This is a genomic window from candidate division KSB1 bacterium (genome assembly GCA_034506255.1).
Classification (GTDB): Bacteria; Zhuqueibacterota; Zhuqueibacteria; order Zhuqueibacterales; family Zhuqueibacteraceae; genus Coneutiohabitans; species Coneutiohabitans thermophilus.
In genome coordinates, this window is the sequence record JAPDPX010000004.1 from 1 (window position 1) to 57,671 (window position 57,671).

At 59.9% G+C, this 57,671-nt stretch carries 40 protein-coding genes and 1 pseudogene (1 of these 41 running past the window's edge); 33 read left to right on the plus strand and 8 right to left on the minus strand.

The window, feature by feature from the left end; all coding sequences use genetic code 11:
* Positions 1 to 233, plus strand: a 233-nt coding sequence (locus tag ONB52_08675) for a transposase domain-containing protein (GenBank protein ID MDZ7416218.1), incomplete at its 5' end; no start/stop codon positions are given.
* On the opposite strand, the gene ONB52_08680 is transcribed toward ONB52_08675, so the two are convergent.
* Both ONB52_08680 and ONB52_08685 read right to left on the minus strand, forming a co-directional pair.
* Positions 181 to 615, minus strand: a complete 435-nt coding sequence (locus ONB52_08680; GenBank protein MDZ7416219.1) for a hypothetical protein — start codon at positions 613 to 615, stop codon at positions 181 to 183. The two genes, ONB52_08675 and ONB52_08680, sit on opposite strands and share 53 nt — an antisense overlap.
* Positions 612 to 950: a transposase gene (locus tag ONB52_08685; GenBank protein ID MDZ7416220.1), complete on the minus strand. Its 339-nt coding sequence runs from the start codon at positions 948 to 950 to the stop codon at positions 612 to 614. The genes ONB52_08680 and ONB52_08685 overlap by 4 nt, the downstream gene beginning before the upstream one ends.
* A 96-nt stretch (positions 951 to 1,046) precedes the next feature.
* Between ONB52_08685 and ONB52_08690 the strand changes: the two genes are divergently transcribed.
* Positions 1,047 to 1,439, plus strand: a complete 393-nt coding sequence (locus tag ONB52_08690; GenBank protein ID MDZ7416221.1) for a hypothetical protein — start codon at positions 1,047 to 1,049, stop codon at positions 1,437 to 1,439.
* Positions 1,440 to 1,672: 233 nt separating this feature from the next.
* On the opposite strand, the gene ONB52_08695 is transcribed toward ONB52_08690, so the two are convergent.
* The 4 genes from ONB52_08695 to ONB52_08710 all read right to left on the minus strand — a co-directional run bounded on the left by ONB52_08695 (position 1,673) and on the right by ONB52_08710 (position 5,165).
* Positions 1,673 to 2,656 (minus strand): BMP family protein, encoded by a 984-nt coding sequence (locus tag ONB52_08695; protein MDZ7416222.1) that lies wholly within the window; start codon positions 2,654 to 2,656, stop codon positions 1,673 to 1,675.
* 85 nt (positions 2,657 to 2,741) lie between these two features.
* Complete coding sequence (locus ONB52_08700; protein ID MDZ7416223.1) at positions 2,742 to 3,236, minus strand: DinB family protein; 495 nt, start codon at positions 3,234 to 3,236, stop codon at positions 2,742 to 2,744.
* A 244-nt stretch (positions 3,237 to 3,480) separates the two neighbouring features.
* The gene (locus ONB52_08705; protein MDZ7416224.1) at positions 3,481 to 4,632 is read right to left on the minus strand and encodes a cytochrome bc complex cytochrome b subunit; all 1,152 of its coding nucleotides are present in this window, start codon (positions 4,630 to 4,632) and stop codon (positions 3,481 to 3,483) included.
* A gap of 101 nt (positions 4,633 to 4,733) precedes the next feature.
* On the minus strand, positions 4,734 to 5,165 hold the full coding sequence (locus ONB52_08710; protein MDZ7416225.1) for a ubiquinol-cytochrome c reductase iron-sulfur subunit: 432 nt from the start codon (positions 5,163 to 5,165) through the stop codon (positions 4,734 to 4,736).
* 241 nt (positions 5,166 to 5,406) lie between these two features.
* On the opposite strand from ONB52_08710, the pseudogene ONB52_08715 reads away from it, so the two are divergent.
* From ONB52_08715 to ONB52_08735, 5 genes and pseudogenes are all read left to right on the plus strand, one after another.
* A pseudogene (locus tag ONB52_08715) lies at positions 5,407 to 5,646 on the plus strand (ferredoxin family protein).
* 163 nt (positions 5,647 to 5,809) lie between these two features.
* Positions 5,810 to 6,163, plus strand: coding sequence for a DUF488 family protein (locus tag ONB52_08720; GenBank protein ID MDZ7416226.1), 354 nt, complete (start codon positions 5,810 to 5,812; stop codon positions 6,161 to 6,163).
* A 332-nt stretch (positions 6,164 to 6,495) separates the two neighbouring features.
* Positions 6,496 to 6,942: a CoA-binding protein gene (locus ONB52_08725; GenBank protein ID MDZ7416227.1), complete on the plus strand. Its 447-nt coding sequence runs from the start codon at positions 6,496 to 6,498 to the stop codon at positions 6,940 to 6,942.
* A gap of 115 nt (positions 6,943 to 7,057) precedes the next feature.
* On the plus strand, positions 7,058 to 8,041 hold the full coding sequence (locus tag ONB52_08730; protein ID MDZ7416228.1) for a D-glycerate dehydrogenase: 984 nt from the start codon (positions 7,058 to 7,060) through the stop codon (positions 8,039 to 8,041).
* A 63-nt stretch (positions 8,042 to 8,104) separates the two neighbouring features.
* Positions 8,105 to 9,016, plus strand: a complete 912-nt coding sequence (locus ONB52_08735) for a proline dehydrogenase family protein (GenBank protein MDZ7416229.1) — start codon at positions 8,105 to 8,107, stop codon at positions 9,014 to 9,016.
* 467 nt (positions 9,017 to 9,483) lie between these two features.
* Here ONB52_08735 and ONB52_08740 read toward each other — a convergent pair whose 3' ends face one another.
* Entirely contained in the window at positions 9,484 to 11,118 is a 1,635-nt protein-coding gene (locus ONB52_08740) for a sodium:solute symporter (GenBank protein MDZ7416230.1), read from the minus strand.
* A 168-nt stretch (positions 11,119 to 11,286) separates the two neighbouring features.
* Between ONB52_08740 and ONB52_08745 the strand changes: the two genes are divergently transcribed.
* From ONB52_08745 to ONB52_08810, 14 genes are all read left to right on the plus strand, one after another.
* Positions 11,287 to 11,484, plus strand: a complete 198-nt coding sequence (locus ONB52_08745; GenBank protein MDZ7416231.1) for a hypothetical protein — start codon at positions 11,287 to 11,289, stop codon at positions 11,482 to 11,484.
* A gap of 61 nt (positions 11,485 to 11,545) precedes the next feature.
* Positions 11,546 to 12,577 carry an isochorismatase gene (locus ONB52_08750; protein MDZ7416232.1) on the plus strand — a complete coding sequence of 344 codons (1,032 nt, stop codon included), beginning with the start codon at positions 11,546 to 11,548 and terminating at the stop codon, positions 12,575 to 12,577.
* Positions 12,577 to 13,881 (plus strand): hypothetical protein, encoded by a 1,305-nt coding sequence (locus ONB52_08755; protein MDZ7416233.1) that lies wholly within the window; start codon positions 12,577 to 12,579, stop codon positions 13,879 to 13,881. The genes ONB52_08750 and ONB52_08755 overlap by 1 nt, the downstream gene beginning before the upstream one ends.
* Positions 13,882 to 13,973: 92 nt before the next feature.
* On the plus strand, positions 13,974 to 15,125 hold the full coding sequence (locus ONB52_08760) for a nicotinate phosphoribosyltransferase (protein MDZ7416234.1): 1,152 nt from the start codon (positions 13,974 to 13,976) through the stop codon (positions 15,123 to 15,125).
* A gap of 393 nt (positions 15,126 to 15,518) precedes the next feature.
* A complete protein-coding gene (locus ONB52_08765; GenBank protein ID MDZ7416235.1) occupies positions 15,519 to 15,947 on the plus strand; it encodes an archease in 429 nt (142 codons plus the stop codon).
* A 981-nt stretch (positions 15,948 to 16,928) separates the two neighbouring features.
* A complete protein-coding gene (locus ONB52_08770; GenBank protein ID MDZ7416236.1) occupies positions 16,929 to 18,947 on the plus strand; it encodes a thioredoxin-like domain-containing protein in 2,019 nt (672 codons plus the stop codon).
* Positions 18,948 to 18,981: 34 nt separating this feature from the next.
* Complete coding sequence (locus tag ONB52_08775; protein ID MDZ7416237.1) at positions 18,982 to 22,215, plus strand: SNF2 family helicase; 3,234 nt, start codon at positions 18,982 to 18,984, stop codon at positions 22,213 to 22,215.
* 225 nt (positions 22,216 to 22,440) lie between these two features.
* Positions 22,441 to 22,776: an RNA-binding protein gene (locus ONB52_08780; protein MDZ7416238.1), complete on the plus strand. Its 336-nt coding sequence runs from the start codon at positions 22,441 to 22,443 to the stop codon at positions 22,774 to 22,776.
* A 231-nt stretch (positions 22,777 to 23,007) separates the two neighbouring features.
* Complete coding sequence (pdxB, locus tag ONB52_08785) at positions 23,008 to 24,180, plus strand: 4-phosphoerythronate dehydrogenase PdxB (protein ID MDZ7416239.1); 1,173 nt, start codon at positions 23,008 to 23,010, stop codon at positions 24,178 to 24,180.
* A gap of 817 nt (positions 24,181 to 24,997) precedes the next feature.
* Positions 24,998 to 26,350 (plus strand): hypothetical protein, encoded by a 1,353-nt coding sequence (locus ONB52_08790; protein MDZ7416240.1) that lies wholly within the window; start codon positions 24,998 to 25,000, stop codon positions 26,348 to 26,350.
* A gap of 226 nt (positions 26,351 to 26,576) precedes the next feature.
* Entirely contained in the window at positions 26,577 to 29,369 is a 2,793-nt protein-coding gene (locus tag ONB52_08795) for a TonB-dependent receptor (protein ID MDZ7416241.1), read from the plus strand.
* A 410-nt stretch (positions 29,370 to 29,779) separates the two neighbouring features.
* Positions 29,780 to 31,750: a hypothetical protein gene (locus tag ONB52_08800; GenBank protein MDZ7416242.1), complete on the plus strand. Its 1,971-nt coding sequence runs from the start codon at positions 29,780 to 29,782 to the stop codon at positions 31,748 to 31,750.
* 673 nt (positions 31,751 to 32,423) lie between these two features.
* On the plus strand, positions 32,424 to 34,394 hold the full coding sequence (locus ONB52_08805) for a hypothetical protein (GenBank protein MDZ7416243.1): 1,971 nt from the start codon (positions 32,424 to 32,426) through the stop codon (positions 34,392 to 34,394).
* A gap of 11 nt (positions 34,395 to 34,405) precedes the next feature.
* Positions 34,406 to 35,395 carry a PorV/PorQ family protein gene (locus ONB52_08810; protein ID MDZ7416244.1) on the plus strand — a complete coding sequence of 330 codons (990 nt, stop codon included), beginning with the start codon at positions 34,406 to 34,408 and terminating at the stop codon, positions 35,393 to 35,395.
* Between the two features lies 1 nt (position 35,396).
* On the opposite strand, the gene ONB52_08815 is transcribed toward ONB52_08810, so the two are convergent.
* Positions 35,397 to 35,759 carry a hypothetical protein gene (locus ONB52_08815; GenBank protein ID MDZ7416245.1) on the minus strand — a complete coding sequence of 121 codons (363 nt, stop codon included), beginning with the start codon at positions 35,757 to 35,759 and terminating at the stop codon, positions 35,397 to 35,399.
* Between ONB52_08815 and ONB52_08820 the strand changes: the two genes are divergently transcribed.
* From ONB52_08820 to ONB52_08875, 12 genes are all read left to right on the plus strand, one after another.
* Positions 35,758 to 36,843, plus strand: a complete 1,086-nt coding sequence (locus ONB52_08820; protein MDZ7416246.1) for an ethylbenzene dehydrogenase-related protein — start codon at positions 35,758 to 35,760, stop codon at positions 36,841 to 36,843. The two genes, ONB52_08815 and ONB52_08820, sit on opposite strands and share 2 nt — an antisense overlap.
* 3 nt (positions 36,844 to 36,846) lie before the next feature.
* Positions 36,847 to 38,055 (plus strand): hypothetical protein, encoded by a 1,209-nt coding sequence (locus ONB52_08825; GenBank protein ID MDZ7416247.1) that lies wholly within the window; start codon positions 36,847 to 36,849, stop codon positions 38,053 to 38,055.
* A 215-nt stretch (positions 38,056 to 38,270) separates the two neighbouring features.
* Positions 38,271 to 39,554: a GWxTD domain-containing protein gene (locus ONB52_08830; GenBank protein ID MDZ7416248.1), complete on the plus strand. Its 1,284-nt coding sequence runs from the start codon at positions 38,271 to 38,273 to the stop codon at positions 39,552 to 39,554.
* Between the two features lie 460 nt (positions 39,555 to 40,014).
* Positions 40,015 to 43,248, plus strand: coding sequence for a TonB-dependent receptor (locus ONB52_08835; GenBank protein MDZ7416249.1), 3,234 nt, complete (start codon positions 40,015 to 40,017; stop codon positions 43,246 to 43,248).
* A gap of 74 nt (positions 43,249 to 43,322) precedes the next feature.
* The gene (locus tag ONB52_08840) at positions 43,323 to 45,524 is read left to right on the plus strand and encodes a hypothetical protein (protein MDZ7416250.1); all 2,202 of its coding nucleotides are present in this window, start codon (positions 43,323 to 43,325) and stop codon (positions 45,522 to 45,524) included.
* A gap of 74 nt (positions 45,525 to 45,598) precedes the next feature.
* Positions 45,599 to 46,627, plus strand: coding sequence for a PorV/PorQ family protein (locus ONB52_08845; GenBank protein MDZ7416251.1), 1,029 nt, complete (start codon positions 45,599 to 45,601; stop codon positions 46,625 to 46,627).
* Positions 46,628 to 46,734: 107 nt separating this feature from the next.
* Positions 46,735 to 48,492 (plus strand): hypothetical protein, encoded by a 1,758-nt coding sequence (locus ONB52_08850; protein ID MDZ7416252.1) that lies wholly within the window; start codon positions 46,735 to 46,737, stop codon positions 48,490 to 48,492.
* Positions 48,493 to 48,786: 294 nt separating this feature from the next.
* The gene (locus tag ONB52_08855; GenBank protein ID MDZ7416253.1) at positions 48,787 to 48,972 is read left to right on the plus strand and encodes a hypothetical protein; all 186 of its coding nucleotides are present in this window, start codon (positions 48,787 to 48,789) and stop codon (positions 48,970 to 48,972) included.
* 229 nt (positions 48,973 to 49,201) lie between these two features.
* Positions 49,202 to 50,980, plus strand: a complete 1,779-nt coding sequence (locus ONB52_08860) for a T9SS type A sorting domain-containing protein (protein MDZ7416254.1) — start codon at positions 49,202 to 49,204, stop codon at positions 50,978 to 50,980.
* A 296-nt stretch (positions 50,981 to 51,276) separates the two neighbouring features.
* On the plus strand, positions 51,277 to 52,992 hold the full coding sequence (locus ONB52_08865) for a T9SS type A sorting domain-containing protein (GenBank protein ID MDZ7416255.1): 1,716 nt from the start codon (positions 51,277 to 51,279) through the stop codon (positions 52,990 to 52,992).
* Positions 52,993 to 53,284: 292 nt separating this feature from the next.
* Positions 53,285 to 54,502, plus strand: coding sequence for an agmatine deiminase family protein (locus ONB52_08870; protein ID MDZ7416256.1), 1,218 nt, complete (start codon positions 53,285 to 53,287; stop codon positions 54,500 to 54,502).
* 639 nt (positions 54,503 to 55,141) lie between these two features.
* On the plus strand, positions 55,142 to 57,671 hold the beginning of the coding sequence (locus ONB52_08875) for an Ig-like domain-containing protein (protein MDZ7416257.1). It continues 5,768 nt past the right edge of the window; only the first 2,530 of its 8,298 coding nucleotides appear in the window; its start codon is at positions 55,142 to 55,144; the stop codon falls past the right edge of the window.

Below are 57,671 nucleotides of genomic sequence, written 5' to 3' on the forward strand. Positions count from 1 at the left end.
TGGTTGAGAATGCCATTCGACCGGTGGCATTGGGTCGCAAGAATTATCTCTTTGCCGGCTCGCATGAAGGCGCCAAACGCGCCGCGATGATTTACACCCTGGTGGCCACCGCCAAGCTGCATCAGGTGGAACCCCTGGCTTATCTGCGCGATATTCTCAGCCACCTGCCCGACCATCCCATCACCCAGATCGCCGCGCTGCTTCCGCAAAACTGGCGCACGCCGACTTCTTGAGATTGGGCCCTGCCCCAGTCGCAAGAGGCTTGATGATTTGATATTTCCTGCCACCAGCGTATTTTCCCCCGCTGTCGCTCGTTCGCTGCAATACTGCTCCCTGTCCGGAGAGGGCCTTTCTCAGAAGATCTATCCCGGCCACAGTGTTGTTGGCTGAATTGCCATTCGGTTGCCATTTCCGGCTGGTCGCCACAAAAGCGCGCGCTGAAAAAAGTTCAAAAATATCTCTTACTGTGGCAAGCTTCAAGATGGGTTCACCGGGTGGATACGGGTCACGCGCCAAAATGGAAGTGACGATCCCGGACAAGCCGTCGAAGCTCTTGCGCATGTCGGTGGCATGGGAATAGAGATAAAATCTCAGGCCGGGAGAGAGTGCGATCATGGCTCTACTCCGGCGGCGCGCAACAGGCGGGTGAGCAATTGCACAGCGATGTCGCCCGAGAAATGGACCAACACGCCGTTGGGAAACTCCAGGGTGCAGGATGCGGCGCGGTGGGCGGTCGGTTCAAGCTGGAGCGGAACGAAGCCGGGGGCGGCAGGGCGCAAATTGGGGGCTTGGCTTTCAGCGGCACGGTACTTTCGCAGCCAGGTGAGAAACGTGGGGTAAGCCAGTTTTTCCCGCTGGCAGAATTGTTTCTGAGTCAGACCGCTGGCGAGATACTTTTTGATGAGGGCAAGACGCGCCGCGGGACACACCCGCCGTCTGCGAGACCACATGGGACTCCTCCTGGTGAATTTTGCGCAAAGATACGCAGCGATTCACCAAGAGGAAAGATGCGGTTCACCGAGGGGATACGTGGCAACAGCAGTAAGATGAAATGGCAGAAACAAGCAGGCGGGATTTCATCAAAAATATTTGGCTCTGAATTTTGCAACCAGATCGATCCCATCAGCGGGGAACGCCGATTGGATCGCGACGCCCGACCACCCAGTAGGTGGTGCATAAAAAATTTTGCAAACAAACGTGCGGTTAACTCCGACAGGGTTGCACTTCACACACGCCATTTCTTCCGTACCACAGCAAACCAGCATGCAAAATTCAGGCAGCACAACAGTGATTCCAGCCTCGGTGTCAGAGTCAAACACAAACAATCCGCCCACGAAAACGGAAATCTCACGGAAAAAGCCATTTCGTGGGAGAAAAGCCGTGACGCCGTCGGCAAACAGGCGAATTTCACAGTCAGGGCGGTCCCACATTTGAAATAAAGAACTGACGGAGTTTTGTGCACACGCCATTCATTCCGGGGGCAGAGCAAGCCAGCATGCAAAATTTCAGGTGAAAAATTAATGACATGGTGCAAGGGATTCCCGGTCGAGTATATGAAGCGCTTCACCCGGAGCAAAGACATCGTCTGTCGCGGGGATACCGCAGGCAGACAGGCATTTTCACCCGGGCTGTTCGCGCCTTCGTCGTGATGCAATGGCGCATTGCCGGCCGATTAAAAGCCCATGGGGACCGTGATTTGACCAGTGAGAATGTCTTGTTTGACTTTCTCCACCCGGGCCGCCACGGCAGGAGGGATGACGTGCTGCAAGGCCGGGTTGATCACGAGCGCGACGACGTTTTCCTTCATGCCCATGCGCATGATTTTCGCTTTGAAGGTTTTCTCCTTGACGGCACGGGCGACGTTGAGAAAAGCCTGCGGCACATCCAGCACCGCGCTCGCCAGAACCACCTGCGGTGCCACTTCGTTTTGATTCTTGTTGGAGCCAAAAACATAGACGCCGCCGCGCTCCTGTGCCGCTTGAAACACACCCAGGCCGGCGGCATCGGCATTTTGGAAAATGAAATCGGCGCCCTGGTCGATCAGTGCCAGCGTGGCCTCCTTGGCGGCGCCCACATCCTCCCAGTTGCCGATGAAGCTCTGCACCACGACGAAGTCCGGCTTGACGGATTGCGCGCCCGCCGCCAGCGCCTGAAAGCCGCTCTTCACCGAGGGGATTGCCATGCCGCCGACGCAACCTGCCTTGCCTGTTTTCGACAGCAGCGCCGCCATGACGCCCATGAGATAGGTCGCCTGCTCGATCTCGAACACCAGCGGCGCCACATTGGGGCGCACGGTGGTGCCGCTGCTGGTGATGAACACCGTGTTGGGGAAATCCGGCGCCACGGCTGCCGCGGCATCTTGAAACTCGAAGCCGTGGCCGAAGACGATATTGAAGCCGCGGCTGGCATAATCACGAAAACCCTGCTCGAATTGCGCGGGGGTTTTCACCTCGATTTGCGAAATCTCCGCCTGCAACTCGTCGCGAATGCGCCGCAGACCCTCGTAGGCGCTGGCATTCCACCCCGCGTCGCTCACCGGGCCGGGCGAGAGCAGCGCGGCGCGAAAGGCCGCCGGCGGGGCGGGCTGTGATTGACAACCAGGCAGCAGCACTGCCGTCATTCCGCAAAACAGACCGAGCAGTGACCATCGTTTCATGGGAATTCAATCCCGATGAATGGGGAAAAATGTGATGTTTGATTTTGTTGGTGGCGTCGCCGGCGGGTTCGGTGGCACTGCCGCACTAACGCCTCTCCGCCAGTCGTTTCAGCAATTGAATCTGTCCGGCATGATAAAGATCGTGCGCTGCAATGCCGGTAAGCACGGTGAAGTTGTCGAGCTTGCTGCCCGCCGGAATTTCACGCAGACGGCCGGGAGCGAGTCCGGCAACGGCCGTGCGCAGCACCTGATGCATGTCCTCCAGCAGTTTGACGTCGGCTTTCCACGCCGCCTCGGTCAACTCCTGTGGCCGCACGAACCAGTTGGATCCTTTTAGGGGAAAGGAGCCGCGCGCTTCGCCCAAGAGCCGGCGGCGCACGGCATATTTCCAATAGGCCGCATGAGTGACGATCTCCCAAATGTTGTGGCGTTTGGGATTGGGCCGCCATGCCGCGGTTTTGGCGGAGAGTCCCCGAATGGCGCCGCGCAGATTGGTGCCATGCCACGATTTGTGATCGTAGGCCTGGTCGATGATCGCCAGCAGGAAGGCGATGGCAGATGAGGTGAGCTTGTCATTCATGGCAGTGCCTTCGGTTGCCTTGACCGGCAGCGGCGTGAGCCGCCAAATTGTAAAAGGAGCATGGCGATTTGGGCTGAGGCGCGGTTGTCGAGGTTGCGGGCGCCCGCCAACTCCTGGATTGCAATACCACGGTCTGATCGTTGCGGGAATGTTTTGCTCACAGCATTTCGCGTCTCACAGAGCCAAGGGTTCACGGCCAGCCTTGCCACGCAGGGCAAAAACCGGCGAGGCGTGCACGGCGCTCTCATGGAGGTGCGGCTTCACCCTCCGGCAGCACGCGCGGCAAGCCTTTGTTGTCGAAATGCACCCTCCTGCCGAAGAGCTCACGCGTGGTATCGGAGAGATGGCCGAGGAGGCCAAGCACCAGGCCGCCGGCAAGGAAGAGAATGCCCGCCCACAAGGCCAGCTTGCGGCGTCGCGGATGGCGCTCCGGGTTGCGGTCGAGCAGCGGTAAAAGCAGCAGAAAGAGTACGAGGAGGCCGTTGCCCAACACCCCCAGCCAGCCGGGCACATATTTCAAGCTTTGATACACCGGCAGAAAATACCATTCCGGTTTGATGCCGGTGGGCGTGACCAGCGGATTGGCGGCCTCGCCAAGATGCGGTTTGCGGCAGAGGGCAACCGCCACCAGCACGGCAAGTGCGCTGTAGGCGATCAGGACTTCGCGTTTGAAGTGATCGGGGTAGTAGGGTCGGGCGCCCGCAGCGCGCAGTTGCTCCTCGGTTGACGGCGGCTCATCGGTGCGCGTCAGCGGCGCAATGCCGTGATAGCGCACCAGGAACAAGTGCAGCGCCAGCAGCGCGAACAGCGCCATGGGCAACACCACCACATGCAGCGCGAAGAAGCGGGTAAGCGTCAACTCGCTCACCGTTTCGCCGCCGCGCACGAGCTGAAGCAGGAAGGGCCCGAGCAGGGGCACTTCCTTGGTGGTGTCGGTGGCGACCACCGTGCCCCAGTAGGCCACCTGGTCCCAGGGCAGGAGATAGCCGGTGAGCGTGAACAGCAGGGTGACAAGCAACAGTCCCATGCCGGCCATCCAGGTCAGTTCGCGCGGCTTTTTGTACGCGCCGGAGAAATACACGCGCAGCAGATGCAGCAGCACCACGGTGACGATGAAGGATGCGCCCCACACGTGCATTTGACGGATGAATCCGCCGAGCGTCACCTTTTCGGTAATGAATTGCACGCTGTGGTAGGCGGTTTGGGCGCCGGGCTTGTAGTAAAAGAGCAGCAGGAGGCCGGTGCCGAGCTGCATCAGGAACAGCAGGAGGGCGGTGAATCCCAGGGTGTGCAACCAGTTGACGTGACGGGGTTGCAGCTCGGAGAGTTGCTCGTGCGTGAAACGACGGAGAAATTCCAGCGGCAGTCTTTCAGCCAGCCAGGCTTTCACAGCCATGCAGTTTGATCCGGTTTGGCTCAGCGTTCACATCGAACGGCGGGGTGGCACGGCGCCGGGTCCGGTGATCCCGGCGGGATTGTCGGATGATCCGGCATGGGTCAGGAGATGATGATTTTGCCGTCTTCTTCGACCTTGACGTTCAGGCGCGGCAGCGGCCGGGGTGGCGGGCCGTCCAGCACACTGCCATCGAGATCATATTCACCGCCATGGCACGGGCAGCGAAAAATCTGCTCATCCTCGATGTAGGAGACCGTGCAGCCAAGATGGGTGCAGACCGCGGACAGCGCCAGCAGCTCGCCGTTCTGGCGCTGGACAATGACCGGCGAACCGAGAGCGACGCCGCTTTTGAACTGGCCCTCGCCGATCTCTTTTGCCAGGATGGGCTGCCCCGCCATATTGGAGAATTGGCGCGTGCCGCTGATGAAGTTCCTGTTGGGATAAAGGTAGGCGAGTGCCGACCCGGCGAAGGCGAGAGCAGTGCTTCCAAAAAGGGCGGCGAAAATTCTGTCGAAAAACGTGCGTCGTGTCATCGGTCACCTCGGCTGGTACGCAACGGGCCCCTCTCCGGCTCGCAGGCGTGCCGGCAGGCCGAAACGCGCACAGTATAACCAGCGGGTTTTAGAAATTCAACAGGAAATTGCCCGGGCGGCAAAATAACAGTTGCGCTGCACAGGCCGGTTTATTATATTGCGCCCGTTTCAAAACCGGCTGGGCTGTGATTCATTGTGCAAGGTTTCTTGTTCTCTTGGACTGCAGCAAAGTGGAGGCAGTATGACATACATCATCGCTGAACCCTGCGTTGATGTGATGGACAAAGCGTGTGTGGATGTTTGTCCGGTGGATTGCATATACGAGCTGGACAAAACCCAACTGCAGGAAGGCGATCCGGCCTACAAAAACATGCTCTACATTCATCCACAGGAATGCATCGATTGCGGTGCGTGCGAGCCGGAATGTCCGCCGCAGGCGATCTTCGCGGAGAGCGAAGTGCCGGCCAAATGGGCGGAATACATCGACTACAACTATCGCGCGTTCGGTCTCAGCCGCTGAATCTGCTGCCTCAACTCTGACCCTGCTCACCGGCGCGGCCTCCCCCGCGGCGCGCGGGTGACGTTCGGATCACGGGAACTGCACAAGGAAGTCATGAGTTGCTGGCTTCCTTTTTTGTTTGCTTATGATTCAATGCAAAAGCATCTATGCGAAAGCCGGGGAGGGTGACGGCGTGCGCATTTTCGTAGATCGGCTCTGGCCGGAGGGGGTCAGCACACGCGCGGCGGCGGTGTCGCAATGGCTGAAGGAACTCGCCCCCTCCTATGAGCTGTGGCGGCATGGCTATGATCTCGACCAATGGCCGCAATACCGCCAGCGCTACCGCGCCGAGCTGAATGCGAAAGACAAACGGCCGCTGCTCGAACGGTTGCAACAGATGGTGCGTGAGGGGCCGGTCACCCTGCTCTACGGCACCTCGGACCCGCAACGCAACAATGCAGTGATCATCAAGGAGCTGTTGGAGAGCTGGCAGGGCTGAATCTGCCAGTGGCTGATTCACGGCATGCCACAGGATGATGTGAAGATGGAGAAGTTGCGCATTTATGTTTCATCCGTGCCGTCCGCCTCCGCGGACGGCGCGAGCAACACCTCCCGGGAGCCTGACATGTGCCCGCCGTGCGCGGAAGCATGATCAGGCTCTGGTGTTTTTGCCGAAACCGGCTGACCACCCCGCCGCTGGCCGCAGGTTTCGGTTGAGGGTTTGCAAGGAACGTTTTGCCAGGATGGATGCTGCGGAATACCGTACCGATGCCTTCGGAGTGGAGGAGTATTCAATTGCAGGCAGTTCACCCCAGCAATTCAGGAGGCAAAATGGCTTGGCATGACTTCATCATTGATGATGACAATGTGATCCGGGAAATCCTCAAAAACAGCCACGTCATTGCCGTGGTTGGCATCAAGGATGAAAGCCGGCTTCACGAAGCAGCGCACACAGTTCCCGCCTATCTGCATTCCCGCGGTTACAAGATCATCCCCGTGAATCCCCGTTATGAGTCGGTGTTTGGCATACGCTGCCTCGCGTCGCTGGAGGACATTACCGAACCGGTTGACATTGTTCAGATCTTTCGCGCGCCCAAAAACGTCATGCCGCATGCGCTGCAGGCACTGCAGATGAAGCCAAAACCCAGGGTCTTTTGGATGCAGACCGGCATTCGCCATCAGGAAGCGGCCCACAAGCTCGCCGCGGCCGGCATCCAGGTGGTGCAGGATCACTGCATGTACATGGATCATTTGCGGCTGTTGCGGGCGGCAGCCTGAGATTCCCACCCCGTGCATCATGTTGACGGCAGGGTATTCCGCCGGGGTTGGCGCGTCGTGCCGGCCGGCGGCATACCCCGCCACTCACGTCCTCTTTCACCAATTCCAGCCGATCATGAAAATCTACGTCACTCGACCCATCCCCCAGGCGGGGCTTGACCTGCTGCGCGCGGCCCATCCGGGCTTTGAGATGAACCACGAAGACCGCGTGCTCACCCGCGCCGAGCTGCTCGACCGTGTCCGGGGCTGCGACGGCCTGTTGACGCTGCTCACCGACCGCATCGACGCCGAGCTGCTGGACGCCGCCGGCCCGCAGCTCAAGGTCGTGGCGAACTATGCCGTGGGTTTCGACAACATCGATTTGCAGGCGGCCACGGCCCGCGGCATTTTGGTCACCAACACCCCCGGGGTGCTGACCGAGGCCACGGCAGATCACGCCTGGGCTCTGCTGTTCGCGATTGCCCGCCGCATTCCCGAATCCGAGCGGTTTTTGCGGGCGGGCAAGTTCAAAGGCTGGGGCCCGCTCATGTTTCTTGGCGGCGATGTCACCGGCTGCACTCTGGGCATTGTCGGTGCCGGCCGCATCGGTCACGCCATGGCCCTGCGCAGCCGCGGCTTCAACATGCGCGTGCTGTACACGGATGAGACGCCCAATCCCGTGCTGGAGCAGGAGATCGGTGCGCGCCGCGTGCCGTTGCCGGAGCTGTTGCGCGAATCGGATTATGTCTCCCTGCACGTGCCGCTGCTGCCCGGCACGCGCCATCTCATCAACGCCGACACGCTGCGGCTGATGAAACCCACCGCGTATCTCATCAACACCAGCCGCGGTCCGGTGGTGGACGAGGCCGCGCTCGCCGCCGCGCTGCGGCAGGGCCGCCTGGCGGGCGCCGCCCTGGATGTCTTCGAAAACGAGCCCGCTGTTCACCCCGATTTGCTCACCCTTGAAAATGTGGTTTTGACCCCGCACACCGCCAGCGCCACCATTGCCACCCGCGGCAAAATGGCGACCATGGCGGCCAACAATCTTCTTGCCGGTTTGCGCGGCGAAAGGCCGCCCAATCTGGTCAATGTGGAAGTGTGGGGCAGGCATCGCAGGTAAACAGAACCGGTTTGCGGCCCGCCAACCGCAGACCTTATTGGGTACGGACGGGAGGAGGAAAACGTGGAGTTGCTCAACCGGCTGGTGGTGGCGACACTGCCGCTGGTGCCCAAGCCCCTGGTGCGCCGCGTCGCGAATCGTTACATCGCCGGCGACCAAATTGCCGATGCCGTGCGCACCGTGCGCGCGCTCAACCAGCGCGGCATGATGGCGACGCTCGACATTCTCGGCGAACACGTCTCCCGGCGCGACGAGGCGACGGCCACCGCGGCAAGCTATCTGCATGCCCTCGAAACCATCGACCGCGAAAAGCTCGACAGCAACATCTCGATCAAGTTGACCGCCTTCGGCCTGAAGCTGGATTTCGACTTCTGCGTGGAGAATGTCCGGCGGGTGGTGCAGCGCGCGCAGGAGCTGGGCAACTTTGTCCGCATCGACATGGAGGATTCCTCCTGCACCAGCGACACACTGCGTCTCTACGAACTGCTGCGGCAGGAGTTCAACAACGTCGGCACGGTGATCCAGGCCTATTTGCGGCGCTCGCTGCAGGATGTGCGCCAGTTGCTCGCCGACGGCAAGCCCACCAATCTGCGACTGTGCAAGGGCATCTACGTCGAGCCGCGCCGCCTGGCCTACAAGAACCGCGAGTTGATCAACAAGAATTTCACTTACCTGCTGCATGAGTTGCTGCACCGCGGCGCCTATGTCGGCATTGCCACCCATGACGAGCGCCTGGTGTGGGACGGCATGCGCCTGGTGGATGAATTGAAGCTGCCGCCCACCGCCTACGAATTTCAAATGCTGCTGGGCGTCGATGAAGAGCTGCGCGACGTCATCGTGAATGCCGGCCATCGCCTGCGCATCTATGTGCCGTTTGGCCGGCAATGGTACGCCTACTCTGTGCGCCGGCTGCAGGAAAACCCCCAAATCGCCGGCTATGTCATGCAAAAATTTCTGGGTTTGAAATCCTCCTGAAACAGTTGCCGCGCGCTCCACTGTTTGCGCACCGGCCGGGCTGTGGCAAAGCCCCCTCTGTCGGGATGAAATCTCCGTCCCTTCTGGCAGGCTGCACACCGGTGTGCGCGTGCTGGATAATTGGGCAGGTGCAGACGCAATTCTGTGCGGGGCAGGATGCTCACAGAAGCGCGCCCCGTCAGGATCAGTGCCCCCGCCCGGAACATGCGGTCAAATCCCCGGATTTGCCCTGAGCGCGGGCAGTTCGCGCAAAACGAGCCTCGGTTGTCCCGGCAGCAAAAAGCAACTCCCGCAGAAGAAAAGCGTCGTGCGGGAGTCGTTTTTTCGATGGCCGGGCCGGGGTATGCCATATCCACCCGCCTCGTCATCCAGCGAGGAGCCGGAGCAGAGTGGGGCACGGGGCGTCGGGAACCTCGCAGGATTTTGTCTGCAAGTCGCGGCCTCCGGTCAGGCAGGGTGACACAACCTCAGGCGAAGATGATCCACAGCACGCCGATGGTGGCCGCCAGAACAAGCGAGAGAAGGATGTTGATCTGATGCTGTTTTTTCATGCCGGCGTTCGCCGTCGCGCTGCGGGCGGATACCGGCGTGGTGGCAAAAGTCAATCCGGCAATATGATCCCGGGAGGGCGCCCGGGTGAGCAGGCTCACGCCGATGAGAATGGCGGTGCAGATCACGAACAACAGCACGGCAAAGTGCAGGAAATTGATCTCGGCGAGCCAGGCCCACAGCGTGCCGTCCGGCAGGCCGGTTTTGTCGATGCCGTTGGCCAGCTCCAAAATCAGCCGCAACGCGCCCAGCACGAAACCGCTCAACAGTGCCGCGATGGCGCCGTTGCCATTGAGCCGGGTGAGGAACAGGCCAAAGAGGAAACAGGCGGCAATCGGCGGCGCAATGTAAGCCTGCACGCTTTGCAGGTAAATGTACAACTGGGAGGAGATGTATTTCATGAACGGCACCCACATCAACCCGAGCACCACCAGCACGCCGGTGGCGACGCGGCCCACCATGACCAACTGGTGCTCGCTGGCGCCGGGATGCAACTTTTTGTAGAGATCCCAGGTGATCAGGGTCGAGCAGGAGTTGAACACCGAGCTGAGTGAGCTCATCAGCGCGGCCAGCAACCCGGCGATCACCAGGCCCTTCAACCCAATGGGCAGAACGCGGGTGACCAGGCTGGGAAAGGCGCGGTCGGCGGTGGCGGAGGTGATGTCTTGGAAAAGGGTCACTGCGATCATGCCGGGCAGCACGAAGATGAAGACCGGCAAAATTTTGAGAAAACTGGCGAAGATCGTTCCCCGCCGTGCCTGTTCGAGATTGCGCGCGGCGAGCACGCGCTGCACGATGTATTGATCCGTGCACCAATACCAAATCCCCAGGATGGGCGCACCGAAGACGATGCCGGTCCAGGGAAAATCCGGATGACTCACCGGCTTCCACATCGAAAAGAAATCTGCGGGCAGGCTGGCGGTCAGCTTTTGCCAGCCGCCGACCTCCACCAGCCCCATGACGGTGAGCGTCACCGATCCCAAGATCAACACGAAGGTTTGAATCACCTCGGTGTAGACCACCGCGCGCAGGCCGCCGGCGATGGTATAAAGCCCGGTGACGATCACCAGGGCAATGGCGCTGGTGAGCATGTCCATGCCGGTCAGCTCGCGAATCACCACCGCACCGGCATAGAGCGTGACACTGATCTTGGTGAGCACGTAGCCGATGATGGACACCGTGGCCAGATACCAGCGCGCTGCAGCGTTGTAGCGCTGTTCAAGAAACTCGGGCATGGTGTACACGCCGCTGCGCAAATAAAAAGGCACAAACAGCCAGCCCAGCAGCAGCAGAATCAAACAGGCCAGCCATTCGAAGTGACCCACTGCCAGGCCGCCGGCAGCCCCGGAACCGGCCAGGCCCACCAGATGTTCACTGCCGATGTTGGAGGCGAACAAACTCGCGCCCACCACCAGCCAGCCGACATCCCGGCCGGCGAGAAAGTAATCCGCGCTTTCCTCCTTGCCTTTGCGGAAGGCCCAGTAGCCGATTGCCAGCATGAGCGCAAAATAGCCGGCGATGATGAGCACATCGACAAGGTGCACCGATCCCATCTTCCTTCCTCCTCCTTAAATTTTTTAGAGTCACTCGTGGTTTGGTATGAGCCGGACTGCGGTGGCACAACCGCGACGCCGCCCGGGCCCTGGAACCAATCCGCTTCGACCGGCGTCCGCAGTTTGGACTTGCAGGCATGCCGCCCCTGCCGCGGAAGGGCGCGCAGCATGAAAAAGCGCCGCACGGACCTGGCAGACAACAACAAGGTCAAAAGGTTTTTGCGTGGCAACAAGCTAACAAGCGAAAAGGAAGAAAGCAAGGGGCGGCCCCTCTGCATCCGCAGGCGGCTGTGCAATACCGTGGCCGCCTGTGGCCAGGCCGTGCGTGTTCCAGCCGCCGCCACGCCCTTTTGTTTTATCGTTTAAAATCGTACCATCGCGCTGTCGCTCGTGCAACACCAAAAAACCTGCAGGAGAGTATGCAAACATGACCGAAACAGAACTTCCCGTACCGGCGCATTTCAATCCCGCAAGCGTGGGTGAAGTGTGGCGCGTACCCTATCAGGAGCGCGCGCGCGCTGCCGAGGCCTGGGCGCGGCAGCACGGCATCATGCCGGCCGCACGCGACCGGTTCCGCATCTGTCTGCTCACCGTGGATGTGCAGAACACCTTTTGCGTTCCCGGGTTCGAATTGTTTGTCGGCGGCCGTTCCGGCCGGGGCGCGGTGGAGGACAACCGCCGCCTGTGCGAATTCATCTACCGCAATTTGCACCGCCTGACGCAAATCTGCCCCACCCTGGACACCCATCAGGCCATGCAAATTTTTCATGCGATTTTCCTGGTGAATGAGCAGGGCGAACATCCCGCGCCCTACACCCTGATCTCCGCTGCAGACGTGGCGCAGGGCAAATGGCGGTTCAATCCCGCGGTGGCCGACAATCTCCAGCTCGACGTGCAGGAGGGGCAGCAATACTTGCAGCATTACGTCGAAACACTGCAGCGCGGCGGCAAATATGCGCTCACCATCTGGCCCTATCACGCCATGCTGGGCGGCATCGGCCATGCCCTGGTCTCCGCGGTCGAGGAAGCCATCTTCTTTCACAGCATGGCGCGTCACAGCCAGCCGGATTTTCAAGTGAAGGGCAACAACCCTCTCACCGAAAATTACTCCGTGTTGCGGCCCGAGGTGCTCACCGGCCCGCACGGCAAGATCATTGCCCACAAGAATACGCGGCTGCTCAACAAGCTGCTGGAGTTCGATGTGGTGATCATCGCCGGCCAGGCCAAGAGCCATTGCGTGGCGTGGACCATCGCGGATCTGCTCAACGAAATGGGGGGTACGGATCCCGCGCTCGCCCGCAAGGTCTACCTGTTGGAAGACTGCACCTCCCCGGTGGTGGTGCCGGGCGTGATCGACTACACCGATGAAGCCGAAGCCGCGTTCCGCCGCTTTGCCGAAGCCGGCATGCACGTGGTGCGCTCCACCGAACCCATCGCCTCCTGGCCGGGGATTGCCTGATGACCGCGCCGCTCACGGCACGCTGCTGCCGCCTGCGTGCCGGTCTTCTCTGTTTTGTGATCGCCACTGCCGGCCATGCGCAAAAGATGGTCGATTTGCAGCGCTTTGCCGGGCTGCCGCGGCTGCCGATCGCGCCCGACACGCTGGCTCTGTTGCTGGTGGAATTCGATGATGTGACCCATGCCTGGTATGATTCCGCCGGCGTTCGCATTCCTTTTGACCGTGTTTACCGCTGGCGGGATTTCCACAATATGATGGCCTCCCGCGGCTGCTACTTCACCGAACACACCGGCATGCGCTCGCCCGAGGGCGAGCCGGTGTTCGGCAGTTTCGTCGATTACTTTGCCGACATGTCGGGCGGCAAATATGTCCCGGTCGTGCAGATTCTCAATGACTCCACTGCCGACGGCCTGCCGCGCTGGCTGCCGCTGGGTGCGCGCAAAACGGCTTATTTTGGCGCGGCCAACTGGGACAAGCTTTACCAACATGCCCGCCAGGCAGCCGCCCGCCACGGCCTTGATGTGCGCATCACGCCACAGCGCCGGATGGTCATCATTTATGCCGGCAACCGCCGCGGCAAGGGCGCCCGCCTCTTCGGGGTGTGCGACGCGCGGCCGCTGCCGGAATTCTTTTTCTCCTCCGAGCGCTGGACCTTCACCGGCGGCGCCAACGATTACGACGAGGCACGCCATGCCCGCCTCTCCCACATGGGGCCGTTTTGTCATGAAATGAATCACATGCTTGGTGAGATGCACCATGATGTCGCCCTGTGGGACATGATGGGCAACGGCCACAAGAACAGCGTGGCGGGCGGTTTTGGCAACTGTCCCGCGCCTCTCAATCCGTGGTTTCGCGCCCGCCTGGGCTGGCTGGCGTTGCATGAAATGCCCTGCAATCGCAGGGTCACGCTCGTGTACGGCGACGCGCGCCACAATTTCTACTTGTGGCAGGTGCCACAGCAGGGCTTTGCGCTGCTGTTCGAGCATCGCCGCTATCATCGCGGTTATGATCGCGGCCTGCCCGGCCGCGCCGCCGGAGAGGCCGGCGGCCTGCTGATTTGGCGCATCAGCGGGGGCTCCAGCGATTTGCTCGAAGCCGACGGCCGCAGCGGCGAAGACAATGCAGTGCACGACATTTTTCGCGTGACCTCGGCCCCCGCGGATACCACCCGCGACCTGTTGCTGCGGCGCCGCCCCCTGCCACTCGCCTCTCTCACCCGGCTGCACAAACAGGTGCCGGGGCTCGCCGTCGAAATTCTCCAGCAGCGCGGCGACACGCTGAAGCTGCGGGTGAAATGCCCCTGAATCGTTGTTGTTTGCCAGCGGGATTTTCTCTATATTGCGCGCCGTCTGAAGCTTTCGCGATCTTGCACCGTTCATCAAACTGGGATGCTGCCATGTTTCACCTCGCCTCCGCCGAAGACATTCTCTCCGGCCAGGTCACCGACGTGTACTTTCAGCGCACCCGGCAAATGCTCACCGAGCTGGGCAGGGATGCGCACGTTGCGGTGGAATTCATTCTGAAAAAATTTCCCCGACCCAACAACTGGGGCATCTTCGCCGGCCTGGAGGAGGCCATGACGATTCTCCGGCGGTTGCCGGTGTCGGTTGACGGCTTGCCGGAGGGTTCATTGTTTTTCGAAGACGAACCGGTGCTCACCATCGAGGGGCGCTACCTTGACTTCGGGCCGTTTGAAACCGCGCTGCTCGGCCTGCTCAGCCAGGCCACCGGCGTGGCCACACGGGCGGCGCGCTGCAAGAAGGCTGCCGCCGGCCGGCCGGTGATCAGCTTCGGTGCGCGGCGCATGCACCCCGCCATCGCGCCGATGATCGAACGCAACGCCTTCATCGGCGGTTGTGATGGCGTGGCCTCCGTGGCCGCGGCCAATCTGCTCAACATCAAGCCCTCGGGAACGATCCCGCACGCCTTCATTTTGCTGGTGGGTGACACCGTTGCCGCGGCCCAGGCCTTCGACCGCTATATCGAACCGGACGTGCCGCGCGCGATTTTGATCGACACCTTCAATGACGAAAAGTTCGAAGCGCTGCGCGTCGCCGAGGCACTCGGCGACCGGCTCACCTACATCCGGCTGGACACTCCCAGCAACCGCCGCGGTGACTTCGTCAGCCTGGCGCGCGAAATCCGCTGGGAGCTCGATTTGCGCGGCTATCAGCACGTGAAGATCTTCCTCTCCGGCGGCATCGATGAGGAAAAAATCCTGCAATACAACGTCATCGCCGATGCCTATGGCGTCGGCACCGCGATTTCCAATGCGCCGGTGATGGATTTTGCCATGGACATCGTCGAGATCGACGGCAAGCCCGTCGCCAAGCGCGGCAAGAAATCCGGCCGCAAGCATCTCTGGCGCAATCGCACAACCGGCGAGCGCATCGTGCAGCCGGTGGCGCATGAAGTGAACGGCGACATGGAACCGCTGTTCATTCAGATGATGCGCAACGGCAACGTGCTGTACCAGCCCCAGCCGCCCACGGTGATCCGCAAATATGTCTTGCAGCAGTTGCAGCAGGTTGAGCTTTCCGGCATGTGACGCCCAGAAAATTTTTGCAGCGGCCGGCGGCGGGCAAGTCATCGCTGCCGCGGTTCACCCCGCCAGCTCTGCAAGCGCCGGGACGTTGCACATCACTTCGTGACGCGGCCAGCATACCGCAACCAAATGGAAGCACGAAGCCGCGAAGGCCGCAACGCGTGTATTGCTTTGCATTCCCGGCGTCTCGCAGTTTTCAAAAGCTCCGCGGTCACGACGGTTTTCGCGCCCCCCCGCCGTGGCCGGGCTGTCATTCTTGGATGAGAATCCACCCATTTGAAAGTTTTCGAAAGCGTCGTGCGCCCCGCTGGCCTGCGGGGCGCAGTGCGACGCCCTGAACACGTCTTTTGCGTTTTCACACTTCTTTGCCTCCCGGGGCGCCAGGAGGCCGGCGTCATGTCCATACCCTCTTCCGGCTTCGAGCCGATCGATCACACGGCGGATGTCGGCTATCGCCTTTACGCCGCCACCCTGCCGGAATTGTTCATCGTCGCGGCGCGTGCCCTGTTCGATGCCATCACCGATTTGGAAACGATCCGGCCCGTGTTGGCGCGCACGATCAGCGTCACTGCCAGCGACGTGGAAGCGCTGCTGGTTGCCTGGCTGGCCGAGTTGAATTTCCACTGCCTCACCGGCCTGGAAGTCTTTTCACAATTCAAGATCGAAAAATTTTCCCCCACCGCCCTCACCGCCCTGGCCCGCGGCGAAAGGATCGATCTGCAACGTCACACAATCAAAACCGAAATCAAGGCGGTAACCTATCACGGCCTGCATCTGCGCGAAACCGCCGCCGGCTGGGAAGCGCAGGTGATTTTTGATGTGTGACGCGGAACGCGCCTCCCTGCCGCACACGATGATTGGCGCACAGGCATCCTGCCGGCATGGGGAAACATGCCGGAATTCTGCACTGTGTTTGCTTTCCGGGAAAATGGCTTGGCATACGGCGTTTCTCAACCGCGGAAACACCGTGCGGTTTTCGAGCTGCAACCAAAATTTTTTGGACAGGTACTGCTTCCGTAGCGTGTGCGGACACAACGCAGACCTTATTGTCTGCAGGCAGGGAGGCCGGCGCCATGCCACACGTTACGTTGCTGAATTTTGCATGCCGGCTTGTTGCTGCCCCCGATAAATGGCGTGTTCACAAAACTCCGTGAAGAACGAACTGCCTGTAGACATGGGACTCCCACGTGTCTTCAAGCTCCTCCGGGAGTGGCTGTGGAGTTTCTCCTGATCTGGCGCGGTTTTTCGGGAGGGCCAAGCAAGTCACTCCTGCCGGAGTTGACCGCACGTTTGCGTGCAAAATTTTTTATGCACCCCCTGGGTGGTTGGGCGTTGCGATCAAATCGGCGTTGCTGGTGGAGGGGAGAAAGCTGGGTGCAAAATTTAAGTAGGGCTATTGGGCTGGCAGTCTGAGCCGCGGCCTTTTTAAGGAAAGGTGACGGCTCCGGCCTCTCAGGAAAGGGCTGCACCCTGCCCTGCCGGCAAACGATAAACTCGTCTTGCCCCTGCACGCGAGGCCTTTGCTTCTACTTCACTGACAGCGGTTGCCACCCGCGGGCTTGCAGCACGAGGATGGTGAGGAAACGAAACCGCCGCTTCCTGCCGGAGGAATCGCACGGCAGCGGACCCGGGTGGCCCGCCGCGCTGTCAGTCAAACAAAAACAATGCTTTTTTCCATTTCAACTTCGACCTTCTTGCCGGAATTCTTGCTTGTATCTCTTTGGCAATTTGCCTATTTTTCGCCACTTGCCCAGCAGCAGAAAGTTTCAGCCGAACTGTGCAAGCCGAACCGAAAGCTTAATCCTCATGACCCCAATTCGCTCTGCAGCCGACCGCCTGGCGTTACAATCCCAAATCCGTGAAAAGATTCGCGAAGTTCGCACCCGGGTGAAAATCAAAGCCCCGGAGTTTCCAGCCGGTGCGATCTGGTTGAATACCAGCCGCCCGCTCACGCTCGCCGAACTGCGCGGCAAAATCGTGCTGCTGGATTTCTGGACGTATTGCTGCATCAACTGTCTGCATGTGATGTCGGACCTGAAATATCTCGAAGAGAAATACGCCGGGCGCCCGTTTGCCGTCATCGGTGTGCACTCGGCGAAATTTCACAACGAGAAGGAAGCGGCGCACATCCGCCAGGCGATCTTGCGCCATGACATCGAACACCCGGTGGTGGTGGATCCCGACTACACAATCTGGCAATCCTACACCGTGCGGGCATGGCCGACGCTCATCCTGGTCGATCCGGAGGGCTATTTGCTCGGCGTTTTTTCCGGGGAAGGCAATCGCGAGATCCTGGACAACTATATCGAAGTCGGCCTGACGGTCTTTCAAGAAGAGGGCAAACTGGACAATACGCCCCTGCCGGTGCGACTGGAGCAGCCCGAGTGGCCGGAGTCCCTGCTGAGTTTTCCCGGCAAGATCGTTGCCGAGGCCCGCACGCAGCGCCTGGTGATCGCCGATTCGGGCCATCATCGCCTGCTGGTTTGCCGGCCGGACGGCACGATTCAGGAGATCATTGGCAGCGGTCTGGCGGGCAGTGCTGACGGTGATTTTGAAACCGCGCATTTCTTCCGACCGCAGGGCATGGCGTGGCACGGGGAGGATTTGATTGTCTGCGATACCGACAACCATTTGCTGCGCCGCGTGGATTTTGTCGGCCGCAGCGTGACGACCATTGCCGGCACCGGCGAACAGGGCGGCTACGGTCAGCGCGGCGGCCCCGGCCGCAAGATCGCACTCAATTCGCCGTGGGATATTTTCATTCATGGCGACACCGGTTACATCGCGATGGCCGGCCCGCACCAGATTTGGTCGATCGATCTGAAGACCAACCGGGTGGAGCCGTTTGCCGGCAGCGGCCATGAAGCCCGCCGTGACGGCGAGCGCCTGAGCGCGGCGTTCGCGCAGCCGAGCGGCATCACCGGGGAAGTGATCGGCAATGCGTTGCTGCGGCTGTTCATCGCGGACAGCGAGATTTCGGCGGTGCGCCAGATCGATCTGCGCACCGATAAAGTCGGCACCCTGGCGGGTGGCGATCTCTTTCAGTTCGGCGATCAGGACGGCAGCGGCGACAACGTGCGTCTGCAACACCCGCTGGGCGTTTGTTTCCATGACGGCAAAATCTTTCTTGCGGACACCTACAATCACAAGATCAAAGTGCTGGATCCGAATTTGCGTCTGTGCAAGACATTGGTGGGCGACGGCAGGCCCGGTCTGGAAAACGGCGCGGCCGCGCGCTTTTTTGAACCTTCGGGGCTGGCGCTGTTGCAGGGCCGGCTTTATGTGGCCGACACCAACAATCATGCGGTGCGGGTGGTTGATCTGCACACCCGGCAGACGACGACCCTGCGTCTGAAGCCCCAGGCCCTGCCGGTGGCGGAGCATCTGGTGATGATGGGCACGCCGGTGCAGCGCCTGCCCGAACAAACGCTGCAGCCGGGCGAGGCCACGCTGCGGATTCGCATCATCCTGCCGCCGCAGACGGAATTCAATCAAGGCGCGCCGCTGCAAATCTTGGTGCGCAGCCGGAACCAGGCGCTGCGCCCGCCCGGCAATGGCGTGACGCTGGCACCATCGCAGCCGGAGGTGACCCTGCCCCTGCAGGTTGCCGCCGCCGAGCAGGCCGCGGCTCTGCGGGTGGAATTGGTGTATTCCTACTGCGATCAGGCCGGTGGTCTGTGCCTGATGCGGCAGGCGGTTTATGAAATACCGGTTGCAATCGCCGGCACCGGCGGTCACCAATTGGAGCTAACTGATGCGCCGGTGGCAGGGCGCAGTCCGTTCGACGGCGAAAGCGCCAATCATCAAGTCGGTGCGGGCTTGTAATTATGGAATAAAGACGATCCCGGGTTGCGCAACGATGCAAATCAAAAATGGTGAAATACTCGGCCTGGCGACGCAGGAGGCCTATCGGCGCGGCATGCGCTGGTATGAAGCCGGACTGGTGACGTTGTTGGAAACGGATGACGATTTTTTTTCCGCCCAGGTCAATGACTTCCCGGCCCAGATTGTCTCAATCCAGCGCCAGGACAACCACTTCATCACGAGCTGCACCTGTTCACATCCCCTCACGTGTCCGCACGTGGTCGCGGCGCTGTTGCAGGCGCGCGACTATTATGCCTCGCATGAGTATTCCCGGCGGGCGGAGAAAAAGTCCAATGGTAATGGCACGCCGCCCGCCACTCCGCAGAGCAGGAGCTGGCGCGAGCTGCTCACCTGCACGCATCATCCCGGCAAAGTTGCCAAGCCCCTGCGGCTGGATCCGGCCGGCGAGCGCAAGGGATGGGGCATTTATTTCGTCCTGGCCCTGGGGCCGCAAGAATGGCAGATTACTCCGTATCGCAGCCGCCGCCGCAAGGACGGCACTTATGGCGCGGCTTATCCCACTTCCATTCACGAGCAGCCATACTACCGCGTGACCTGCACCCAGCGCGAAAATCTGGCGCTGATGATGCTGGACAATTACAGCGAAAAACGGTACCTCCCCCCGCAATACCCTTTCAACGGTTACGTTGATCGACTGGGCTACAGCCTGGAATACGGAGCTGAAATCGGCATGCTGTTTGACTTGCTGCGCGACAGTGAGTTCTTCTGGCAGGCGGATCACGAGCGTACCCGCCCGCTGCAGGTCGATGCCACCCCCGGTCGCTTCCAAATTCATCTGGAAAACGTCGAAGGCGGCATTCTGCTGCGCCCCACCCTCATTCGCAACCACGAAACCCTGGTGATTGGTCCGAACACCCGGTTGTTGAGTACGCAACCCGCCTGGGTGGTGCACGAGGATGAGTTGATCAAGGTGGAGGGCACGGTGCCGCGCGATTTTTTGCTTTCGCTGGCGGGCAACCCCGGGGCCTTGTATGTGCCGCACACCGAGCTGAGCGAGTTTTTCGGCACGATCGAGCGCATTCCCGGCTTGCTGTCCTGCCTGGCGTTGCCGCAAACCAACCACATCCCGGTGATCGACCATTTCACCGAAAAACGCCTGCATCTCAGCGAGCAATATGACACGCTGGTGGTGCGTTTGGCATTCGTTTATGGCGGCAGGGAGGTGGAGTCTCAGGCGCCGGAAACCATCCCGGCAGACGGGGGTGAAGAGCTGTTGTTGCATCACGGTGACGGCCTGAGTTTTTTGCGTGTGCGGCGCGATTACGCGGCGGAAATGGCCGCCCGCGAGAAGCTGGTGGCCACCGGCGCGCGGCAGAGCACCACGGGTGAATTCGTGCTGCGTGAAAGCCGGGCGCTGGACTGGCTGCTGTTCGAAGTGCCCAAGCTGATTGCACAGGGCTTCGTGGTTCTGGGCGAAGACCGCCTCAAACAATTCCGCGTGAACCGGGCACAACCGCAGTTGCGCCTGGCGGTCAACACCGAGATCGACTGGTTCGACTGCCGCCTCGGCATCGATTTCGACGGCATCGCGCTTTCGCTGAAGGAGCTGCGCAAATCCCTGCTGCATCAAACCCGCTACGTCAAACTGAGCGACGGCAGCACGGCGCTGCTGCCGGAGGAATGGCAGCAGCAACTGGCGCACATGTTCAATCTCGGCGAGGTGGAAAGCGACCGGATCAAGGTATCGCGTTATCATCTCACTCTCATCGACTCCCTGCTCGAGCACGCGGACGGCCAAGAGACGGATGCGGGCTATCGCGAAAGCCGGGAGCGGCTGCGTCATTTCAAGGGGATTCAAGCGCAGCCACTGCCCGGCAACTTTCGGGGCACGCTGCGGCTTTATCAGCAGCGCGGCCTGGACTGGTTGTATTTTCTGCAGGAATTCCGCTTCGGCGGCTGCCTGGCGGACGACATGGGGTTGGGCAAAACCATCCAGGCGCTTGCCCTGCTGCAAAGCGAGAAAAACCGCGGCATCACCATGCCGAGCCTGATTGTGTGCCCCACTTCGGCGCTGTTCAACTGGCAAAACGAACTGGCGCGTTTCACCCCCGAGTTGCAGGTGTTGACCCATGCCGGCCTGGACCGCCGCCGCGTCAAAAAATTCGACGGCTATGACGTGGTGTTGATGAGCTACGGCATTCTGCGCCGTGACATCGAGTTTTTGCGGGAGGTCCGCTTCCATTATGCCATTCTCGACGAGTCCCAACACATCAAGAATCCGCTGTCCCAGACCGCCAAGGCAGCACGCCTGCTGCAGGCCAACCACCGGCTGGTGCTCACCGGCACACCGGTGGAAAACAACACCCAGGAGTTGTGGAGCCAGTTCCAGTTTCTCAATCCCGGCCTGCTCGGCAGTTTGAATTATTTCCGCAGCGCCTTTGCCCGGCCGATCGAACGCGAACGCGATGGCGCCACGGCCAGCCTGCTGCGCCGGATGATCTTTCCCTTCATTTTGCGCCGCACCAAACAGGAGGTGGCGCAGGAGCTGCCCGCCAAGGTTGAAAACCTTTTTTATTGCGACATGCTCCCCGAGCAGCGCAAGCTCTACGAGCGCTGGCGCGATTACTACCGCGCGCATGTGATGCGCCAAATCGATTTGCAGGGATTGGAGCGTTCGCGCATGTACGTGCTGGAGGGCCTGATGCGCCTGCGCCAGATTTGCTGTCACCCTTCGCTCATCGAGCAGGAGGTGGCGCCGGTGTCGGGCAAATTTGATGCGCTCAATGACCTTCTGGAAAACATCCTGGCCGAGGAACACAAAGTCCTGGTGTTTTCCCAGTTTGTGCGTATGTTGCGGCTGATCTGCCGCCGACTCGACGAGCAGGGCATCCCCTACGCCTATCTCGACGGCCACACGCGCGACCGCCAGTCGCAAGTTGACCGGTTTCAGAATGATCCCCGGACCCGGGTTTTCCTCATCAGTCTGAAGGCCGGTGGTTTCAGTTTGAATTTGACCGCGGCGGATTATGTGATTCTGTACGATCCCTGGTGGAATCCCGCCGCCGAGGCGCAGGCGATCGACCGCACCCACCGCATCGGCCAGGAGAAGAATGTGTTTGCCTACAAACTCATCGTGCGCAATTCGGTGGAGGAGAAGATTCTGCAGTTGCAGGAACGCAAGCGAGCCCTGGTTGCGGATTTGATCACCACCGACGCCGGATTGTTCAAGCATCTGAGCGCGGAGGATATCGCAATTTTGTTCAGCTAGAAAAGCGTTGCGGCAGCGGGGCTGCGCGTGCGTTGTTGCGCCGGCAGCCGTTGCACCGCAGGCCGCAACCAAATTCAATCCACTCCCGCTCATCAGTTCGTCCGACCTGTTTCGCGAGTCACTTGCACCGACGCGTCGCGATGTAACCCGAGAATGCGGGCTGATTCCTCCCTCTGTCGGTCCGGGCGGAGGGAGGCTAATTCTTTAACAATGGAGTCTGGTACCGTGAACATTTACGTGGGTAACATCGCACGGTCGGTGACGGAGGATGAGCTGCGCGAGGCGTTTGCCGCGCACGGCGAGGTCTCTTCGGTGACGCTCATCAAGGACAAGTTTACCGGAGAGCCCAGGGGCTTTGCCTTCGTCGAAATGCCTTCCAAGGCGCAGGCCATCGCGGCCATGAAAGAGATGGACGGCAGGGAAATGCAGGGGCGCTCCCTGATCGTGAATGAAGCCCGCCCGAAGGCCGACAAGCGTGGTGGCGGCGGTGGTCGGGGCGCGGGTGGCCGGGGTGGCCGCAGCGGTGGTGGCGGCCGCGGCGGCTTTGGCAGCCGGTTTTAACTCCCCGCCGGTTTGTCATCGTCAGCTTCTCGAAACAGCTTTTGCAATGGCTTTGCCGCTGCCAAATCCCCTGAATTCGCACAACACGAATTCCCAACCCCGGCGGAGCGCCGGGGTTGGGAATTTGTCGGACAGCCCCGTGCGTTTGCCCGTCAACCGGCAGGGAGCCCCGTTTGCGCCGCCGGCGAGACATAACCGGCGCCCGGGAGCATCCTGCAATCGACCCGTGCCATGCTCCAAATCGTTGCCGACGAGAATATCCCTTTTGTTCAGGCGGCATTCGCGACGCTGGGCAGCGTTCGTCTCCTGCCCGGCAGGGCCATCACGCGCGCGCTGTTGCACGAAGCGGATCTGCTGCTGGTGCGTTCGGTCACGCCGGTGAATGCCGCGCTGTTGCACGGCACGCCGGTCAAGTTTGTGGCCACCGCCACGATTGGCGCGGATCACGTGGACCTCGATTACCTGCGGCACCGCAACATTCAATTTGCCAGCGCCGCCGGTTGCAACGCCAATGCCGTGGCGGAGTATGTTTGCGCCGCCCTGCTGTATTGGGCGGTGCGGCGCGGGCAGAGGCTCGAACACTTGACCCTTGGCGTCGTCGGGGTCGGCAATGTCGGCAGCAAAGTCGCGGCAAAGGCGCGTGCCCTGGGGCTGCGCGTTTTGCTCAATGATCCGCCGCGTGCGCGTGCCGAAGGGGATTCCTCCGGCCACACTTTTCTTCCCCTGCAAGATTTGCTGCGGGCGGATATTCTCACGCTGCACACGCCGTTGACCCGCAGCGGTCCGGATCCCACCTTTCATCTCATCGATCAGAAAATCCTGCAACACCTGCGGCCGGAATGCCTGTTGATCAACACCGCGCGCGGGCCGGTGGTGGATAATCGCGCCCTCAAGGAGAGTTTGCTGCGCGGCCGCCTCGCCGGCGCCATCCTCGATGTCTGGGAGGGGGAGCCGCAAATTGATGCGGAACTGGTGCGCTGCACGACCCTGGCCACCCCGCACATCGCCGGATATTCCCTCGAGGGCAAGCTGCGCGCCACGATGATGATTTATGCAGCGGCTTGTCGGTTTCTTGGCGTGGCGCCGGCTTGGGAGGCCTCGCTCTTCCTGCCGCCGGTCACGACGCCCCGCATCGAGCTGGTGCCGCCGATCCCCGCCTCCGGCGAAAGTCAATTGCTCGCCGTCATACGTCAGGCTTATGACATCGCCGCAGACGATGCCCGGCTGCGGCAGGTCTTGGCCGATCCGCACGCCACCCTGGAAGAACAGGGGCACTGGTTCGACAAACTGCGCCACGAGTACAACTACCGCCGGGAGTTCGCCAACTATCATGTGGCCGCCCGCGGCATGGCTCCCGCGGTGCTGGAAAAACTGCGGGGAATCGGCTTTGCCATCGCGGCATGAAGCCCCGCGCCGCGCTGCCGCACAGATTGCGGCGCAGCGAATGCGAGTTTGCACACCTGCGTAATCGCTCAGTTACGTGCGGGGACGGAGCGCGGACTTCTTGTTTTCAGACAGGGACGCCTGCGCCATTCCACACGTTCCTCGGGATTACACGCAAGCAGAGATTTGCCTTGACAATGCAGCCAAATTTTGCTATAAACACGCCACGCGAAAAGTAAGGCAGTGTGATGCTGTTCAGGACAACCTTCCCGCCTTTGCTGTACCTGCAGGATGCATAGAAATCCAACTTCCCCCGGAAAAGAAAAACAGAGTCTGTGCGGAAATGTTCCCGCTTCGGCTCCGCCGAGATTTTTGAACTTTTATGCGGATGAAAACTCCGAAGTTCTTGATGAAACGATCGGCTTGATGCAGGGACTCTTTTGTCAGCAGGCCACGATTTCCGACAAATACAGGCGCAAACGTCATCCTGGCCGGGTCTTGGGCGTTGCGAGCCAGGGTTTCTTCCGTTCCAGGGCAGCCGTGCCAAAGGCAAGCTGTGCCCACGTCGAAATTGGTTGCCGGCTGCCGGTCTGTTCATTAGGCCCGGCCATGCCGGACAATCTGGCTTAAAACAAAAAAGGCTACCGACGGACCGCCAAGTCAAGCGTCGATAGCCTCACGTTCTGCGGAAACGAAGCTGCTGCATGCAGGTGCCTGCTTCCTTGGCCATTCTGCCAATGAAGCCCGGCGTCAGGGGGCTGCTTCGTTTCTGCTGCTAAGACGACCGGCGTGCGGAAAAGGTTGCAATCCATATCAGACTTTCTTTTGGGAAGTTGCCATGCGCAAGATCACATTACCAGTCTTGCTGGGCTTGTTGCTGCCGCTCCTGCCAGGGCAGGCGCTGGCGCAGTTCGAAGACCCCAACAATGCGCGCCGCATTGTCTCGCAACGTTTTTTTGCCCGCTCGCTTGACCGGGAATTCGAATTGAATTTCCGTCGGGTGGGCGCCGCCGCCCTGGGGATGGGAGGGGCACACGTTGCCAGTTCCCGTTCTTTGGAGACCATGCTTTGGAGTCCTGCCGGCCTGGCGCAAGCTCCCGGCCTGCGTCTCGCGGTGGATGGCAGCCTCAATCTCAACAGCCAGGAGGTCGCACTGCAACCGCTTGCCGGCATGAAAGTGGTTTCGGAAATTGCGCCGCGGCTGCTGCCCGGCTTCGCCGGTGCGGCTTATTCTTTCAGCCTGGGCGGGCGCCGGCTGACCGCCGGTTTCGCCTACCATCGCATGAGCCCGCTGGCGCAGAAGACCACCGACACCTTCTACATCTATCCTGCCGGCACCTCCGCGGAGGTGGAAACCCCCTCCGGCGGCCTCTACGCCGTCTCGCCCTTGCTGGCCGTCGATCTCCTGCCGCAACTCAGCCTGGGTGCCGGCTTTCACCTGCTGGATGGTTTTTCGAAGTACAAACTCGAGCTCAAATCCGTCTTTCTGGATCAAACAGTCTTTTATTCCTTCGTCGACGAGGAGGCATATTCCGGCTCATTTGCAACAGTGGGCATTCAGGCCCGACCCATGGACTGGCTGGCACTGGGCGTCACGCTGACGCCCGGCTGGCGGTTTGAGATCGTGGAAAAAAGTGAGTCCGTCTCGCTTCCCACCCTCGTCGTTGCAGACACGATTGGTGTCAGTTATGAGACGCCCGCCAATTTGCTCAACAAGTTCGCGCTGGAACTCCCCATGTTTTACACCGTGGGTCTCGCGCTCAAACCACTGGCGCGTTTGACGCTGGCATTTGACTACGAAGCCAGACCCTGGGCATCCGCCCGGGTCTCCAACAACGGTGTGAAACAAGACGCCAGCCTGCTCGATGGCAATGCCATTCATCTCGGGCTGGAGTACCGCGCCGCCACCTCCGGGGTGGAATTCCCCCTCCGCCTGGGATTCTACACCGACCCCAGTCCCTACAAAGACCGTTATTTCAAAGGCCGGTATCTCGGCCGTCAAATTCAGACGAATGTGATGACCTTCGGCCTGGGTTTGCACAAGGCCGCCTGGCAGGTGGACATGGCGTTCGAGCGCGGCACGCGCGAGATGCAGTGGTGGCTCAGTTCCGGCGATTTTTACAACGAGCGGCTTTCCACCACCGAGCTGCGATTCAACGAGATCACCTTCACGCTCGCATACCGCTTTTGAATCATTGTGGAGGAAAAGAGGAAAAATGGAGCTCTCCGGCACCGACGACCGGCGGTGTGCGGTGAGCGACCGGGATTGCCCGATTTTTTGAGTGGGGGGCCACGGCTCAGCCAGGCGTGAAAGCTCGCCGGAAAGTCTGAAGGCTTTGCCGGTGTGATCGCGGGCCCGGTGCCGGTTCTGCTGTACGCATCTGAACTCGCTCCAAGTGTAGAGTGGAGGTTGCGCAATGAAGAAAATCATCCGCAGGAGTTTCGCCGGTGTGCTGGTGCTGCTGCTTTCCGGCGGTCTGCTGTTTGCCGGCACCACCGGCAAAATTGCGGGACGCGTCATTGACAAACAAACGGGTGAGCCTCTGGCCGGGGCCAGCGTCATGATCGTGGGTACAACTCTGGGCGCCGCAGCCGATGCCAGCGGTTATTACTTCATTCTGCAGGTTCCGCCCGGCACCTACTCCGTGCGTGCCACCGTGATCGGCTTCGAGCCGTTGACCGTCACCAAAGTGAAGGTGGCCGCCGACCTCACCACCAAAATCGACTTCGCCCTTTCGCCCACCGTGCTGCAGCTCACCGAGGGCATGACCGTGGTGGCGGAACGGCCGATCATCGAGAAGGATGTGACCTTCAGCTCGCACCGCATGACCGCCGATCGCATCGCAAACATGCCGACGGTTTCCGATGTGCGGGATTTGGTGGCGCGGCAGCCGGGGGTGGTGGGCGAAGGTCTGCACATCAACGTGCGCGGCGGCCGCACCGGCGAAATGCTGTACGTGGTGGACGGTGTGGCTTCCCACGACCCTCATTTCAAGCAGGCCACCCGCACCACCGCGGAGCAAGTGGGACAGTTCACCTCCAACCCCGTGGATGAGTTGACGGCACGCAGTGGCGGCCTGTCGGTTCCCGCCAACGCCATTTCGGAGGTGGAAGTCATCACCGGCGGCTTCAATGCCGAATACGGCAACGCCATGTCGGGCATCGTCAATGTCGTCACCAAGGAGGGCGGCGCACAGCACACCGGCCGGGTGGTGTATCTCACCGATGATTTCGGCATTGGCCGCTTCAAAACTCCTTACGGCAACGGCACGCAACTGCGAACCTACTCGCACAACAGCGACCGTCTCGAACTCAGCTTCGGCGGTCCGGAGCCCATCACCACGCATTTACTGCCGCGCCTGGGGATCAAGCTGCCGGTGCGGGAAATCACCTATTTTGTGGCCGGCTCGGGTTATTTCACCGATCTCACCACCGCCTTCGATCTCGCCTATTACGCGCCCACCGGCGAGGATCGCTCCGAGGAAATCCGCGAGCTGAATCTGCTGGGCCTGAATCTGCTGCGTCTCGGCCTGCCCAACCGCATGGACAACCATTACAACTCGCTCGCCAACGTGAGCGTGCGTTTTTCACCGCGCATGAAACTCGTTTACAGCTATCAAACCGATCGCAGCTATTACGATGAATACAACCACGCCTTCTCCCGCATTCCGGAGAATTTCTGGCAGCGCGACGAGCACTCGTTCGGTCATTCGTTGAAATGGACGCACACGCTCAGCGAGAAGACCTTTTATGATCTCGTGCTGAGTTATTCCGATCTGGACTATCGCCTCACGCCCGGCGGTCTGCTGCCGCCCGAGGTGCGCCAGCTCTATCTCGATCTCGGTGGTGTCACCGCGCGCGATGACGATCAGGACGGTTTCTACGAAGCCGGTTTCCCGGCACGCGGCACCTATCATCATCGCAACACCAAGACCTCGTCCCTCAAAATGGATCTCACCAGCCAGGTGCACCGCCGCCACCAACTCAAAACCGGTTTGGAAGTGGCCTACTACGAAATGTTCCTGGCCGAGATCAAATACCCCTATCGCTACAACGAGCGCTGGGATCCCGAAGCCGGCGGCACGCCCATCGACGACGGCCCCTGGCCGGCATTGGGCGCCTTCCGCGACTTTTACACCCGCACGCCCACCAACGCCGCCTTCTATGTGCAGGACAAGATCGAATATGAAAGCCTGATCGTCAATGTCGGCATGCGCTGGGACTTGTGGACGCCGGGCGCGCAGGTGGAAGACGATGTCGATGAAGGCACCAACCTCTTCGGCCGCAAATTCAAGATCACGTTCAATCCCCGGCTGGGTATCTCCCACCCCATCACCGACAAGGATATTCTCTACTTCCAATTCGGCCGTTTCACCCAGCAGGTGGATTATCAATTCCTGTTCATTCAGGACACCCAATCCTCCGGCGCGCTGCAGTTGCTCGGCAATCCCAACCTCGGCTCCGAAGAAACGACGCAATACGAGCTCGGCGTCAAGCATGCGTTCGGCGACGAAGTCCGGGTGGGCGCCACCGCCTTCTTCAAAGACTACAACGGCCTGCTCAACACCGAAACCCGCGGTCGGGAACCGTTCACCTACAGTGTCTACATCAACCGTGATTTCGGCAGCGCACGCGGCCTGGAGTTCTCGCTCGAGAAACGCTACAGCCACTTCACCTCCGGCTTCATCAACTACACCCTGGCCTATGCCACCGGCAAAAGTTCGAGCTATCGCCAGGGGTATGATTATGGTGCGCGCGGCCAGCCCATACCGATTCGCGAATGGCCGCTGGACTGGGACGTGCGGCATTCGCTCAACGTCAATTTCGATTTTCGCGTGAATTCGGGCGCGCGGCCCTCCCTCTTCGGCGTGCGCCTGCCGCCCGAGATGGGCGTGAATGTGGTCTGGCGCTTCGAGTCGGGCAAACCCTACACCCCCACCGGCCGCTCGAGTGATCAATACACCACGCGCAACTCCGCCCGCCTGCCCTATCGCACCTGGGTGGATGTGCGCGCCAACAAGGATTTTCGCTATGGAGGCCTGAAAACTTCCCTGCTGCTCGAGATCAAGAACCTCACCAACCGCCGCAATGCCCGCGCGATTTATGCAGAAACTGGCCAGGTGCTGGCGTTCTACCGGCCGCAGGATTTGAATCCCTCGGCCTTCACCGCCGGCCGCAACGTGCTGCTGGGTTTGGCGGTGGAATGGTGAGATTTTGAGCACGAGGTATAAAAGTTTTCAAGGGGTGAGGTCGCCGCAGGCAAAATGCATTGGGCTGGCCGGCACAATCCCCGGAAGCACGCCATGAAAATGCCCCGGCGCAGGCAGACATGTTGTCTGTGCCACTCTTTCATGCGGAGGGGTGCCATGTGCGGCATGGCGATTACCCGCAAAAACGACCATGGCGCAAAGATTTTTTGAATGAACCGTCAAACCGTCAAGCGTGCAAAGCAATAAAAGCCTGGCGCTCACCGCGGCTCCGCAGTTCAAATTTGGTTGCCACGAAAATGCTGTAGCGCAGGCATCCGGCCGGCAGGCAGCCAGGAGAGTCTGCGCGGCATTTTCGTCGTGATTGGTGTGCAAACGCCCATGCCAGTTCCTGTGAAAGGGGGAATGATGTCATGATGCGAAATTTGGGATGGCTGATCATCGCGGCGGGCTTGACGGCCGGTGTCACCAGCGGCGCGGACACAACCGCCAAAAGTGTCAACCGGCGTGGCAGGACAGCGTCGCAAAGCCCGGCGCAGGCACCTTTCACGCAAAACAAAATGCATGATGTGGGAAACCTCAGGCTGATAGTGAGCAATTACGGTCAGTTCGGCTCGGACACGGAGCTCGGCTGCGAGTTCCCCGCCAATTCACATGTGAACTATCTTTATGTGGGTGCGATTTGGATCGGCGCGCTGGTGGACCTGCCCGACGGCGGCGTCGATACCCTCGTCTCCTATGGTTTTGACGGCGCCGAGATTTGGCGGGAGCTGTTTCCCGGCACCACTGCCGCCGATTCGATTCTGGTGCTCACCAACCAGCCGGGTTCGCCCAATTACCACCCGGCGACGGTCTCCGAGCAGGACTTCATCGCGGTCTACACCGACACCAACACCACCTTTGCGTGGGAAGGACATCAAAGGCCGCTGGGCGTCAAGATCACCCAGAAGAGTTATGCCTGGAGCTATTCCTATGCCGAGGATTTCATCCTCTTCGACTATTTCATCGAGAACATCTCGCGCAGCCTCGGCAAGCCGCGCACCTTCAAAAAACTTTACATGGGGGTGTATATCGACGGCGACTGCGGCTTGACCTCCATTCCCCGTTATTCTGCTGATGATATCACCGGTTTCCTGCGGGTCAGTGATGACGGTGACACGGTCAACATTGCGTGGATCAAGGACAATGATGGCGACAACGGCGCCACTCCGGGCGTCACCGGCGTGCGGGTGCTGTTTCCGGATCCCAAAACCATTTCCTACAACTGGTGGGACCCACAACCAAAGAACAATTGGGGACCGACCAATCCCAACAACTCTTTCGACCATTCCGGCCATCCCAAAACCGACGCCCAGAAATATCGCATCATGTCAAACGGCGAGATCGATCCGGATCAAACCCGGTCAAATCCGCCACCGGGCATAGATCCCTCGGGCATGGACACGCGCTATTTTCTCTCCTTCGGTCCCTTCGAGGTGCCGCCCGACAGCACGCTCAAGCTGACTCTGGCCTACGTTGGCGGCCTGCCGGAAGGCGAGAAGGATGAATTCGATGACCTGGTTATCAATGCCCGCTGGGCGCGTGATGTTTATGAGAACCCGCCGGCCGACGGCATTCCAGATTTTGCCGGGCCGCCACCGCCGCCCGCACCCCGGCTTCAGGCCATCCCGGATGATCGCATGGTTACCTTGCGCTGGGACAATTCCTCGGAGTCTGCCATCGACCGCTTCACCGGCAAGAGGGATTTCCAGGGCTACCGCGTTTATCGCAGCCGCACTGGCGTGAAGGGCGAGTGGCAGTTGCTGGCAGAATTCGATCAAGTCGACGGCTTCGGGGCGGACACCGGCTTTGATGTCCTGGCGCCCACCCGCCATGCTGGCAGCGACACCGTGTGGTACACCTACGTGGATCGCGGCCTCACCAATGGCGAATTTTTCTACTATGCCGTCAGCGCGTTCGACAGCGGCTATGGGGCGACCGGGTTGGAGCCTCTGGAGAGCAATCCGCTGGCCAATGCAAGGCGGGTGGCGCCCTCTGCCGGCCCGGAAGCAAACCAGGCTCTCGCGGAAGTGCTGGTGGTGCCCAATCCCTACCGCCTGAGTGAGAATTATGCGACAATCGGCTGGGAACGCGGCACGGCGGACACCGACCGGCGCATCGATTTCACCAACCTGCCGCCGCAGTGCACCATTCGCATCTATTCACTCGCAGGTGATTTGGTGGCGACACTCGACCATGATTATCCAACCCGCAGCGCGGTCAAGCACAGTGAATCGTGGAACATGGTGTCGCGCAACATTCAGGCGATCGCGAGCGGCGTCTATCTCTTTTCCGTCACTTCGCCGCAAGGCACGTATGTCGGCAAATTCGCCATTATTTATTAGTCCGGTGTCCGGCCGGAAACGTTTCAGCCTCCGCTGAGCCGGTGATTTTCGTGCAACGATCAGAGGAGGAATATTTTGGCTCCCTGCTGCGCGCTGTGGGTGAAGCGCAACGCAGCGCGCTGCCGCCACCAAATTTCCCGGACGCTGATCGACGCAGAATCACGCTGATATTTATCTGTGGCAAGCTGGACAAGGCGGCGTCGCCAAAATCTCTGCGGCCAGAATGGTGTTTGCAGGCTAATTTGCCACACCGCGCGCAGCATCCATCAGAAATGAAAATGAGTTTTCGTAGTAGTGCCTTCAGGCATAGACCCTGAAACTACTACATAAACCAAAGTATTTTAAGACAGCGCAATACCAGTTTGAATAGGCGCAGGCAGGGTTTGCGTCCCCTTTGACAGCGGTGATATGCCTGTCGCAGCTTTGGGTAGTGAGGTTGGTGATTGCATGCGACACGCCCGTTGCGACACGGGCGTATCGAATTCACGGGAGCGGGCGCGCCGTCCGCAGGGCGGGAGGCCTTTGTGGCGCTGGTGAAAAAGGCCACGGCGATCTGTCACGATCCGCAGGCTTGACGGCACTGGCATAAAAAACCAGACTGCTGATTCACCGCGAACGGTCGGCGGAGCTCGACGCGGGCTCCGCTGCGATCGTCCCGCGAAGGGATGGAGACATGAAGAAGCTACTCCTGTTGACAGTCTTGTTGTGGGCGGTCGCGCTGCCGGCCCATGCCGGCGACAAAGCGCGGCACGAGGCGGCCAGGCACGGCCGGGACCGGGCGCCGGCCAAAGGCACGGCGCTGCCACCTTTCACCCAAACCAAGGCCCACCAAGTGGGCAACATCTGGCTGTCGGTCACCAATTTTGGTGAATTTGGTTCGCGCGGCCGGCGGCCGAGCTGCGAATTCCCCGCCAACTCCAACATCGAATATCTCTACGTTGGTTCGATTTGGATCGGCGCTTTGGTCGACAGGCCGGATGGCGGCGTGGATACCCTGGTTTCCTTCGGCTTCGACGGCTGGCAGGACTGGAACGAGCTTTTCCCCGGTAATGCTGAGGCCGACTCGATTCTGGAATTGACCAATCGCCCGGGTGCGCCGACCTACAGCCCCGGCGCCGTTTCCGAGCAGGACTTCATCGCGGTCTACACCGACACCAACACCACCTTTGCGTGGGAAGGACATCAAAGGCCGCTGGGCGTCAAGATTACCCAGAAGAGTTATGCCTGGAGCTATTCCTACGCCGAGGATTTTGTCATCTTCGATTACTTGATCGAGAACATTTCGCGGCTGATCGGCAAGCCGCGCACCTTCAAAAAACTTTACATGGGGGTGTATATCGACGGCGACTGCGGCTTGACCTCCATTCCCCGTTATTATGCTGATGATATCACCGGTTTCCTGCGGGTGAATGATGATGGCGACACCGTCAACGTGGCGTGGATCAAGGACAACGACGGCGACAATGGCGCCACCCCGGGCGTCACCGGCGTGCGTGTGCTCTTCCCGGATCCCAGGACCATTTCCTACAACTGGTGGGACCCGCCGACGGATTGGGGGCCGACCAATCCCAATAATCCGTTCGACTATTCCGGCCATCCCGACACCGATGCCAAGAAATATCGCATCATGTCCAACGGCGAGATCGATCCGGATCAAACCAAGTCAAACCCGCCGCCAGGCATTGATCCTTCGGGTATGGACACGCGCTACTTTCTCTCCTTCGGTCCCTTCGAGGTGCCGCCCGACAGCACGTTGAAACTGACGCTGGCTTACATTGGCGGCCAGCCGGAAGGCGAGCGCGATGAGTTCGATGACTTGGGCATCAATGCCCGCTGGGCGCGTGATGTTTATGACAACCCGCCGGCCGACGGCAAGCCGGATTTCGCCGGGCCGCCGCCACCGCCCGCGCCCAACATGGAAGTGATTCCCAGCGACAAAACCGTCACCATCCGCTGGGACAATTCCGCCGAGAGCACGGTCGATCGTTTCAGCCGGGTGCAGGACTTTCAGGGCTATCGTGTCTATCGCAGCCGCACTGGTGTGTTGAACGAAATGGAATTGCTGGGTGAATATGATCAGATTGACGGCTATGGTTATGATTTTGGCTTCAGCGCGTTGAACCCAACCCTGGATCCCGCCACCGGCAGGATTTGGTACACCTACATTGACCGCGGCCTGACCAATGGCGAATTTTTCTATTATGCGGTGACGGCGTTCGACAGTGGTTATGGCCCCACCGGGCTGGAGTCGCTGGAAAGCAGCCCGATCATCAATATGAAGAAGGTGGCGCCCTCCGCCGGGCCGGATGGAACGCAAGCCATCAGCGAAGTGCTGGTGGTGCCCAATCCCTACCGTCTCAGTGCAAATTATCCGGCGGCGGGCTGGGAACGCGGCACGGCAGATACCGACCGGCGCATCGATTTCACCAACCTGCCGCCGCGGTGCACCATTCGCATCTATACGCTCGCGGGTGATCTGCTGGCCACGCTCGAACACGATTATCCCGCCCGCAGCGCGATCAAGCACAGTGAATCATGGAACATGGTGACGCGCAACATTCAGGCGATCGCCAGCGGCGTCTATCTCTTTTCCGTCACTTCGCCGCAAGGCACGTATGTCGGCAAATTCGCGGTCATCTACTAAGGGAGCTGGTCATGGTTGCGAAAAAAATTGTTCTGCTGGTGTGCGCGGCATTGCTGCCGGCGCTTGCCGTGCGGGCGCAGGATCGCGATCTGGAGTTGCGTGACACCGCCGGCCGCGGCAAAGTGGGCACCACCGGAATGCAGTTTCTCAAAATCGGGGTGGGGGCACGTGCTGTCGGCCTGGCGGAATCCTTTGTCGCGCTGGCCAATGATGCCAGCGCGATCTACTACAATCCCGCCGGCCTCACCACGCTCGACAAAAAAGCGGTGTTGCTGAGCCACGTGGAATGGCCGGCCGATATCAACTATGAGTTCGGTGCGGTCATTTTGCCGCTGGGGGGGAGGGGCGTGCTGGGCGTGCAGATCGGCATGCTCACCACCGGCGACATGAAAATCACCGTGCCCTATCAAGGCTGGACCGGCGGCTATTTCAATGCCAGCGACTGGGTGGTGGGGGTCACTTATGCGAGCCGCCTGACCAACCGTTTCTCCTTCGGCGGCACGGTGAAATACCTCCGCGAATATATCAGCCATGAGGGTGCGAGTGCGGTGGCACTCGATCTCGGCACGCTGTTCGACATCGGCGTGCGCGGCCTGAGATTCGGCATGAACATCAGCAATTTTGGCCCGGACGCCAGATACTTCCGCGAACAATTCTCCCTGCCCATCGATTTCCGTCTGGGTGTAATCATGGATCTCTATCGCAACGGGTCCAGCCGTCTGGTGGTCACCATGCAGGGCAACCATCCCAATGACAATGTTGAACAGTTGGCTTGGGGGATGGAGTACAGCCTGAAAGAGCTGGTCGCGTTGCGTGCCGGGTATCGCACCAATTTGGAATTGGAAAAGCTCGACAGAGTCGATGAGCCGTTCGAGGGCTTTTCGTTCGGCGCCGGCGCCGCCTTCGGGCTTTCCGGTGTGCATGCCCGTCTCGATTATGCCTATTCTGATTTTGGATTTCTCACAACGGCGCAACGCTTCTCGCTGGCGCTGGAGTTTTGAGTCATTGCAGGATGTTTACGAAGATGCCATGGCGCAGACTTCCCTGCCTGCAGACAAGATGATGATGTCTGCGCGAAGTCCTCACATGTAACTGAGGCATTGCCAGACAAGCGGTGCGTGCGGCGAATGTGTGCAGGAACTTTTTGCCGCATCCGGGCCGTTGTCGATGCCCTTCAAGAGAAGTCACAACAGGGGATTTTTCGAAATCCCGGCACAGCCAGGAGGGCGCCTGTCTGAATGGATTGCTGCTTAACGGTGTGCTGCCACCGTGCCGGCAGGCCATGAAAAAGCCGGCGCCCGGTGCAGCGGCATGAAGAAAACTCGGAGTGACCGCCATGTTGGCGTTCCGGAAAATTTGGTTCATGATGAGCTGGCCCCTGGGGATGGCGGGGTTGTTCCTGGGTTGCGGCAGCGGGGAATTGCCCACTGCGGTGCAACAGCCTCAGGAACTTTACGCCCCTTTTGTCAAGCAGGGCCCGGTGCTCGATGGCCGTGCGCTTGATGCGGTTTGGCAGAAGGCCACGGGCTACCGGGTTTTCCTCGATGCCAAAAGCGGCGGGGTGAATCTGCCGGCGGAGGGTCTGCTGGTCGACTTCAAAGCGGTGTGGTGGCAGGAAACCCAAATCGACACCGCGCGGCAGGACACCTTGAATGTGATTTATGTCGGCTTTCTGGCAACCTGGCCGGATGCCAGCAAGAGTTTGCAGCGCAAAACCTGGACCTACAATCCCGCCGAGTCGCGCTGGGTGCGCAACAGTCAGGGTTCGGACTGGCTGTTTCTTTATTGGCATGGTCTCAGCAAAGACACCGACATTTGGCTGTGGGATGCCGCCACCACCAATCCCATGGGATATTTTCAGGACATGACGCTCGAGGGCTTTCAGAGCGGCCGCACGATCCAGCCGTATTTGCTGCGCGTCGACGGTTTGAATTTCTACAATGATGCCGGCACCAGCCGCAACACTTGGGATGAGAATTACGACGACAACCGCACCCCCCGCGACCTCAGCGATGACCGGCCGCGTTATGCCTGGAAAAATGATCCCGCGACGACGCCGCCGGGGCTGCCGCCGGTTTACTCCGATGCCAGTGAGAACAGACTGTTTCTGCTGGAGTCCGAGGCGGCGCCACTGGCCGGCAGCGCTTATGCCACACCCCAGGCTGCGGTGACGGTGCCCGGTCATGTGTTGGAGACGCCGAGCGGCGGCTCGGCTGACATTCGCTGTTACGGCCGCCACGAAAACGGCCGCTGGACGCTGGAGTTCGTGCGCAAGGCCACCGGCTCGGAGAACAGCGATATTCCGTTCAACCCCAAGGCGCGCTTTTTCTCGCAAGTCTTTTCGGTTGTATTGGGCAACGACACCCCGATGCCTTTTGAAGACGGGGCCACGGCCTTCACCATCACCAACACCGTGCAATTGACGTTTCAGTTCGTTTTCGAGGAATAAGCCATGATGCCAATGCTGCGCCCGACTTTCTCCGCCGGTGCACTGGCGGTGCTCACCGCCCTGCTGTTGTCCTGCAACAGGCAGCCGACGCAGCAGGGCATACTCAGCGGCAGCCAGCCGCCCGAAACCGCCTTTGCGCCCACGCCGCTCGACGGCTCGCAAAACAATCCCTTCAAGCTGCGGTTGGAGTGGCACGGTAATGATGCCGACGGCATCATTCAAGGTTATGAATACCGCGTGCAGGGCCCCCTGTTCGACAACACCTGGCAATACACCAAGTCATTTTTTGTGAATTTCAAATTTCGCGAGGGCTGGTACACCGTCGAGGTGCGCGCGGTGGACAACACCGGCACCGTCGACCCCACGCCGGCGCGCCGGCGCTTTCACGTCTCCGGCCCGACCTTCGATCGCGGCATTCTGCTGCTGGATGACGACCCCAATGGCCAATTCGAACAGGCGTCGGATGCTTTTTATGATTCACTGATGATTGCCGCGGGTTATCGCAACTACACTTTTTGGGATTATCAAGCCCGCTTCGCGACACAGAAGCCGCGGTTTACGACCACCCCCAATGACACCGACGCCACCGGTGCGCCGGTCATCGGACTGGGTGCCTTTTCCACCATCATCTGGTGCACCAACGCCACCGGCAATTTGGGTTTGAACGACCGTCTGGTGCAGGATTATCTGGACATGGGCGGCAACCTTTGGGTGGCGGGCAGCGACCCGTTGCAATCACTTTCCGGCCGCTCGCCCACCGGCCTGGATCTCGCGCTCAATTCCACGGGCTACAAATATTTTCACGTGCTGCGCGCCAAGGCCGCCGATCTCAATCTCGATTGGCTGCTGAGCAGCGACAGCAGCTTCCCCGATTTGACAACGAGCTATCAGGTGCCGCGCACCACGGTTTTCCAGTACCTGAGCACACGGGTCAATCAGCTCATCCCGCAACCCGATGCCAGGGCGGTTTATGTGTTCAGCAACAACTATTATCGCGACCTCCGGCGGTCGCTCGATATCAACAGTGAAGAATTTGCCGGCACGCCCTGCGCGATCATTTATTCCGGCAGCGGCTACAAAACCGTCCTGTTCGGCTTTCCATTGGTTGCAGTGTCACGTGTCGGGTCCGTCACGGTGAATCTCATCAACACTCGGGCGATGGCGAAGACCGTGGAGCAGATTCTGGCCAACGTATTCGGTGAGCCGCGCTGAAACTTCGCTCTCCCATGCAAACATATTCCGGGCAAAAGCCGACCGCCAGCAGAGGGGGTTTCTGCAGAAAGGTGAGGCCATTTTTGTTGCCGGGCAGTGCTCAGCAGAGGGTGCCCGGGAGCAGACAGGCTGCTTCCGAGCGCGGGGTTGGAGGAAAACGGCGGCTTGTCTGGCCGATGTTGCTGATATTGCTTCTCCGGCCACTTCTGCCTGCCGTGGATTTGCCTGTTCGCAGTCGGGGGGAGTTGCGCTTTTATCTGGATACCGCCTCCTTCCGTGGCCCGGCGGGCCGGACGCGGCAGGAGTTTTACACCGAAATTGCCCTGGAGCAATTGTCCTTTCGTCCGGCGCCGCAGGGATTGCAAAGTGATTTTCAGACTTCGGTGGTGATCGCGGATACCGCCGGGAATATTTTACTGCGTGACGAATGGAAGCAATCCCTCAGCGCACGCCGCCCGGAGGAGCTGGCAGGACGCATGCTTCCCAATCAATTCGAGCTGTTGCTGGCACCCGGGGTCTACGATCTCACCCTCACTCTCACCGATTTGCATTCCCGAAAACAGGGGCACGCTGCCCTGCGATTTCAGGCACACGCCATTCCCACGGACACACTGGCGCTCAGCGATCTGCAGTTGGCCACCAGCATCCGGGTGGACAGCACCGGCGGCAAGTTTGCCAAGCACGGTTTCAACGTCATGCCGCATGCCAGCGCCACGTTCAGCAGCAGCCTGCCCCTGCTCTATTTTTATTTCGAGATTTACAATCTTGCGGCGGCGGACAGTTATGCAGTGCAGTACGCCATCCGCAATGCCAGGGGGGCGGCTCTTCGCACCCTGCCGGCAAAGCATGCCCGCCAGCCGGGAACCTCCAGCGTTGAAGTCGGCGCCCTTCACGCCGCTTCGTTGCCGGATTCGGTTTGCGTATTGTCGGTGCAGGTGGCGGATCGCCACAGCGGCGCGGTGGCAACCCACACCAAAACGTTTTATGTCGGCGGGCGTACTGCAGCGGAGGAGAGGGATTCATTGATTGCCCGCCTGCCGGAGCGTGAGTTCCAGCGGCATCTCGCAGAGATGCAGTATCTGCTGAGCGATGCCGACAGGGAGATGTTGAAATCACTGTCGCCGGTGTTGCAGCGCGCTTATGTCAGCCAGATTTGGCGGCGCCTGGATCCGGTGCCGGAGACCCCTGTCAATGAATTTCGCGAAGAATATTTTCGGCGGGTGCAATATGCCAATGAGCAATTCACCGCGGGCTTCAGCGCCGGCTGGCAAACTGATCGCGGCCGAGTGGCGATCAAGTTCGGCATTCCCAATGAAGTCGAACGCTTTCCGGCGCGCACGCACAGCAAGCCGTATGAAGTCTGGACTTATTTTCAAGAAGGTCGCAAGCAATTCATTTTCGCCGACCTCGATGGCTTTGGCAAATATGAATTGATCTACTCGAGCGACGAGCGGGAATTGACCCGCCCCGATTGGAAGAGCTTGATTGGAGTGCGTTGAGCAGCATGCGCTTGCCCTGGCCGCCCGTGTTGGCGGCCGCGCGATGACGCATGCCCGGAAATTTCTCTCCCGTGACCTCCTCTTTTGCTGGCTGAGTGCGGCTGATTTGTCCGCATGAGTGCGGCCACTCTTTTTCAGGACAGGTAATTTTTATAAAACTTGTGCAAAATCCCTCCCAAAATTGGTAAAGAATTGCACTGTCAGCGCGGGAAAAATTCGGCGGAGGAAACATGCCATTGAATTTCCGGTCAGGATGAATCGAAATTCATAGACTTAGGGCGGCACATCCGCCTGCTTCATAGCACCCAGTTACCTGTGAATCAAATGTAATAAATGGTACAGTCTTTGCGTTTGAAAAATTTTTGTGTGTTTAATAAAGTATTTTTATGCCGTGATTTTATCCCCCCCTTGGCGCATCCTAATTTCGCAGGTTCTACATAACGTTGCGGAGGAGTTTCCTATGAGAAATGCGCGTTTAGGCAGTGTTATGGTCATCTTGACCATGCTTCTGGTGGGCGCCGCCGCAGTATTTGCCGGCACTACTGGAAAAATTGCTGGCAAGGTTATCGACAAGGAGACGGGTTTTCCGCTGCCTTCAGCCACTGTGATTCTGGTCGGCACGACTCTGGGTGCGGCCACTGACATCAATGGCGAATATTACATCCTGAACATCCCACCCGGGGTTTACGATGTCAAAGCTTCGATTATTGGTTACACCGCAGTGGTGGAAAAAGGGGTGCGGGTCTCGGCGGATTTGACAACCACCAAGAATTTCGCGCTGTCCTCCGAAACCCTGCAACTGGGCGATGTGGTCGAGGTCATTGCCGAACGGCCCCTGATCCAAAAGGATGTCACGGCCTCCTCGAAAGTTTCCACCAGCGATCAAATTCAGTCGCTGCCGATCACCACCGTGAATGATGCGGTGGCGCTGAGCGCGGGCGCGCAGGGGCAGGGCAACAACCTGCACATGCGCGGCGGTCGCGCCGGTGAGGTCGCCTATCTGGTGGACGGGGTGAGCATCGAAGACCCGCAAACGCGCACCATCGGGTTGACCGTCGGCCGCTCCGCGCTGAGCGAGTTGCAGATCATCTCCGGCGGTTTCAATGCGGAATACGGCAATGCGCAGTCGGGCATCATCCTGCTCAACACCCAGGAGGGGAAGCGCGAGTATTCCGGCCACGTTTTCATGCAGACCGACCACTTCGGCGACAGCGGCCTGGGCGAGAGTGCGCAAAACTTCGACTGGCTGGAAGCGAGTCTCGGTGGTCCAGAACCCATCACCACGAACCTGCTGCCGCAACTCGGCCTCAAGATCCCCGGTTACATGACGCTGTTCCTGCAGGGTGAAACCCGGCTCTCGGACCGTGCCAGTTATCATCCTGACGCCATGAGGCGGCTCAATGACAAGTCGGTGATCAAGGAGTCGCCCAAGCTCAACACCTCCGAGGCGCTGCGCAACGAAACCATCTTCGGCAGTCTGCTCGGCCTGGGTGGGAAGCGCGAATCCGTGCGCAACAACTGGGAATCCAAGCTGCTGTGGCAAATGGCGCCCAACAAGAAGTTGACCTTCGGTTTCCGCGGCAACTCCGACAACACGCATGGCTGGACCTTCCGCTTCGCCCGTGACGTGCGCGAGCTGGTGGCGGAAAGCCATCGTCTGGGCATCAGCGATCTGGTTGATCAGGACAGCGACGGCCGGCGGGATGAAGAGCTGCTCGATGGCATTGACAATGATGGCGACGGCCGCATCGACGAAGACACCAACCTCGCCCCCAATTACTATCTGGGCGACTTTGCCTGGGGCATCGACAACGATGGCGACGGCCGCACCGATGAAGAAGCCCTCAATGACCTCGATGATGACGGCGACGGCCGCAAGGATGAAGATTTGCAGCCTTATGACTGGAAGGGGTATGACCACATTTCGCGTGGGGAGTTCCGCGCCAATCAGTTCACCATCAATTGGACCCACACCCTCACCAGCAAAACCTTTTATGAGGTCAAATTCGGCCGCTTCCACACTTTCTCCGGCTCGCTGCCAAAGCTCGGCAAGGATGGCCGCTCCCGTTCCAGCTTCGAAGAGCTGGATGCCTGGATCGCGGAATATGACCGCGTCCTGGCGCTCTACGGCCAGGATCGCGTGCCGGAATTCATCGAGCCGTATCGCGGCTTTGGCACCCCGGCGGAACGCTTCACGGATTTGAATGGCAACGGCGACTATGATGCCGGTGAACCCTTTGAAGACTACGATGGCGACGGCCTGTATGATTTGAACAACGATCCCGACCGTCGCAATGCCAACCAAAACTGGTTCCTGGAAGGCGCCACCCATCCCTTCCGCGGCCAAAACATCAACGGCGGTTACTGGGCCGCCGATCGCGCCGGTTTCAACAAACGCTCCTCGACCACTTATTCTTTGAAGTTCGATCTCACCAGCCAGATCACCAAGAATCACCAGATCAAGACCGGCTTTGAAGCCAACTACTTCGAACTGAAGAACGCCAGCCGGCAGTTGCTCGGGCCTTATGACGGCCGCGGTCTGTTCGGCAACTCCTACTCCGTTTATCCCAACTGGCAGGCGGCTTACCTGCAGGACAAGATGGAGTTCAGCACGGCCATCGTGAATCTGGGTGTGCGTTTCGAGCGTTTCGATCAGGGCGAACAGGTTGCCTATCAGGACACTTCGGTGGGTGTGCCGCGCTTCACAATTCCCAAAACCAAGTGGAGCATTTTGCCGCGTGTCGGCTTCTCCTTCCCGGTCACTGATCGCGACATGTTCTACTTCAGCTACGGTCACTTCTTCCAGCGGCCGCAGTTGACCAATGTGTTCAACCAGGTCAACCAGCGCATCGACAGCCCGAACTCGATCGTCGGCAATCCCAATCTCGATCCCGAGCAGACCATTCAGTACGAATTCGGCATTCGCCGCCAGGTCGGTTTGAACACCCTGTTCTCCATCACCGGCTTCTTCAAGGACATCGACAACCTGCTGCAGATCCGCCAGGAGTTCGATGCGGCCGGCAACACCTTCTACACCTATCAGAACGACACCTACGGCACGGTGAAAGGTCTGGAGCTTGCGCTGCAACAGCGTGCCGGCCGTTTCTTTTCGGGGGATGCCACCTACACCTTCCAGGTGGCAAAGGCGACTCATTCCGATCCGCGCGACACCTATGACACGCTCGAAATCATCGACGGCGTGGAATTCCCGGCCGATTGGGATCAGCGCCATCGCGTGGTGCTGAATCTCGACTTTCACTACGGCAAGGGCGAGGGTCCGAAGCTGGGCAATTTCCCGCTGCTCGAGAATTGGAACGTGAACTTCCTGGCACAATACGCCACGGGCATGCCCTACACGCCCCAGACACTCAGCGGAGCCACGCTGGTGCCGCTCACCAACTCCAAGCGCTATCCCGAAACCTTCAATGTGGACATGCGCATGCGCCGGTTCTTCAACCTGACTTCCGGCGTACGGGCGGGCATCATTTTCGAAGTGCAAAACCTGTTCAACCGCCTCAATCCCATTTCCCCGGATGATGGCGGTATCGTGGATGCTTATCGCAACCTGATCGGTTTCAGCAACTCCGGCACTTCGCGCACGCGCAACTACGGTGGTTTCGCGAATTCGGCGCCGAATCCGGCGGCATGGCAAAACGGCCGCATGATTCGCATCGGGTTCACCACCGAATTCTAATACGACCCAATTCGCGCGCCCCGGCGGCCTCGCGGGCCGGGGCGCGGCGGTTATATCAGACGGAAGGAGATTTCATGAGACTGCAAAGATTTGTCAGCATCATGGCTGTCTCTGTGCTCGCGCTGGCGGTGCTCGGCTCGACCGACGCTCTGGCCCGCGAGCGCAAAGAGCGTAAGTCCCGCGACCGTCAGGTGCGCCTTCTGCAACCGCAGGAGGTGTTTGGCCTGCTGAAGCCGAACGCCATCGTGGCGAACCGGTTTGCGGTGCATGACAAAGGCCTGCAATGGCTGATGATGGCCAATTTCGGCGAGTTGTCCAACCCCGATGACCGGCCAGCCGGACCGCCCACCCCCTATCATCCCTCCTCCTCCCAGCTTGCCCCCAAGCTGGAATACCCCGGGGGCACCGGCACACGCTTTCTCTTCTCCGGCGGCTTGTGGGTGGGCGCCATCAAGAACAACCAGCGCATTGTGTCCACGGTGACGGATGGCGATAACGGCACGGGCGAATTCGGCGCCCTGTCCTCCTGGCTGTATCAATCCACCGATGATGGCGCCAAGGAGAACGACGACGATGGCGACTGGAATGCGGCCACTGATGATCTCAACGGGGACGGCGCACCCAGCAATGACTGGGACGGCCCCAACGCCGATGCCAATGGCGACGGGGTTCTCAACTATGATCCCGAACCGCACATTGATGAAGACCCGGTGGGCGACATTTCCGCCGATTTTCTCGACAATGATTTCGACGGCCTGATTGACGAAGCCGACCCCGACAGGGATGGTGACCAGGTTCCCGGCGCACTCGATGACGACGGGGACGGCAAGGAGGACGAAGACACCACGGCGCGCGGCGGCCAGGAGTGGTACACCGCCTACGTCGATACCTGCGCCTCCTGCCTGAGCAGCCCCGATGTCGACGGCTTTACGCCCCTGGGGGTGCGGGTGGTGCAACACTCGTTTCAATGGTCGGAAACCTTCCGGGATGACTTTCTCATCTTCGAATTTTTCGTGACCAACATCGGCACCGAAACCCTGCGGGACGTCTATCTCGGCACCTTCTTTGATTTCGATGTGCAGACCGATGCGCAGGGCCGGCCGGGCTCGGAGGATGACATTACGTTTTTCATCGATTCGCTGGGCACGGCGATCGGTGGCGATGATGACGGCGATGGTTTGGAGGCACAATTCTTCGGCGTGCGGGTGTTGAAAACCCCGCTGCCCACCGTGGGCACAACCTACCTCAATTTCAACCGTCTCACCGGCGGCGACCCCAACGACAATGTCGAGAAATATGTCAAGATGTCGAGTGGCGTGCGGGACCCTGATCAGTTCGTGAACGGCGACTGGCGGTTTGTGTTTTCCTTTGGCTCGCTGGGTGACATGCCGCCGGGTGCGACCCTGCCGGTAACCCTGGCGATTATCAATGGCGGCCGCGCCGGCTTGAGCCGGGCGGAAAACGTCGATCTGATCGTGCAAAACTCGCGTCAGGCGCTGTCATTGTTCCAGAATGACTTCCGCGGCCCCACCGCACCCGACGCGCCCAACTTCACGCTCGAACCGCTCGAGCGTGCGGTGCGCATCACCTGGGACCGGCGTGCAGAAAATTCCATCGATCCGATCGCCAAGAAACCCGACTTCGAAGGCTATCGCATCTGGCGCAGCCTGGATGGTGTCAGTTTCACCCTGGTGGCCGATTTTGATGTGGTCAACGGCCTGGGTTTTGACCGCGGCCTGCCGCCGTTGAACGCGCAGGGCCGCTACGAATATGTCGATCGGGGCGTGCCGCCGCTGGTGCAGATTAAATACGTGGTCACCGCCTATGACAACGGTGACAACGGCGACGGCATTAACCATCCCGAGAATGACCGCACGATCGGCGGGGTGGGTGTGCTGGAAAGTTCACGCGGCATAGCCCGGCAAAAGATCGCCGTGGCCAACTCCACGGCGAAAACGACGCTGGATGAGGTCTATGTGGTGCCCAACCCCTACGTTGGCAGCTCGGAGTTCGAACAATTCGGCCGGTTCAATGAGGTTGGCGACCGCAATTTCCCCAAGACGATTCAGTTCGTGAACTTGCCGGAGCAGGCCACGATCCAGATTTTCACCCTTGCCGGTGACCTGGTGCAGGAAATTCGTCACAGCGGCTCGGGTGTGGCGATCTGGGATCTGCGCACGCGGCTGAGCCAGGAAATCACCGCCGGCATCTACCTGTACCGCGTCTCCCTCGACAGCGGCGAGGAGAAAATCGGCAAGTTCATCGTGGTGAAATAACCAGTGGTCGGTATTCAGTGAACAGGCAGCAATCTGCCGATCACTGATAACAGATTGCTTCCGGAGAAATGACCATGAAAAAATACGTGGCATATATTCTGGCCATGCTCCTCCCGCCGATGAGCGTGCTTGGGATTGAGCGGGTGGGCACCACTTCGTTTCAGTTTTTGAAGATTCCGGTGGGGGTGCGCGGCATTGGCATGGGCAACGCCTTTGTTGCAGGCGCGGTCGACGCCTCGGCGGTCTACTGGAATCCCGCCGGTTTGGGTTGGGCAACCAGGAAGGAGATCCTGCTCACCCACCTCAATCTGCCGGCAGACATCAAATATGACAATGTGGCGCTGCTGCTGCCGGTTTCCACTGCCATCGGCTCGTTTGGTTTGAATATCGGCGTGTTGCACATGGATGATCTCGTGGTGCGCACGCCCTCGCGGCCGGAGGGCACCGGGGAGCTGTTCACGGCCTCCGACATCGCGGTGGGTCTGTCTTACTCCCGCCAGGTGAGCAACCGCTTCACCTTCGGCGTGCAGGTACGCTACATTCGCGAAGAGCTGGCCAATTATGTCTCCAGCGGCGTGAGCTTCGATGCCGGTCTGCAATATCAAACCGACTTCCGCTCGCTGCGCCTGGGCATGGTGATTCAAAACTTCGGCGCCGACACCAAATTCGACGGCAGCTTCCTGGATTATCGCACCGCCAGCACCACCGGCGGTCAGCCGCGCCGCCAGGATTTTGACTCCGCGCCGCTGCCCATGACCTTCAAAACCGGCGTGCTAGCAGACCTGGAGACAATGACGGGCGTGGACCTGGGTGAGAGCGTGAAAGGCAACCTCGCCGCCCAATTCGAACATCCGCCGGACAACAAGGAACGTCTGAATGGCGGTCTGGAGCTGACCTTCAACGAGCGTTTCTCCCTCCGCGGTGGCTACAATTTCAATTATGATACCGACGGCTTCACGCTGGGCTTTGGCGTCAACGTACCGTTCAGTGCCGAGCGGAACGTCCTGCGGGTGGATTACGCCTACGCCGATCTCGGCAATCTTACGGACACCAGCTCGTTCATGAATCAGCCGCACCGCTTTTCGCTGTCGTTTCAGTTTTGAGTTCGCAAGGTGATGCCTGCAGGCGTGCATGCGTCCCTGTGGGTGTGATTCTCGAAGATCTGCGACGAACAAGGCCAGATAATTTCGCCTAGTGCGGGAGGATTTTGATGAAATCAGGCAGCTTTAAACATGTCCTGCGGCCGGTGGTGATCGTGAGCCTGGCGCTGCTGGGAGCGACAGGATGCGGCTTGGTCGAGCCCGGCGACTACACGCTCAAGACCAATGAGCCGCCGGATACGGAGATCACCTCCGGGCCGAAGCCCGGCAGCACCAACAGCTATTTTGTCACCATTGCCTGGAAAGGCATTGACCTGGACGGCGTGGTGAAGGGTTACACCGTGAGCGTGGATGGCCGCAGCCTCTTCACCACCAAAACCGACTCCACCTTTCGCTTTACCGCCGCCAACAAGGATGAGCCGCACACCATTTCCGTTGCGGCGCGCGACAACGATGGCGCCGACGATCCCACGCCGGCAACCCTGACCTTTACAGCAACCAACGTCGCCCCCAACACCATAATCCAGGTGGTCGGCAATCCCGCCCCCGGTGCGACTTTTGGCCAGGGTGCGGTTTTTACCGCCGTGGCAGTGGATGATCCGGACAACGGGCCGGAATACACCTACCGCTACAAGATCGACGCCGGCGGCCAGTGGTCGCAATGGCAGTCGAGTCCGGTGTTTGAATTCAGCCTGACCTCGCCATTCGGCCTGCTGCCGGAGGGCGAGCATACTTTTTATGCGCAGGCGCGTGACAACGCGCTCGCCGTCGACGAGTCGCCGGCAGAATTCCGGTTTGTGGCCTCGGCCACCGTCAAGCCGGGCGTGGTCTTGAGCGCGTTAAAGAACGGTGCGGCATTCTATCCTGACAGTTCTGCCTTCTCATTGGCCACCGGCAATACCGTATCGTTCAGTTGGGCGCCGACATTCAACTACGCCGGCGGTGCCTCCACCGGTAGTCGCTATCGCATTGATGGTGGCGCTTGGACGGAATTCTCGACCGAGATCGCCACGCTGGAACTGACCAACGTGACACCGGGTACGCACACCTTCGAGGTGCAATATCGCGATCTTGCCGGCAAGCTCAGTGACATCGCGTTGTATCGGTATACCATCGTAGTGGCCACCTTGAACGCGGGTGTGCTGGTGGTGGACGACGGCAACGGCCAGTTGGCCGGCCGGCCGCCGGCCACCGGCGATGCCAATGTTGACAATTTCTATACGCAAGTTCTGACTGCGGTGGGTGCGCGCTTGACTCTGTGGGATTATCTCGCTCAGGGTGCCCCCACCCCCAAGAAGGGCTTTGGCAACTACTCCAGCGTCATTTGGCAAAGCGATGAAGCCACCGCTAACAACACGCCACGCCAACTTCAGCTTTTGGGTGATTATCTCACCGTCGGGGGCAAACTCTGGTTAACGGGCTGGCGCCAGATCAACCAAATCGCCGGGACCACGCCGGTCTCCAATTTCAACCCTGCACAGGCAAATGCGCCGGCATCCTATGCCTTCGTGTGGAACTATCTTGGGATTGCCTCCACCCGCCAGACCCCGGGCAACTTCTTTGACTTTAATGGTGCCACCGGCCAGGCGGGATATCCCAACTTCGCCGTCGATTTGGCGAAGAACCCGATTCCGAGCCGGCCGGGTCTCTCTCCCATCGATGTGTTCACGGTGCGGGAGGGCGCCCAGGGGATCTACACATTCAATTCCGCCAGCGGCAATCAGGATTGGCAGGGCGCGATCGTGGGCGTGAAGCATGTCGGCACCAACTTCCGGACGGTGGTGTTTGGCTTTCCGCTGTACCATTTGAATGCCAGTGATGCTCAGGCGGTGGTGCGCCAGGTCATGTCTGACTTTGGCGAGATTTAGCCCGCAGTGGGCCGGGCAGAACATGCCAGAACCAGTCCGGCAATGTGCTTTTGGTAAGACGCCCGGCGCTGCCCGTGAAGCGGGAGCGGAACTTTTTTGTGTCAGCGTCTGGAAGTGGGTAAAAGGTGAAGGGGAGGCCGGAGGGCCTCCCCTTTGGCCCACGGTAGTTTTTGTTGGGATGAAAAGTCGCTGCCCATCCTGTCGCACGGCAGACATCTTGTTGCTCAGCGATACGGCTTTTGTTTTCTGTTATTGATGCAGCTATTGGTACAGCCCTGCGGTTGGAGAAGTGCCGTGGCAAAATGGCAGGGGCGGATTGGCTTCATCCCGCGAGAAAGTGCAAAAAGCACCACAAAGGGCGGATTTTCACCGACGTTTGAAAAAACTGCTGGACAAAGTTTGGGAGAGTGTTTATTTTCGGCCGCATCCTTCAAGAGAGATCACCGGCAAGCTGGCGGCGCCAAACGAGCGATTGCCTGACAGGTCTGCGCCTGTGATTGCCTGCAGTGGTTCACCCCTGTATTCAAGCCAAGCGGAAACGGCCCGGCGTCGCGATCCGGGCCGGCAGTCGAACTGCTCCGATCCCTCCCGCTGACCGATTCCTGAAGGGAGGTGTTGCTGTCCTCAGATGACAAGCACCCGTTTTTGCCTTTCGGCCACACTTACAACTCACATCATCCATCCAACCAATGAGTGGAGGGTAGCACCCATGCGTAAACTTTTTACCGCCATGCTGTGTTTGAGCTTTGCCTTGACAGCATTTGCGGGTACGGGCGCCCGGCACTTTTTGCACAAAATTGACAAGGCCAGGCAGCCACAAATGATTCGCGGGGATGAACCGATCCCGGCTGCGAAAACCACCCGGGCGCTGCACAAGACCAACGCGATCGGGCCGGGGGTCTTGTTGATGGAGTCAACCTACGACTACGGCTCCAATGGCGGTGTGCTTTCCAATATCGTTGACTATGGGGATGGCACCCTGGCAATTGGCCGCATGGGCGCCACCGATGCAGGTACCAATGATCGCGGCACGTACTTTTCCTATTTTGATGGGACCTCCTGGTCGCCGATGACCAAGGTTGAGCAGGTGCGCCGCGGCTGGTCGAGCATTTCCGCGCTGGCGGATGGCCGCAGCGTGACCGTTTCCCACATTGCCAACGAAGTGAACGTTGATGCGCTCAAGGGACTCGGCATCTGGACCAGCACCATCACCGGCAACATCAGCGCCGCTTCGGATCAGTGGCCCCGCTTGACCGTGGATGGCAAAGATAACATCATCATTTGTTCCACCACCAACGCCACGGTACCACCGGTCACTGGCGTTAGGCTGATCAAAAGCGTCGCCGTCTCCCGTGATCAGGGTGCAACCTGGTCTTTCCAATTCCTGTGGCCCGACACCACCACCCGGACGCCCGCATTCAGCGCCGATGATCAGGATATTGCCAGCCAGGGCGACAATGTCGCGGTGGTGGTGGCGGAAACCGGCAACGACATTCATCTGTGGACCAGCTCGGACAATGCCACGACCTGGACCTACCAGAATTTGACCAATAACCCGACCACGCTGCCCCCCGGCACTTCGGCGGATTTGCCGGCCGGTTCTTGCGACGTGATTTATGACAAGAACGGCAATCTCCACATTTTCTGGGAGACCTATACCGGTCTGCCGGACTCGGCCGGCACCGGCATTGATCTCTATGAAAGCACCTCGGCCGGCATTTACCATTGGAGCGCGGCAACGGGCATCACGGAAGTTGTCGATTTCAGCGACATTCCGGGCTCCGACCAGGAGATCAATGTGTTTGCGGGCGGTCTCGGCGCCTTCCAGCAACACAACATCGACGGCAATGTTGTCTGCCAGCCTTCCGCCGGTGTTGATGCCGACAACAATCTGTATTTGCTGTTCGCCAGCTTCCGGCCCAATGACGTTGATCCAGACAGTGCGCATTACACCGACATTTATGCCATTGGCTCGGCGGACGGGGGTGCGAACTGGGGCCCAGTGCTCAACGTGACCGACAGTCCGCAGGCGGAAGATACCTGGGCTTCGCTGGCGGTCGATGTGGGTGACAGTCTGCGTTTTGTCTATTCCTCCGATGGCAGCACCGGCAATAGCATTCAGGGCGATGGTGTGGCACCGACCAACTACCTCTACCATGCCGTACCGAAAAGCAAGGTTGTGCTCACCAGCGTGAACGATCGCCCGGTCTCCGGCGTGCCGGCTTCGTTTGCGCTGCATCAGAATTTTCCGAACCCGTTCAATCCTGCCACCACCCTCACCTTCGAAGTCGCCAAACCGGCGGAAGTGAACCTGAGCGTCTTTGACGTGCATGGCCGGCTGGTGGCCACGCTGGTGAATGGCCTGGTGCAGGCGGGCAAGCATACGCTCACCTGGAAACCCGCAAAGAACCTCTCTTCCGGCGTTTACTTCGCCAAGTTGCAGAGCGACGGTTTCTCCCAGGTGACGAAGATGACGCTGATGAAGTAGCCGGTTGGGGCCGGGGGTGTTTGTTGTCTCACACGTTGGGATTTCAATGCGTCGGGAGCGCCCGGGCAGAAGCGGGCCTCCCGACGCCTGATTTTAGCACCAATCATTTTTTTGAGGGAATGGCGATGTCAAAACTTTTTTCGGCGAAAATACAAGGCAGAGGGGTGTTCGGGGTGCTTCGTTGTGCAATGGTTTTTTGTCTGCTCTTCACAGCCGCCGCCTCAGCAATTGACCGTCAATCCGACAAAAGAATTCAAAAAGTCCGGCGTGTCCCTGCCGTCGGCGCACAGGACATCATGGCACAGCAGCCGCAGCCCGCAACGCTGGCCAAGTCTGTCGCCAAATTTGGCCCGGGCCTGCCGTTGATCGAGTCCACCTACGATTTCATGACCAATAATGCCATGGGCCGGCACCTCCACAATTATGGCGGGGGCATCCTGGCCGTTGCCAGAACCGCCTCGCAGGGTGCCATTGGCACCTGGGCCGATCGCGGTACCTTCTTCGCCTACAATGACGGCAATGGTTTCTTGCTACCCATGACCAAGGTCGAGTCTGCGCGGCGCGGTTGGGGAAATCTTTCTGCGACCGCCGATGGACGCAGTGTCATTGTTTCGCACGGCGGTTTGGAGGTCAACGTTGACGCTTTGCAAGGCCTTGGTATCTGGACCGCTTCCCTCACCGGCAATTTTCCAACAGGCTCGGATCTGACCTGGCCGCGCATCGTGGTGGATGGCAAGGACTATTTTCACGTGGTGGTGACGCATTTTTCCTTTGATCCCTTCCCCGGCCTGGGCGGCGGGCAGTATCCCGTGTATGGCCGCTCCACCGACGGCGGACTGAACTGGGAATTCCGGTTTATGTTTCAAAAAGCCGGCGCGGCGCCGGGCGATCCGCCGGATACCACTGGCGGCCTGTGGATCGGCGGTGGTGACGCCGATGCCTACGCCATCGACGCCTGGGGCGACAAAGTCGGTATTGCCGCATTTTGCGCCTACGATGCCGGCTTCAACAGCAATGAAATTCTGTTCGCCGAGTCTTCGGATAATGGCGCCACCTGGACCTGGTCGAACATCACCAGCGTTGGCAGGGGTGTTCCGCCGGCGGACGGGGACTTTCGGCCCAACGGTCATCTCGATTTGATTTACGACCGGGAAGGCATCCCCCACATTGTATTCGAGAATTTTCTCGTGCTGCCCGATTCCGCGGGCACCGCGCCGGAATCTTTTCTCTACACCCAGTCACCGTTGTTGCATTGGAGCCCGACCACCGGCGTGACCTACGTTGCGAGCCGTGCCGACCTGCCGGATGCGGAGCAGAATCGTTTGCCGGGATCGCAGCTTTGGGGCCGTGGTTTGGGCAGCGGCTTGTACTGGCCCTCGCTGGGTGTCGATGAGAGCAACGTGCTGTATGTCGCCTTCAGTGCGCCCACTGCCGGTGATGTCGATCCGGACAGCGTAAACTACCTCGACATTTATGCGACGGCCTCGGCTGACGGTGGCGCCACCTGGGGCTCGCCAGCGGTGAATCTCACCGCTTCGCCGGGAACGGAGGACAAATACGTCTCGGTTGCCAAGCTGGTGGATGACAGCCTCCGTTTCGTCTACAATTCTGATGACGTCAATGGCGGCACGGTGCAGCCCGGCAATCAGACGACGCCAACCATGATGATGTACTACACTTTTTCGGCTGCCGATATCCCGAAGATCAACACCGCGGTGCGGGATCGTGATCCGATGGCGGGCCTGCCGGCGGATTATGCCTTGGCGCAAAACTTCCCGAATCCCTTCAATCCCACGACGGTGATTTCCTTTTCCCTGCCGGCAAGCGTGAAGGTGAAGCTGGAAGTCTTCAACGCCCTCGGCCAGAAAGTCGCGACCCTGGTCAATCACAAGCTGCCGGCAGGCAGCCATACGGCGACCTGGAACGCGGCGAGCATGCCCTCCGGCATTTATTTCTACAAGCTGGAAGCGGGCAGCTTCAGCCAGACCCGGAAGATGGTCTTGGCGAAGTAAAGGCTGACGCAGTTTATTTTGGTTGCAATAGCGAAGCCCCGGGCAGCACGCATCGGCCCGGGGCTTTGCTGTCTTCATGATGAAAAGTTCCTGCAACGGCTTGGCCGTTGCATTAAAAACCTCGGTGTTTCTATGGCGCCTGAAATCTGAGAAGCCTGGGCTCAGCCGAGACTGGAACTTTCTCGGAGTCTTTGATAATGACGGCGAGCGCTGTCAAATCATATCGTGAACCCGGTCTGTCTGTCACCCTGTGAATCCTGCCGCATCACAAAACCATCGCGCCCTGCCCGTGATGCTTCTGCTGCCGGCCTTGCTCCTGACGCTGGCTGGCTCCAGGCCTTCTCTGGCACAGGCCAAAATTCGGCTGCAAAGTGCGCACGCCGGCGAGATCAAAAAGCTGCTGCTGGTTTACACCTGGTCCGCGGAAATGGGGGTGTTGTCGCTGGCGGATATTCTCACGGCGCTGCCCGAGGCGGAGGCAGTCATTCTCAGCCAGTTTGCACCGGGATCGGAATCCTTTCGTGTGTTCACTGCCAGTCTGACGCGTGGCGGTTTGGGCCGCGACCGCCATGGCCGGCCTCGGCTGCAATTCGTGCAGGACGCCAGCGCCTACGGCCCGTGGCCGCGCGACCAGGCGCTGGTGGACAGTCATGGCACGCTGTGGATCAGCCCCTCGGACAACCATCGCTTGCGCGCAATTTTCACCGCGCTGGATGAAAGCTATGGCCTGCGGCAGACCCGGGCAACGGTGCCTTTTACCGGCGCCAACCTGATTCCGCTCGGCAATTTGGTGCTGTGCCCCGACCGGCTGGATACGCTGGCGCTTGCCAGCTTTTTACAGGGCCCGTTTCTCCCCCTGCCCTCCCCGCCGCCGCCCGACCCTTTTCATCTCGATCTGCTGGTCATGCCGCTTTCTGAAACTGTGATCGCCGTTGGGGATGATGAGCTGGCGCGTGCTCGCCTGCTGGCGCTCAACGCGGCACAAGAAAGACGCATCCTGGCGCAGTGGGCGGTGGAGTTTGCCGCTTCCGGCCACAATCTCGAAGTCAAAGCCGCGGGCAATACATTTCGTTTTCAAACCCTGCCGCGGCCGTATTTGATTCTGCCGGCGCTGTTGCAGGAAAAATTGCAGATTCTCACCGAGCTGGCCAAACCCGGCGCTTTTCGCACCGCCGTGCTGGCCGAGCCGGAATATCACTGGGATGATCGCATCGCCGCCGCCTTGCGCCGGCGCGGATTCAAAGTCGTGCGAGTGCCTTTTTGGCCGGGCACCGCCGGCACGGTGGCGAGCAGGAAGGCCGGTGGCTTGCCCATGCTGTGTTATGCCAACTGCCTGGTGTGGGAGAAGGGCGTGCTCATGCCGGTTTATGGCATCGCCAGCCTGGATCAGCTCGCGCGCGATACCCTGTCGGCGGCCTCCGGCAAACCGGTCTTTGCCGTGCGCGGCGGCGCCCTGCTGGGTTACGGCAATTCCGGGCCGCATTGCCTGACGTTGGAATTTCGCCGGTGAGGCTTGGGGCTCTGTCTCTTTATTCATGCGGAGAGGTTCCCAGGTTGGCCGGCCGCGGTTGTCAATGCTTGCATTTTGTGAAAACCCGTGGGATGCCATGGCAAGCCGTTGCCGGGCATGACAGATCGGATTGGGTGGCCTGCCGCAGTCGCTGACTTTGCAACGACTGTTTTTGCACGGGCCCGGCGGCTCCCTCAAAATCCCCGGAGTCTTTATGACATCCGGCTTGGAGGAAACCCGGCTCTGCCGGGGTTGGAATATTTCGAACAGACAGGATGGGATTGTTTTGCCCTCCCGGCTATCCGGGAAGGGCGCGGATGATTGCTTCCCACGATTCCCTGCGAACAACTCCCCGTTTTTCCCCTTCCTGATTTTGCCTGCCATTCCTGCCATAAGTCTTGTTCAATCCTGAAACAGATGTTCGCCGAAAACACAGAGTCCGCCACATTACAAGCCGTTTTGGCACAGGTCAATGATTTGATAATTCGAGTCTTGTCATGACCGTGTCGCTGCGACGCGGCAGTGGCATATGCTTTGCGCCCGGCGTCGGCGTTATTGCGCACAGGATTGGCGGCCGCTCTGCCGTTCTTCAAAACAGAGCGGCACAGACATGAATAAAAATTTTCAGGCGATGGCAACATGTCAGCAATGAATTCCCAGCAATGGCTGCGGCGGGTGTGGTGGTTGGGTGTGATGGTGGCAGGCTTTGGTTTCGGCGCGGGGCACGCGCAAACCAGGATCATGCCACTGGGCAACTCCATCACCGAGGGCGTCGGTTCTTCCCACAGTGCCGGGTATCGTTACTATCTCTTCAACCTCCTGGGCAATGCCGGTGTCTCGTTTGATTTCGTCGGCTCGCTGCAGGATGGCAGCGGATTTTCCGACACCGAGCACGAGGGGCACAGCGGCTTTCGCGCGGAACAACTGGATGTGACCGCCTATCTCACGCAGCACAACCCGGATTACGTGCTGCTGGAGGTCGGCACCAATGACATCTCACAGGGGGATACGCCGGCGCAGGTGCGTGACGACATCGCCGCGATCCTGGATGCGATTCACGCCTACAACCCCGCCATACAAACGTATCTTTCCACTGTGGTGCCGCGCAAGGACAATGCGGCAAAGGAGACGGCCACGGAGCAGCTCAATGCTCTTTTGCCGGCGCTGGTGAGCGACAAAGTCGCCGCCGGGCACAAGCTGGTGCTGGTGGACAATCACAGCCGCCTGGTCGCCGATCCCAACTGGGAAACCACGCTCATGGCCGACAACCTGCATCCCAATGACAGCGGCTATGAGCTGATGGCGACCGAGTTCTTCAATGCCATTCAGGGCTACCAGCCCGGTGTCGATGATTTTGCCGATGATTTCAACGGCGGCGTGTTGAGTGCCAACTGGACGGCACACCCCGCTTTCCAGGTGCAAAGCAATCAATTGGTCAATACCGCGACGGTCGACGCCTGGGACAATCATCTTGCCATTCCCAATGTCATCACCAACCCCAATGTTTTGGAATTCACCTACGGCAGTCTTTCCAATGCCGAAGGCCGTTATTTCACCGGCGTGGCCCTGTTGCTGGACAGGGCAGCCACCGATGCCAGCGGTTATCTGTTGTTGCGCAATGAGACCAGCGTGCGGTTGTTTACGATCGTGAATGGCCTGCCGGGCGTGAGCGTGGCAACTGTGGCCGGCAACGTGACGCCGCCGCCACAGGCAGGCGACCGGCTGCGGGTGGAATGGCACAGCGATGCCGGCGGACATCACTTTGTCGTTTATCTGAATGATCAGCTCGATGCCGTGGTGGATGATCCCGCCAAATTGCAGGGCAACGCGGTGACCACCTATGCCGGCATGATGGTGCACGGCAACACCAGCGACGGCGTGGATGATTTTCATCTCTACAAGCAGACCGACGCGACGCCGCCGGCCTTTGTGTCGGATTTGTCCACCACCACTGTGACTTCCACAAGCGTGGAATTGCGCTGGACTGCGCCCGGCGATGATGGCAACACCGGCACGGCGCGTTCCTATGATTTGCGTTACGCGACTTCGTTGATCACCGAGGCCAATTTCAACAGCGCCACGCCGGTGGCGGGTCTGGGCAATCCCAAGCCGGCGGGCAGTATCGAGACGGTCACGGTGAGCGGATTGCGCAGCGGCACACGCTACTATTTTGCCCTGAAAAGTTCGGATGAAATCGGCAACACTTCCGCGCTGTCCAATGTCGTGGAAGTGACGACCACTGTCCTGACCCTGAGCAGCGACACCTTTGACCGGCCCGGTCCGAGCCTGGGCGCCAACTGGGCGGCAGATGCGCGCCTGCAAATCATCAACAACGAAGTGCAGCATACGGCCACCATCGACATTTGGACGCCGGCGGTGTTCAAACTCGGCCGCAATGCGCAGGAAGTCAGCATAGTGTGGGGCCAGAATGCCACGGTCTACGGCGCGAATTTTTCCGGTGTGCTGGTACTGGCGGACAGCTTCACCACCCGGCCCAACGGCTACATGATCCAGCATTCGAACGAGCGCGGCAAGACGCGGCTGTGGCACATGCAGAACGGCAATCTGGTGACCATACTCGATGAGGGCACTGCCTTCGGCCCGAATACTCAGGCGGGCAGCGAGATGAAAGTCATCATCCGCAGGGAGGCCGCCGCGCATTTCTTCGATGTTTACATCAATGGTGTGTTTGACCGCACGCTCTCTGATCCCAACAAGCGGGAGAACGGTTCCTACTCCGGTTTCGTGCTGGAAAGCACGCTGGGCGCGGAGAACGCCCTCACGCAGTTTGAAGTCGGCGTGCAACCAGGGTCACCGGCGAAACTGCTGGTGGTGAGTGGCGACAAGCAAACGGCGCGGGTCCGGCAGAAGCTGGCGAATCCCCTGAAGGTTTCGCTGTACGACAGCTTTGACAATCCCGTGCCGGGCGCGGAGGTCAACTTCACCGCGACGCTCGGCCAGGCCAGTTTCAGCCGCGCGGACAACAACATCCGCCTCGAGGCGGAATCGGGACAAATCACCGCGCCGTTGGTGGTGCAGGATGATCCCGAGGCCTCCGGCGGCAAATATCTGGTGTATCCGGTGCCGCAGAATGACGCCGGCTCGGCGGTGTACACTTTCAATATTCCAGTGAGCGGCACCTACTACATTTGGGCACGCAATCTCACGC

Excerpts from the sequence above, each read along its gene's own strand:
- ONB52_08815 (MDZ7416245.1), bottom strand. The coding sequence starts at position 35,759 with ATGAACCAAATTTTCCGGAACGCCAACATGGCGGTCACTCCGAGTTTT.
- ONB52_08860 (MDZ7416254.1), top strand. The coding sequence starts at position 49,202 with ATGCGTAAACTTTTTACCGCCATGCTGTGTTTGAGCTTTGCCTTGACA.
- ONB52_08775 (MDZ7416237.1), top strand. The coding sequence starts at position 18,982 with ATGCAAATCAAAAATGGTGAAATACTCGGCCTGGCGACGCAGGAGGCC.
- ONB52_08850 (MDZ7416252.1), top strand. The coding sequence starts at position 46,735 with ATGAAATCAGGCAGCTTTAAACATGTCCTGCGGCCGGTGGTGATCGTG.
- ONB52_08805 (MDZ7416243.1), top strand. The coding sequence starts at position 32,424 with ATGAAGAAGCTACTCCTGTTGACAGTCTTGTTGTGGGCGGTCGCGCTG.
- ONB52_08760 (MDZ7416234.1), top strand. The coding sequence starts at position 13,974 with ATGTTTCACCTCGCCTCCGCCGAAGACATTCTCTCCGGCCAGGTCACC.
- pdxB (MDZ7416239.1), top strand. The coding sequence starts at position 23,008 with ATGCTCCAAATCGTTGCCGACGAGAATATCCCTTTTGTTCAGGCGGCA.
- ONB52_08870 (MDZ7416256.1), top strand. The coding sequence starts at position 53,285 with ATGCTTCTGCTGCCGGCCTTGCTCCTGACGCTGGCTGGCTCCAGGCCT.
- ONB52_08750 (MDZ7416232.1), top strand. The coding sequence starts at position 11,546 with ATGACCGAAACAGAACTTCCCGTACCGGCGCATTTCAATCCCGCAAGC.
- ONB52_08840 (MDZ7416250.1), top strand. The coding sequence starts at position 43,323 with ATGAGACTGCAAAGATTTGTCAGCATCATGGCTGTCTCTGTGCTCGCG.
- ONB52_08690 (MDZ7416221.1), top strand. The coding sequence starts at position 1,047 with ATGAAATGGCAGAAACAAGCAGGCGGGATTTCATCAAAAATATTTGGC.
- ONB52_08745 (MDZ7416231.1), top strand. The coding sequence starts at position 11,287 with ATGAAAAAGCGCCGCACGGACCTGGCAGACAACAACAAGGTCAAAAGG.
- ONB52_08685 (MDZ7416220.1), bottom strand. The coding sequence starts at position 950 with ATGTGGTCTCGCAGACGGCGGGTGTGTCCCGCGGCGCGTCTTGCCCTC.
- ONB52_08800 (MDZ7416242.1), top strand. The coding sequence starts at position 29,780 with ATGATGCGAAATTTGGGATGGCTGATCATCGCGGCGGGCTTGACGGCC.
- ONB52_08705 (MDZ7416224.1), bottom strand. The coding sequence starts at position 4,632 with ATGGCTGTGAAAGCCTGGCTGGCTGAAAGACTGCCGCTGGAATTTCTC.
- ONB52_08795 (MDZ7416241.1), top strand. The coding sequence starts at position 26,577 with ATGAAGAAAATCATCCGCAGGAGTTTCGCCGGTGTGCTGGTGCTGCTG.
- ONB52_08720 (MDZ7416226.1), top strand. The coding sequence starts at position 5,810 with ATGATTCAATGCAAAAGCATCTATGCGAAAGCCGGGGAGGGTGACGGC.
- ONB52_08770 (MDZ7416236.1), top strand. The coding sequence starts at position 16,929 with ATGACCCCAATTCGCTCTGCAGCCGACCGCCTGGCGTTACAATCCCAA.
- ONB52_08740 (MDZ7416230.1), bottom strand. The coding sequence starts at position 11,118 with ATGGGATCGGTGCACCTTGTCGATGTGCTCATCATCGCCGGCTATTTT.
- ONB52_08845 (MDZ7416251.1), top strand. The coding sequence starts at position 45,599 with ATGAAAAAATACGTGGCATATATTCTGGCCATGCTCCTCCCGCCGATG.
- ONB52_08865 (MDZ7416255.1), top strand. The coding sequence starts at position 51,277 with ATGGCACAGCAGCCGCAGCCCGCAACGCTGGCCAAGTCTGTCGCCAAA.
- ONB52_08790 (MDZ7416240.1), top strand. The coding sequence starts at position 24,998 with ATGCGCAAGATCACATTACCAGTCTTGCTGGGCTTGTTGCTGCCGCTC.
- ONB52_08730 (MDZ7416228.1), top strand. The coding sequence starts at position 7,058 with ATGAAAATCTACGTCACTCGACCCATCCCCCAGGCGGGGCTTGACCTG.
- ONB52_08755 (MDZ7416233.1), top strand. The coding sequence starts at position 12,577 with ATGACCGCGCCGCTCACGGCACGCTGCTGCCGCCTGCGTGCCGGTCTT.
- ONB52_08695 (MDZ7416222.1), bottom strand. The coding sequence starts at position 2,656 with ATGAAACGATGGTCACTGCTCGGTCTGTTTTGCGGAATGACGGCAGTG.
- ONB52_08680 (MDZ7416219.1), bottom strand. The coding sequence starts at position 615 with ATGATCGCACTCTCTCCCGGCCTGAGATTTTATCTCTATTCCCATGCC.
- ONB52_08700 (MDZ7416223.1), bottom strand. The coding sequence starts at position 3,236 with ATGAATGACAAGCTCACCTCATCTGCCATCGCCTTCCTGCTGGCGATC.
- ONB52_08765 (MDZ7416235.1), top strand. The coding sequence starts at position 15,519 with ATGTCCATACCCTCTTCCGGCTTCGAGCCGATCGATCACACGGCGGAT.
- ONB52_08835 (MDZ7416249.1), top strand. The coding sequence starts at position 40,015 with ATGAGAAATGCGCGTTTAGGCAGTGTTATGGTCATCTTGACCATGCTT.
- ONB52_08820 (MDZ7416246.1), top strand. The coding sequence starts at position 35,758 with ATGATGAGCTGGCCCCTGGGGATGGCGGGGTTGTTCCTGGGTTGCGGC.
- ONB52_08810 (MDZ7416244.1), top strand. The coding sequence starts at position 34,406 with ATGGTTGCGAAAAAAATTGTTCTGCTGGTGTGCGCGGCATTGCTGCCG.
- ONB52_08710 (MDZ7416225.1), bottom strand. The coding sequence starts at position 5,165 with ATGACACGACGCACGTTTTTCGACAGAATTTTCGCCGCCCTTTTTGGA.
- ONB52_08825 (MDZ7416247.1), top strand. The coding sequence starts at position 36,847 with ATGATGCCAATGCTGCGCCCGACTTTCTCCGCCGGTGCACTGGCGGTG.
- ONB52_08725 (MDZ7416227.1), top strand. The coding sequence starts at position 6,496 with ATGGCTTGGCATGACTTCATCATTGATGATGACAATGTGATCCGGGAA.